Source organism: Streptomyces taklimakanensis (assembly GCF_009709575.1).
GTDB lineage: Bacteria > Actinomycetota > Actinomycetes > Streptomycetales > Streptomycetaceae > Streptomyces > Streptomyces taklimakanensis.
The window spans coordinates 2,066,979-2,107,500 of sequence record NZ_WIXO01000001.1 but is presented as its reverse complement, the minus strand read 5'-3'; the positions used below and the strand labels follow the sequence as shown (position 1 = coordinate 2,107,500).

At 72.1% G+C, this 40,522-nt stretch carries 25 protein-coding genes and 2 rRNA genes (2 of these 27 only partly in view); 15 read left to right on the top strand and 12 right to left on the bottom strand.

Features of this window, described 5'->3' with window-relative positions; all coding sequences use genetic code 11:
- A 23S ribosomal RNA gene (locus tag F0L17_RS09160) occupies positions 1–2,588 on the top strand (it extends 536 nt beyond the left edge of the window).
- 73 nt (positions 2,589–2,661) lie between these two features.
- Positions 2,662–2,778 (top strand): 5S ribosomal RNA (gene rrf, locus F0L17_RS09155).
- A 318-nt stretch (positions 2,779–3,096) separates the two neighbouring features.
- Here the strand turns inward: rrf and F0L17_RS09150 are convergent.
- Genes F0L17_RS09150 through F0L17_RS09130 form a run of 5 tightly spaced genes read right to left on the bottom strand, consistent with a single transcriptional unit; the run spans position 3,097 to position 8,641 of the window.
- Positions 3,097–4,407: a DUF58 domain-containing protein gene (locus tag F0L17_RS09150; RefSeq protein ID WP_155070687.1), complete on the bottom strand. Its 1,311-nt coding sequence runs from the start codon at positions 4,405–4,407 to the stop codon at positions 3,097–3,099.
- A gap of 17 nt (positions 4,408–4,424) precedes the next feature.
- On the bottom strand, positions 4,425–5,390 hold the full coding sequence (locus F0L17_RS09145; protein WP_162465983.1) for an AAA family ATPase: 966 nt from the start codon (positions 5,388–5,390) through the stop codon (positions 4,425–4,427).
- Entirely contained in the window at positions 5,387–6,604 is a 1,218-nt protein-coding gene (locus tag F0L17_RS09140) for a DUF4350 domain-containing protein (RefSeq protein ID WP_162465982.1), read from the bottom strand. Before F0L17_RS09140 ends, F0L17_RS09145 begins: the two co-directional genes overlap by 4 nt.
- On the bottom strand, positions 6,601–7,323 hold the full coding sequence (locus F0L17_RS09135) for a DUF4129 domain-containing protein (protein WP_338018017.1): 723 nt from the start codon (positions 7,321–7,323) through the stop codon (positions 6,601–6,603). The genes F0L17_RS09140 and F0L17_RS09135 overlap by 4 nt, the downstream gene beginning before the upstream one ends.
- Before the next feature lie 16 nt (positions 7,324–7,339).
- Positions 7,340–8,641 (bottom strand): glycerophosphoryl diester phosphodiesterase membrane domain-containing protein, encoded by a 1,302-nt coding sequence (locus F0L17_RS09130; protein ID WP_155070686.1) that lies wholly within the window; start codon positions 8,639–8,641, stop codon positions 7,340–7,342.
- 144 nt (positions 8,642–8,785) lie between these two features.
- Between F0L17_RS09130 and mtnA the strand changes: the two genes are divergently transcribed.
- The 7 genes from mtnA to F0L17_RS09095 all read left to right on the top strand — a co-directional run bounded on the left by mtnA (position 8,786) and on the right by F0L17_RS09095 (position 17,264).
- Entirely contained in the window at positions 8,786–9,976 is a 1,191-nt protein-coding gene (mtnA, locus tag F0L17_RS09125) for an S-methyl-5-thioribose-1-phosphate isomerase (RefSeq protein ID WP_155070685.1), read from the top strand.
- Positions 9,973–10,650 (top strand): two-component system response regulator MtrA, encoded by a 678-nt coding sequence (gene mtrA / locus F0L17_RS09120; RefSeq protein WP_014061181.1) that lies wholly within the window; start codon positions 9,973–9,975, stop codon positions 10,648–10,650. The genes mtnA and mtrA overlap by 4 nt, the downstream gene beginning before the upstream one ends.
- A 1-nt stretch (position 10,651) precedes the next feature.
- Entirely contained in the window at positions 10,652–12,625 is a 1,974-nt protein-coding gene (mtrB, locus tag F0L17_RS09115) for an MtrAB system histidine kinase MtrB (protein WP_155070684.1), read from the top strand.
- Positions 12,626–12,665: 40 nt separating this feature from the next.
- A complete protein-coding gene (locus tag F0L17_RS09110; protein WP_338018016.1) occupies positions 12,666–14,474 on the top strand; it encodes an LpqB family beta-propeller domain-containing protein in 1,809 nt (602 codons plus the stop codon).
- Positions 14,475–14,493: 19 nt separating this feature from the next.
- Positions 14,494–15,222: a phosphoribosyltransferase family protein gene (locus F0L17_RS09105; RefSeq protein ID WP_162466776.1), complete on the top strand. Its 729-nt coding sequence runs from the start codon at positions 14,494–14,496 to the stop codon at positions 15,220–15,222.
- Between the two features lie 444 nt (positions 15,223–15,666).
- Positions 15,667–16,374: a ribosome hibernation-promoting factor, HPF/YfiA family gene (hpf, locus tag F0L17_RS09100; protein ID WP_162465981.1), complete on the top strand. Its 708-nt coding sequence runs from the start codon at positions 15,667–15,669 to the stop codon at positions 16,372–16,374.
- A gap of 149 nt (positions 16,375–16,523) precedes the next feature.
- Positions 16,524–17,264: a response regulator gene (locus tag F0L17_RS09095; RefSeq protein WP_155070681.1), complete on the top strand. Its 741-nt coding sequence runs from the start codon at positions 16,524–16,526 to the stop codon at positions 17,262–17,264.
- 75 nt (positions 17,265–17,339) lie between these two features.
- On the opposite strand, the gene F0L17_RS09090 is transcribed toward F0L17_RS09095, so the two are convergent.
- Together F0L17_RS09090 and F0L17_RS09085 are read right to left on the bottom strand one after the other, a co-directional pair.
- Positions 17,340–18,509 carry a winged helix-turn-helix domain-containing protein gene (locus tag F0L17_RS09090; protein WP_155070680.1) on the bottom strand — a complete coding sequence of 390 codons (1,170 nt, stop codon included), beginning with the start codon at positions 18,507–18,509 and terminating at the stop codon, positions 17,340–17,342.
- Between the two features lie 92 nt (positions 18,510–18,601).
- On the bottom strand, positions 18,602–19,186 hold the full coding sequence (locus F0L17_RS09085) for a GNAT family N-acetyltransferase (protein ID WP_155070679.1): 585 nt from the start codon (positions 19,184–19,186) through the stop codon (positions 18,602–18,604).
- Between the two features lie 191 nt (positions 19,187–19,377).
- Here F0L17_RS09085 and secA point away from each other — a divergent pair, with 191 nt between their 5' ends.
- Positions 19,378–22,203: a preprotein translocase subunit SecA gene (secA, locus tag F0L17_RS09080; protein ID WP_162465980.1), complete on the top strand. Its 2,826-nt coding sequence runs from the start codon at positions 19,378–19,380 to the stop codon at positions 22,201–22,203.
- Between the two features lie 87 nt (positions 22,204–22,290).
- On the opposite strand, the gene F0L17_RS09075 is transcribed toward secA, so the two are convergent.
- Positions 22,291–22,758 (bottom strand): Rv3235 family protein, encoded by a 468-nt coding sequence (locus tag F0L17_RS09075; protein WP_238419306.1) that lies wholly within the window; start codon positions 22,756–22,758, stop codon positions 22,291–22,293.
- A 280-nt stretch (positions 22,759–23,038) separates the two neighbouring features.
- Between F0L17_RS09075 and F0L17_RS09070 the strand changes: the two genes are divergently transcribed.
- The 3 genes from F0L17_RS09070 (at position 23,039) to F0L17_RS09060 (ending at position 29,742) form a co-directional block, all read left to right on the top strand.
- Positions 23,039–23,554 (top strand): DUF6912 family protein, encoded by a 516-nt coding sequence (locus F0L17_RS09070; RefSeq protein WP_155070678.1) that lies wholly within the window; start codon positions 23,039–23,041, stop codon positions 23,552–23,554.
- 45 nt (positions 23,555–23,599) lie between these two features.
- Positions 23,600–24,283, top strand: a complete 684-nt coding sequence (locus F0L17_RS09065) for an HAD family hydrolase (RefSeq protein WP_155070677.1) — start codon at positions 23,600–23,602, stop codon at positions 24,281–24,283.
- 440 nt (positions 24,284–24,723) lie between these two features.
- Entirely contained in the window at positions 24,724–29,742 is a 5,019-nt protein-coding gene (locus F0L17_RS09060) for an NAD-glutamate dehydrogenase (protein ID WP_155070676.1), read from the top strand.
- Between the two features lie 72 nt (positions 29,743–29,814).
- Here the strand turns inward: F0L17_RS09060 and F0L17_RS09055 are convergent, their stop codons facing one another.
- From F0L17_RS09055 to F0L17_RS09040, 4 genes are all read right to left on the bottom strand, one after another.
- Positions 29,815–30,741, bottom strand: coding sequence for a carbohydrate ABC transporter permease (locus F0L17_RS09055; RefSeq protein ID WP_155070675.1), 927 nt, complete (start codon positions 30,739–30,741; stop codon positions 29,815–29,817).
- Positions 30,735–32,093 carry a carbohydrate ABC transporter permease gene (locus F0L17_RS09050; protein WP_155070674.1) on the bottom strand — a complete coding sequence of 453 codons (1,359 nt, stop codon included), beginning with the start codon at positions 32,091–32,093 and terminating at the stop codon, positions 30,735–30,737. The genes F0L17_RS09055 and F0L17_RS09050 overlap by 7 nt, the downstream gene beginning before the upstream one ends.
- Positions 32,094–32,115: 22 nt before the next feature.
- Positions 32,116–33,501: an ABC transporter substrate-binding protein gene (locus F0L17_RS09045; RefSeq protein ID WP_155070673.1), complete on the bottom strand. Its 1,386-nt coding sequence runs from the start codon at positions 33,499–33,501 to the stop codon at positions 32,116–32,118.
- Between the two features lie 219 nt (positions 33,502–33,720).
- Positions 33,721–37,062 (bottom strand): FHA domain-containing protein, encoded by a 3,342-nt coding sequence (locus F0L17_RS09040; RefSeq protein ID WP_155073374.1) that lies wholly within the window; start codon positions 37,060–37,062, stop codon positions 33,721–33,723.
- A 552-nt stretch (positions 37,063–37,614) separates the two neighbouring features.
- Here F0L17_RS09040 and F0L17_RS09035 point away from each other — a divergent pair.
- On the top strand, positions 37,615–39,429 hold the full coding sequence (locus tag F0L17_RS09035) for a protein kinase domain-containing protein (protein WP_162465979.1): 1,815 nt from the start codon (positions 37,615–37,617) through the stop codon (positions 39,427–39,429).
- A gap of 134 nt (positions 39,430–39,563) precedes the next feature.
- A protein-coding gene (locus F0L17_RS09030) for a serine/threonine-protein kinase (protein ID WP_155070671.1) crosses the window boundary here: on the top strand, positions 39,564–40,522 show its 5' portion. Its footprint extends 340 nt past the window's final position; 959 of the gene's 1,299 nt are visible here — the first part of the coding sequence; the start codon lies at positions 39,564–39,566; its stop codon lies off the right edge, out of view.

The following is a 40,522-nucleotide window of genomic DNA, read 5'->3' as shown; positions in this document are numbered from 1 at the left end:
AGCGGATAGTACCGTGAGGGAATGGTGAAAAGTACCGCGGGAGCGGAGTGAAATAGTACCTGAAACCGTGTGCCTACAAGCCGTGGGAGCGTCGCCGTGAGTGCTTGCACTTGCGGTCGTGACTGCGTGCCTTTTGAAGAATGAGCCTGCGAGTTTGCGGTATGTTGCGAGGTTAACCCGTGTGGGGGAGCCGTAGCGAAAGCGAGTCCGAACAGGGCGATTGAGTAGCGTGCCCAAGACCCGAAGCGGAGTGATCTAGCCATGGGCAGGGTGAAGCGGCTGTAAGAGGTCGTGGAGGCCCGAACCCACCAGGGTTGAAAACCTGGGGGATGACCTGTGGTTAGGGGTGAAAGGCCAATCAAACTCCGTGATAGCTGGTTCTCCCCGAAATGCATTTAGGTGCAGCGTCGTGTGTTGCTTGCCGGAGGTAGAGCACTGGATAGGCGATGGGCCCTACCGGGTTACTGACCTTAGCCAAACTCCGAATGCCGGTAAGTGGTAAGCGCGGCAGTGAGACTGTGGGGGATAAGCTCCATGGTCGAGAGGGAAACAGCCCAGAGCATCGACTAAGGCCCCCAAGCGTGTGCTAAGTGGGAAAGGATGTGGAGTCGCAGAGACAACCAGGAGGTTGGCTTAGAAGCAGCCATCCTTGAAAGAGTGCGTAATAGCTCACTGGTCAAGTGATTCCGCGCCGACAATGTAGCGGGGCTCAAGCACACCGCCGACGTCGTGTCATCGGCACAGTAACCTCCAACGAGGGTGTCGATGGGTAGGGGAGCGTCGTGTGCCGGGTGAAGCAGCCGTGGAAGCGAGTTGTGGACGGTACACGAGTGAGAATGCAGGCATGAGTAGCGATACAGGAGTGGGAAACTCCTGCGCCGATTGACCAAGGGTTCCTGGGTCAAGCTGATCTGCCCAGGGTAAGTCGGGACCTAAGGCGAGGCCGACAGGCGTAGTCGATGGACAACCGGTTGATATTCCGGTACCCGCTGTGGAGCGCAAGGGCCGAGCCCGGTGATGCTAAGTCCGTGAAGCCCTCTCGTGCCTTCGGGTGCGGGGTGTGGTGGAGCCGACGGTCCGATCCGGTAGTAGGTGAGTGATGGGGTGACGCAGGAAGGTAGTCCAGCCCGGGCGGTGGTTGTCCCGGGGTAAGGGTGTAGCCCGAGGGGTAGGTAAATCCGTCCCTCGTGTAGGGGTGAGACCCGATGCCGAGCCGATGGTGGCGAAGTGGATGATCCTATGCTGTCGAGAAAAGCCTCTAGCGAGTTGCACGGCGGCCCGTACCCCAAACCGACTCAGGTGGTCTGGTAGAGAATACCGAGGCGTTCGGGTGAACTATGGTTAAGGAACTCGGCAAAATGCCCCCGTAACTTCGGGAGAAGGGGGGCCATGTCTGGTGACGAGTCTTGCACTCCGAGCCGGGTGTGGCCGCAGAGACCAGCGAGAAGCGACTGTTTACTAAAAACACAGGTCCGTGCGAAGCCGTAAGGCGAGGTATACGGACTGACGCCTGCCCGGTGCTGGAACGTTAAGGGGACCGGTTAGTGGTGCTTCGGTACCGCGAAGCTGAGAACTTAAGCGCCAGTAAACGGCGGTGGTAACTATAACCATCCTAAGGTAGCGAAATTCCTTGTCGGGTAAGTTCCGACCTGCACGAATGGCGTAACGACTTCTCGACTGTCTCAACCATAGGCCCGGTGAAATTGCACTACGAGTAAAGATGCTCGTTTCGCGCAGCAGGACGGAAAGACCCCGGGACCTTTACTACAGCTTGATATTGGTGTTCGGTTCGGCTTGTGTAGGATAGGTGGGAGCCGGTGAAGCATGCACGCCAGTGTGTGTGGAGGCGTTGTTGAAATACCACTCTGGTCGTGCTGGATGTCTAACCCGGGTCCGTGATCCGGATCGGGGACAGTGTCTGGTGGGTAGTTTAACTGGGGCGGTTGCCTCCCAAAGGGTAACGGAGGCGCCCAAAGGTTCCCTCAGCCTGGTTGGTCATCAGGTGGTGAGTGTAAGTGCACAAGGGAGCTTGACTGTGAGACTGACGGGTCGAGCAGGTGCGAAAGCAGGGACTAGTGATCCGGCGGTGGCTTGTGGAAGCGCCGTCGCTCAACGGATAAAAGGTACCCCGGGGATAACAGGCTGATCTTCCCCAAGAGTCCATATCGACGGGATGGTTTGGCACCTCGATGTCGGCTCGTCGCATCCTGGGGCTGGAGTCGGTCCCAAGGGTTGGGCTGTTCGCCCATTAAAGCGGTACGCGAGCTGGGTTTAGAACGTCGTGAGACAGTTCGGTCCCTATCCGCTGTGCGCGTAGGAGTCTTGAGAAGGGCTGTCCCTAGTACGAGAGGACCGGGACGGACGAACCTCTGGTGTGCCAGTTGTTCTGCCAAGGGCATGGCTGGTTGGCTACGTTCGGGAGGGATAACCGCTGAAAGCATCTAAGCGGGAAGCCTGCTTCGAGATGAGGACTCCCACCCCGTTTCAGGGGGTAAGGCTCCCGGGAGACGACCGGGTTGATAGGCCGGAGATGGAAGCTTCGTGAGGGGTGGAGTCGACCGGTACTAATAGGCCGAGGGCTTGACCGTAGATGCTCGCGTCCACTGTGTGGGTTCTGAGACCACGACCGTCCGTGTTCGGGTTGGTTGGGTTTTATAGTGTTTCGGTGGTCATGGCGAGAGGGAAACGCCCGGTTACATTCCGAACCCGGAAGCTAAGCCTTTCAGCGCCGATGGTACTGCATGGGGGACCGTGTGGGAGAGTAGGACGCCGCCGAACGATATGTTGAGTTGAAGGCCCTGCCGGGTTTCCCGGCGGGGCCTTCACTCTTTTCCGGGCCAGAAAGAACGACCGGGTCGGGAGTCCTCAGGCCCGGATGCCCCGCTCCCCTTTCCTCTTCGGCATTGCCGCTTCGCCGGCGTCGCTGCCGGCGCCGGCGGAAACGCGGAGCCGGAAACGTGTACGCGCGAGGGACGGCAGAGGCTCAAAAGCCCGAGGCCGGAGGCGTCGGAGGACGAGGTGACGTCCCCGCCGGGGAGGTCCGACGGCGGTGGTGTGGAGCGCGATGGGCCGGTTCGGCCCACTGGCCTTCGAGGGTCAGAGGCGGCCCGCCGCCTTGAGGGCGAGGTACGTGTCGGCCAGGGCGGGGGCCAGCTCCGTGGGAGTGGCGTCCACGACCGTGACGCCGTGCCGACGGAGTCGGGCCGCGGTGTCACGACGTTCGTTCTGTGTCCTGGCCGCCGCGGCGGCTCCGTAGACGGCGTCGAGCGTGCCGCGGGCGCGGGCCATCTCCTCGACACGGGGGTCGGAGACCGACGCGACCACGACCGTGTGGCGCTGGGTGAGCAGCGGGAGCACCGGGAGAAGTCCCTCTTCCACGGGGGAGAGATCGAGGCCGGTGAGGAGGACGACGAGCGATCGCTGTGAGGCGCCGTGGAGTACGGCCGAGACCATGCTCCGCGCGTCGGACTCGACCAGGGCGGGTTCGAGCGGGGCCATCGCGGTGACCAGCGCGGGCAGGAGGTCCCGGGCGGTTCTTCCCCGTACGGAGGCGCGCACCCGGCGATCGTGGGCCAGCAGGTCGAAGCGGTCGCCGGCACGGGACGCGAGGGCGGCCAGCAGCAGGGCGGCGTCCATCGCGGCGTCGAGACGGGGGATGTCACCGACGCGTCCCGCCGACGTACGGCCGGTGTCGAGGACGGTCAGGATGTGGCGGTCCCGCTCGGGGCGCCAGGTACGGACGGCGACACCGGTCTGACGGGCGGTGGCGCGCCAGTCGATGGAGCGCGTGTCGTCCCCGGGGATGTACTCCCGGAGGCTGTCGAACTCGGTGCCCTCGCCACGGGTGAGGACACTGGTGCGTCCGTCGAGTTCCCGGAGTCGGGAGAGCCGCGCGGGCAGGTGCTTGCGGCTGGTGAAGGGCGGCAGGACGCGTACGGTCCAGGGCACGGAGTGGCCACCCTGACGTGCCGCGAGGCCCAGAGGGCCGTAGGAGCGCACCGTGACGCGGACTGCTCGGCGGTCGCCGCGCCGGGTCGGACGCAGATGGGTGGTGACGCGGTGACGTTCTCCGGCGGGGACGGTCAGTCGGTGCCGGGACTCGGCGAACTCCGACCCGGCGGGCCGGCTACTGGGGGGCCAGGCGTCGCGCAGGTCGGCGCGGAGGGGACGGTTCGACGGGTTGGTGACGGTGAGGTGCACCTCGGCCGGCTCTCCGAGTCGAACTGACGTATCACCGGAACGGGTGAAAAGGAGCTTTCGGACTGGTGCCGCTCGTACGAGGTCGTACAGAATTGCGAGCAGCAGGGGGATTTCGACGGCGAGCAGGCCGGTCCAACTCGGCAACAGAAGGCCTACGAGGAGTGCGCCGAGGGCGGCGATGAGAGCCGTTCGTCCGGTGAGAGCCATCGTTCGGGCCGGGTGTCTCAGCGGGGTACGGGGACGTGGGCAAGGATCGAGGTGATCACACTGTCCGCGGTGACCCCCTCCATCTCTGCCTCGGGCCGCAGTCTGAGGCGGTGGCGGAGGGTGGGCAGGGCGAGGGCCTTCACATCGTCGGGGGTGACGTAGTCGCGGCCGGTCAGCCAGGCCCAGGCGCGGGCGGTGGAGAGCAGGGCGGTGGCGCCACGGGGTGAGGCGCCCAGGGAGAGCGAGGGGGATTCACGAGTGGCACGGCAGATATCGACGACGTAGCCGGCGACTTCCGGGGAGATGGAGGTCTTGGCGACCGCGGCGCGGGCCGCGTCGAGCTCGGCGGGGCCCGCCACCCGTCGAACCCCGGCGGCCGCCAGATCACGTGGGTCGAAGCCCTCGGCATGCCGGGTGAGGACGCTCACCTCCTCGTCACGGGAGGGCAGCGGAATCTGCAACTTCAGCAGGAAGCGGTCGAGTTGGGCCTCGGGGAGGGGATAGGTGCCCTCGTACTCGACGGGGTTCTGGGTGGCGGCCACCAGGAACGGGTTCGGAAGCTTGCGCGCGGTCCCCTCGACGGAGACCTGCCGCTCCTCCATGGCTTCCAGGAGGGAAGCCTGTGTCTTGGGGGGCGTGCGGTTGATTTCGTCGGCGAGGAGGAGGTTGGTGAAGACCGGTCCCGGTTGGAAGGAGAACTCGGCCGTGCGGTTGTCGTAGATGAGGGAACCGGTGACGTCGCTCGGCATCAGGTCGGGGGTGAACTGGACACGTTTGGTGTCGAGTTCCAGCGTGGCGGCCAGGGCCCGGACGAGGAGGGTCTTGGCGACGCCCGGGACACCCTCCAGCAGCACGTGCCCGCGACAGAGCAGGGCGACGACGAGGCCGGTGACGGCGGCGTCCTGACCGACCACGGCCTTGGAGATCTCACCGCGCAGGGCCTCGAGGGCGGCGCGGGCGCTGTCGGCGGAAGGGGCGCTCACGGGGTGCGGTCCTTGTCTGTAGGAGACGGAGTGATGCGGCGTTCGAGGAGATCGAGATCGTCGGCCAGCCGGACGAGCGCTTCGTCGTCGGTCGGGGCGGGGCCGAAGAGGAGGGCGTGGACCGGGGCTTCGTCGTCGCCGGTGCGGGAGGCGAGGGCGGGCACCAGGACCTCGGGGAGGTGGGCCCGGGAGGAAGGCACCCCGAGGAGGGCGGCGAGCCGGACCCGAGCGGCCGAGCGCAGTGCGTCCGCGGCATGGTCCCGCGCGTTCGCCTGCCGGTACAGACGAGCGCGTCCCTCGGTGGTCTCGGACGCGGGAACGGAGACGGGCAGTTGTTCCGGTACGAGGGGACCGAGGCGTCGGGCCCGCCACAGGGCGGCGAGGACGGCGGCGACGGCGAGTTGGAGGGCGCCCCACTTCCACCCGGCGGGAACGAGTTCGGTGAAGCTGCGGTCGCCGCTGCCGGCGGCGGCGTCGTCCGGGGAGGGAAGGTACCAGACCAGGTGGGGTCGGGAACCGAGGAGCTGCAGGGCGAGCGACGCGTTGCCGTGCTCGTCGAGGCGTTGGTTGTACAGCAGGTCCGGAGCGCCGAGCAGCACGGTGTCGCCGTCCGCGTTCTCCGGCAGCCGGAGCAGGGTGGGCAGTTCGCCGCTGGGGTAGCAGGCGTCGACGTCCTCGGCGGAGGTGCTGTAGGTGATGCCTCCGAGGTCGGCCCGACCGGCTCGCCTGGCGTAGGGGGCGTCACAGGACGGGGAGAGCGTCCGCACGGAGGTGGGGGCCACGGCCCGTGCCCCGGGGGCCAGGCCGCTCACGGAGGCGGGCCCGGGGGCCAGCAGGACGGTCCGACCTCCGCTGTCGGCGGTGGCGGCGCGCAGGGCGGACTGCCGGTCGGCGCTCAGCAGGTCGGGGTTGGCCACCAGCAGGGTGGTGTCGGGGCCCAGGGCCCGGGTGGCCTCGGCCGTGGTGGTGACGACGGTGGTGTCCACGCCGTGATCGGCGAGGAGCTCGGCGGTGGCTCGGCTGCCGTAGCGGTCGGCGGAGCGCGGATCGAGCATGCCGTGCCGGTCGCCGGAGCGCAGGGCGGCGATGGCCAGACCGGCCAGGACCAGTACGGCGGCGGCCAGCAGCAGGCCCCGGGCCCGGAGCCACAGGTGGCGGGCGGTGGGCGAGACCGAGGTGGTCGGTGCGGCAGCGGAGGAGGGGGACGTGGTCACGGGGCGCCTCCACCGGTGGTCGTGGTGCCGGAGAAGTCGCCGTCGAGCCGGGGCCTGCTGTGGCGGACGGCGTCGTCGAGGTCGCGGAGCCGGGCGTACGCGGCCCGGTCGGCGGTGCGGTCGGCGTACGTGACCTCGTCGAAGGCCACCGCGGCGGCGCGTAGGGCGTCGGCGTGCTCCGGGAGGACACGGGAGGCCTCGGCCGCGGCCTCGTCGGCGGTGCGGCCGGGGCGGGGATCGAGTAGGGCACGTTCCTCCAGGGAACGGACCAGGGCCCTCATCCGTTCCTGGAGGGCCTCGCTCCAGTGGCCCGAGGCCGCGTGCCGCTCGGCCTCGGCGCGGTGTTCGGCGGCGCTGCGGGGACGTGCGCCGAAGAGGTCGCCGCGACGTTCGACGGTGGGGGTGGGACGCAGGGCGCCCATGCGCAGCCGCAGGGCGACCAACAGCAGGACGACGATCAGGACGACGACGGTGAGGCCGACCCAACCGCCCGGGGTGGCGCCGGCCGCGGCGTTCAGGAGGTCGCCGATCCGGTCCCACACCCAGTCGAGCAGGCGGCGCAGCAGGCTCGGGTCGTTCTCGTGGTACATCGGCTTGGACAGTTCGTCCTCGGCGGCCTCGCGCGCGGGTTCGCGCGGGATCGTCACCGGCACCTCGCCATCGGGCGGCGCGGCGGCGAGGGGGCGTTCCGCCGCCTCCACCGCCGCGCCCTTCGACACGGCCCCCGTCACCACGTCAGTGCCCCGGCGCGGGGCCGCCGGAGGGCTGTTCGTAGCCGGGGACGCCCGCGGCTCGGGCGAGCTCCAGGTCGAGGGCCTCACGACGGATGCGCTGGTCCATGTAGAGCAGGGCGGTGACGCCGGCGGAGATCGGGAGGGTGATGGTGGAGGCGAGCACCGCCCCGATGCCCACGATGACCAGGTACGTCCAGGTCACCTCGGCGACCCCTCCGCTCAGGAGGCCCTCGGGGCCGCTGCCGCCGATCAGCGGGGCCAGCAGGGTGAAGGGAAGCTGGACGACCATGCCCACCAGGAAGACCAACAGGGCCGTGAGGATCTGGATGCCGAAGATGCGCCACCACGAACCCCGTACGAGTTTGGCGGAGCGGCGCAGCGCGGCGGACACGCCCTGTCGTTCCAGCATCAGCGCGGGCGCGGAGAGGCTGTAGCGGACCCACAGCCAGGCGGCGATCGCGGTACCGGCGAGACCGCCGAGGATGGCGAGGAGCCCGCCGACCACCGCGGAGCCCGCGGCTCCCAGCATGATGCCGGGCAGGACGCCCAGGACGATCACGCCGGTCACGATCAGCATGATCAGCAGGGTGAGGCCGAGCAGCCGCAGCAACTGCGGCCGGGAGTCCCGCCAGGCTTCCTGGATGGTCACCGGACGCCCCAGGACGGCACGGCTGACGACGATGGTGAGCATCGCGGTGGCGAGGACGGTGCCGACCAGGGCGGCCAGCATCTCGACGCCCAGGGCGCTCGCGGTGCCGCTGAACGCCTCCCGGAAGTCCTCGGCGGTGGGGTTGGTCTCGTTCTCGAGGGCCTGGAGACCACTGTTGTCCCGCAGCCAGATGCCGGTGGCGACGGTCGACACGATCTGGATCATGACCGCGACGACGAGCGAGATCCCCAGGGCCGTCCGCCAGTGGGTGCGGGCCGTGGTGACCGCCCCGTCCAGGATCTCGCCGACGCCCAGCGGGCGGAGCGGGATGACGCCGGGCTTGACGGTGGGGGGCTGGTTCCAGTGGCCCCAGCCCGGCTGTCCCGGTGGCGGAGGAGGGGCGCCCCAGCCGTGCGGCGCGGCGGGCGGCTGCTGCGCGGACCAGTTCGTCGGCTGCTGCGGGCCGGCGGGCGGAGAGGGCGCCTTGTCGGTGGGTACCTTGTCCCCGTGGTCGCCCCCGCGGTCGCTCCCGTGACCGCCCTCGCGGCCCTCGGGCTGTCCGGTGGAGGCGGCGCCGGACGCGTCCCCGCCGGACGCCGGGGGAGGATCGGAGGGGGAGGATCCGGGTGAGGCCCAACCCGGAGAGTCACTCACTGCAGTTCACCTCGTGTTCTCGCGGTCCGTCCGTGGGAATCGGCCGGTTGGCAGCCATCGTGCCACGCGCCGCCCCGGGACGTGGCGGGGCCTTCGGGTCCGGCCGTCTTCGATTGTCGGTTGAGGAAGGGGCAGACTGTTCGAATGGTTGACCAGACTGAGGGCCGATTCGCGGCACCGGCCCCCGACGACGCACCGGTTCCCGTTCCCGCGTTCCGCTGGGAGGAACCTCCCGAGGGACCGATGGTGGTGGTGCTCGACCAGACCCGGTTGCCCGTCGACGAGGTCGAACTCGTCTGCACCGACGTCCCCGCCCTGGTGGACGCGATCCGTTCGCTCGCGGTGCGCGGGGCCCCGCTGCTGGGGTTGGCCGGCGCGTACGGCGTCGCACTGGCCGCGGCCCGCGGCTACGACGTGACCGAGGCCGCCGAGCACCTCGCGCACGCCCGACCGACGGCGGTCAACCTCGAGTACGGGGTGCGGCGGGCCGAGCGGGCGTACCGTGCCGCGCTCCGGGACGGCGCGGACCTGGAGCGGGCGGCCGCCGCGGCCCTGGCCGAGGCCCGTGCCCTGCACCGGGAGGACGCCGAGGCGAGCGAGCGGATGGCCGCGCACGGTCTGGGGCTGCTGGGGGAGCTGCTGCCGGGCGGCGGCTACCGGATCCTCACCCACTGCAACACCGGAGCGTTGGTGTCCGGTGGGGGAGGCACCGCGTTCGGGGTGGTGCGGGCCGCGCACCGCGCGGGCGAGCTGCGCAGGCTGTGGGTGGACGAGACCCGGCCGCTGCTCCAGGGCGCGCGGCTGACGGCCTACGAGGCGGCCCGCGAGGGCATGGCGTACACGGTCCTCACGGACGGCGCGGCCGGTTCCCTGTTCGCGGCCGGGGAGGTGGACGCGGTGCTGGTGGGGGCCGACCGGATCGCGGCCGACGGTTCGGTGGCGAACAAGATCGGCACCTATCCGCTGGCGGTCCTGGCCCGCTACCACCACGTGCCGTTCGTGGTGGTGGCGCCGGTGACGACGGTGGACGCGGGAACGGCCGACGGGGCCTCGATAGAGGTGGAGCAGCGGCCGGGCCACGAGATCACGGAGTTCGCGCCGCCGACCGTGCCGGGGGCGGGAGCCGAGCCGGGCGGTGGCATCCCGGTGGCCCCCCTGGGCGCGCGGGCGTACAACCCGGCCTTCGACGTCACTCCGGCGGAGCTGGTCACCGCGATCGTCACCGAGCGCGGCGTGGTCTCGCCGGTCACCGGCGATGCGCTGGCCGAGCTGTGGGCCGGTTCGGCATCGACCTCGGCGGGGCCGCGATCGGGTAATGGGATGATGGGCTCATGAAGGGACGCGTCCTGGTCGTCGACGACGACACCGCACTGGCAGAGATGCTCGGCATCGTGCTGCGCGGGGAGGGCTTCGAACCGTCGTTCGTGTCGGACGGCGACAAGGCCCTCGCTGCCTTCCGCGAGACCAAGCCCGACCTCGTACTGCTCGACCTGATGCTGCCCGGGCGGGACGGCATCGAGGTGTGTCGGCTGATCCGGGCGGAGTCCGGCGTGCCGATCGTCATGCTCACCGCCAAGAGCGACACCGTCGACGTGGTGGTCGGCCTGGAGTCGGGTGCCGACGACTACATCGTCAAGCCGTTCAAGCCCAAGGAGCTGGTGGCGCGCATCCGGGCCCGGCTGCGCCGCTCCGAGGAGCCGGCGCCCGAACAGCTGGCCATCGGGGACCTGGTGATCGACGTGGCGGGACACTCGGTGAAGCGGGACGGTCAGTCCATCGCCCTGACCCCGCTGGAGTTCGACCTGCTGGTCGCCCTCGCCCGCAAACCCTGGCAGGTCTTCACCCGGGAGGTGCTGCTGGAGCAGGTGTGGGGCTACCGCCACGCGGCCGACACCCGGCTGGTCAACGTGCATGTGCAGCGGCTGCGCTCCAAGGTCGAGAAGGACCCGGAGCGGCCCGAGATCGTGGTGACCGTGCGGGGCGTGGGATACAAGGCCGGGCCCAGCTGACATGACGCGAGGCGGTCGACTCCTCCCCACCGGATTGCTCTCCGAGGGCGCGACGGGCGGTCGGGCGCACCCCGTGTTCCGGATGTTCGTCCGTTGGGTGCGGCGTCCGCTGCTGCCCGTGGTACGGCTGTGGCGGCGCAACCTCCAGTTGCGGGTGGTGGCCGCCACACTGCTGATGTCGCTCGCGGTGGTCCTGCTGCTCGGCCTGGTGGTCATCGGTCAGGTCCGCAACGGCCTGTTGGAGGCCAAGCGGCAGGCCGCGCAGAGCCAGGCGACCGGCGGTTTCGCGGTGGCCGAGCAGATGGCCGACGCCGCCGCCGACGGCCGTGCCGAGGGGGAGGGCGGCGACGGCCGCCGGGGTGTCCAGGACACCGGCATCTGGCTGAGCAACCTGGTGGCGCAGCTCGCCAGCGGCGGGCAGGGCGTCTACTACCTGGTGGCGCTCAGTTCCGACGAGGAGGCGGGCACCTTCGGCGCGGACGGGATCACCGGCACCCACGGTCCGCGCGCCTCGGGCCTGGTGAAGCCCGAGGAGAGCGTGTCGGAGGCGATGCGGCAGACCCTGGACGAGAGCCCGGACGCCCACGAGCAGCACGGCAGGGTGGTGCTCGACGGCGGCCGGACGGAGGCCGCGCTGATCATAGGCAAGCGGCTCAACGACCCCAACGGCGACCCGTACCAGCTCTACTACCTGTTCCCGTTCGAACAGGAGGAGAAGTCCCTCAGCCTGGTCAAGGGCACCCTGGCCACGGCCGGGGTGTTCGTGGTGGTGCTGCTGGGCGCGATCGCCTGGCTCGTGGTGCGGCAGGTCGTCACCCCGGTGCGGATGGCCGCCCGGATCTCCGAGCGGCTCGCCGCCGGACGCCTCCAGGAACGGATGAAGATCACCGGTGAGGACGACATCGCGCGCCTGGGGGAGTCGTTCAACAAAATGGCCAGAAACCTCCAGTTGAAGATCCAGCAACTGGAGGAGCTCTCCCGGATGCAGCGGCGTTTCGTCTCGGACGTCTCGCACGAGCTGCGCACCCCGCTCACCACGGTCCGGATGGCGGCGGACGTCATCCACGAGGCACGGGACGAGTTCGACCCGGTGACCAAACGGTCGGCCGAACTGCTGTTGGGGCAGCTCGACCGCTTCGAGTCGCTGCTGGCGGACCTGTTGGAGATCAGCCGTTTCGACGCCGGGGCGGCCGCCCTGGAGGCCGAGCCGGTGGATCTGCGGGACGTGGTCCGACGCGTGCTGGAGGGGGCCGAGCCGTTGGCCGAACGCAAGGGCAGCCGTTTCCTGGTGCACGGCGACGAGCGGCCGGTGATCGCCGAGGCCGATGCCCGCCGCGTCGAACGGGTGCTGCGCAACCTGGTGGTCAACGCCGTCGAGCACGGCGAGGGCCGGGACGTCGTGGTCCGGCTGGCCTCCGGGGACGGGGCGGTGGCCGTGGCCGTGCGCGACTACGGCGTCGGGCTCAAACCGGGTGAGGCCAACCGCGTCTTCAACCGTTTCTGGCGCGCCGATCCGGCCCGGGCCCGCACCACCGGCGGCACCGGTCTGGGACTGTCCATCGCGGTCGAGGACGCCCGGCTGCACGGCGGCTGGCTACAGGCCTGGGGCGAGCCGGGCGGGGGGTCGCAGTTCCGCCTGACCATCCCGCGGACGGCCGGGGAACCCCTGCGCGGTTCCCCGATCCCGCTGGAGCCCGCCGACTCGCGCCGCAGGCGCGGCGTGACGGAGGCCCTGCCGGGCATGGCGCGGGCCGCCGTGCCGCCGGGACCGGGACCGGTGGCGGCACTGCCTCGGGGCAGTGGGGGCGAAGGGGACCGTGGTGGGGACGGCACGGGGCGCGGCGCCCGCCCGGGGACGGCGGACAGGGCGGACGCGACCGGCACGACCGACACGGCGAGGGCGACGGACACGGCAGGGACGACCGGGAGCGCGAGGGAGCGGGGACGCGATGCGAACCGGCACGACGGTGACTGAACGCCGGGGCGCGGGCCTCCCGCGCGGGAGGACGGCGGCGGTGCTCGGTGTCCTCGTGGCGCTGCTCGCCGGCTGCGCCTCGATGCCCGACGGGGGAGACGTGCGTCCGGTGAACCCCTCGCCCCGCGCCGACACCGACTCGCAGGTCCGGGTCTTCGGGGTCAGCCCGCGCAAGGGCGCGCATCCCGGGCAGATCGTCCGCGGCTTCCTGGAGGCCACCACGAGCGACGAGCCGAAGTTCTCCACCGCCCGCGAGTACCTGACCGACGCCACCGCGCGCTCCTGGGACCCGTTCGCCCGCACGACGGTCCTCGACGGCGCCCCCCAGGTCTACACCCCGAGCGACGTCCTCACCGAGGAGCGGGGCGGCGGTGTCACGCTGGAGGTGACCGGCCTCACCATGGCGGTGGTGGACGGCCAGCACGCCTACCGGCCCAGCGAGGGCACGTACCGGGAGACGTTCCACCTCGTCCGGGTCGACGGCGAGTGGCGGATCGACCGGCTGCCGGACGGCCTGGTGGTGGCCCAGTCCGACTTCCAGCGCATCTACCGGTCCGTGGACACCTACCACTACGCCGATCTGGGGCCCGACACCGGGGCGGTGGTGCGCGGCAGGGACGTCCTGGTCGCCGACCCCGTCTACCTCAGGCAGCGGATAGATCCGATGACCGAGGCGGTCAGGGCGTTGTTGGACGGGCCGACCGGCTGGCTGGCGCCGGTGGTCGAATCCGCCTTCCCCGAGGGCACGCGGCTCGCCGACGGCGCGCGCCTGTCCCCGGACGACTCCGGGACCCTGGTGGTTCCCCTGGCCGGGAAGGGCGTGAACGGGCGTGGCCGGTTGTCGCGCACGGAGGAGGCCCGGTGCGACCGGATGGCCGCCCAACTGCTGCACACCGTGGGCGGCCAGGTGTCCGTCCGGGTCGAGCGCGTCCGACTGACCCGGGGCCGGGGCGGCGCCGAGCTGTGCACCCTGAGCAGGGACGAGGCGCAGGCGTACGCGCCGGGCCGGTTGAACGGCGGGCGCAGCGGCCAGTACTTCCTCGACGACCGGAAACGCCTGGCCGTGGTGGCGGAGAGGGGCGACGGGGCCGATCCGGTCGACGGGCCGTTCGGCACGGGGCAGGTGTCCCTGCGCGCGGTCTCGGTGAGTCGGGACGAGAGGCGCGGCGCGGGGGTCTCCCTGGACGGCCGGTCGCTGTACGTGGCGCCGCTCACCGCCGGTGTCGAACTCGGCGAGGCCCTGCTGAACAGCGAAGCGGTACGGGAGCGGGACGGTCTGACGGCTCCCAGCTGGGACGGGCTGGGCGACCTGTGGGTGGCCGACCGCGACCCGGAGAACCCCCGGTTGCTGCGGTTGCGCGGCGGTCAGGAGGAACCGCGTCCGGTGGAGGTGGCCGGCCTCGGCGACAGGAGGATCGAGGCGCTGAGGGTCTCCTCGGACGGTGTCCGGTTGGCGCTCCTGGTCAGCGCGGACGACCGCACCGAACTGCTGCTCGGCAGGATCGAGCGGCAGGAGACCGAGGACGGTTCACGCGCCGTGGTGGAGGGGCTGCGGCCGATCGCCCCGCGGATGGACGACGTGGTGGACGCCTCCTGGGCCGGTGACAGCCGCCTGGTCGTCGTCGGTCGGGAGGCGGGGGGAGTGCAGCAGCTCCGCTACATCGCCACGGACGGCTCGTCGGCGAGCCCGTCCACCCTGCCGGGCCTCAACGAGGTGACGGGGGTGGCGGCCTCGGAGGACGATGAGAACCCGCTGCTGGCCGACACCAAGGAGGGCATCGCCCGACTCACCCGCGAGGACTGGGAACTGGTCACCGACGAAGGGTCGAAGCCCGTCTACCCGGGGTAGTGATCCCCGCATGGTCGGGGTGCGGGAGTGGTGGCGGGAACTGGCCGATCTGGTGCTGCCGGCCGACTGTGCCGGGTGCGGGACGCCGCGCACCGTCCTGTGCGGGCGGTGCGCGGGCCTGTTGAACGGCGCGCGGGCGCGGCGGGTGCGGTCGTCGGCCGTGCCGGACGGAGCGCCTCCCGTGTACGCCGGTCCGGCGTACGCCGACGAGGTGCGGGCGGTGCTGCTCGCGCACAAGGAGCGCGGCGCCCTGCGGCTGGCCGCGCCGCTGGGCGCGGTGTTGGCCCGCGCCGTGCGGGCGGCGGCCGGCGCCGCGGGCCCGGCGGCGGGCGTCGGGGCCGGGCCGCTGCTGTTGGTGCCGGTTCCGTCGGCGCGTCGCGCGGTGGCGGCGCGCGGCCACGACCCGGTGCGACGGATCGCCTTGGCGGCGGCGGGGGAGCTCCGACGGGGCGGACGTGCCGCACGGGCGCTTCCCGTGCTGCGGCAGCGGCGCTCCGTGGCCGATCAGGCGGGGCTGGACGCCCGGGGCCGGTGGGAGAACCTGGCCGGGGCGCTGGGCACCGTCGCGGGAGCGGCGCGGTTGCTGGGGGAGGGGCCGGTGGTCGTGGTGGACGACCTGGTGACCACGGGGGCGTCGCTGGCGGAGGCGGCTCGGGCGCTGGGCCGGGCCGGTGGCCGGGTGGTGGGCGCCGCGGTGGTGGCGGTGTCGGAGGCGGCGGTGCCGGAGGCGGGGACGGACGCGCGCTGAACGGTGCCGCGCGGGGTGGCCGCGCGGTTTTCGCGGGTCTCCCGGGGCGAATCGGAGGCCGGGCGAGGTCCCGTCGACCGTGTGGAAACGGAACCGACTGGGAAGACGTGTCGTTACCAACACGAGAAGCGAAGGTGTACACGATCGGAGGTACGTGCCGCCAGGGGGTGCCGGCCATCCCCCAGTGGAGGTAGGTTCGGTTGTGAGGAATGGCGAAAGTCGTTCCGTATGGCGGGACATGTGCGCGATCAGGCGTTTGCCCGGCTTGCCGACCGCCTTCCCGGCGACGGGGGGCGGTGGCCTTCCCGAGCGGGAGGAGGTGAAGGTCGCAACCCGACGTAGCGCCGGAAGGTGACGGGGGTTGACCCTCACCGTTCGGACCCAGTGCACAGAGGGCGCGCTCCGCCGCTTGGAGCACGGAGGCGCCCGGGAACGGAGTTCTGCGTGGACATCGTCGTCAAGGGCCGTAAGACAGAGGTGCCGGAGCGGTTCCGCAAGCACGTGGTCGACAAGCTCAAGGTGGACAAGATCCAGAAGATCGACGCCAAGGTGATCCGCCTGGACGTCGAGGTCTCCAAGGAGCACAATCCCCGCCAGGCCGACCGCTCCGACCGGGTCGAGATCACGCTTCGCTCCCGCGGACCGGTGATCCGCGCCGAGGCGGCGGCAGCCGACCCGTACGCGGCGCTGGACCTCGCCACCGAGAAGCTCGAGACGCGGTTGCGCAAGCAGCACGACAAGAGGGTGTGCGCGCGCAAGGGGAACGGTCACCACCGGATTCCCGCGCGCGACGTGGCCGTCACCGTACCCAACGCGGCACGTGTCGACGAGGACGGTCGTCTCGGCCCCCGGGAGACGGTGCCCGAGGAGCGCCGGCTGCCCACCACCAAGGTCGGGCCGCTGGAGGTGCAGGGCGAGGGTCCACTGGTGGTCCGCGAGAAGACCCATGCGGCGGCCCCGATGTCGCTGGACCAGGCCCTGTACGAGATGGAGCTGATCGGGCACGACTTCTACCTGTTCGTCGACTCCGAGTCCAAGCTGCCGAGCGTCGTCTACCGACGGCACGGCTACGACTACGGCGTCATCCATCTGGAACCCGACCCGTTCGTGGAAGAGGCACCGCCGGGCGCGGGAGGCGCTCTCGGTGGCTGATAACAGTCGCTGACACCGCGATACCGCCCCGCCCCCGGCCGAACGAGGAATTCGACCGGGGGCGGGGCATGGAATCATGGCTCCACGCCCAACCGGCGCCCTGCACCGACCGGTTGGCGTCGCGTTGCCTGGTTGCAGGGGGAGGAACGATGGCGGACAGCTTCGGGCCCGTGACGCCCGGCGCGCACCACGGCGGTCCCGGTGCCGCGCCCGGGGACGAACCGCGTGGGGAGCCCATCCGGGTCCTGGTCGTCGATGATCACGCCCTCTTCCGGAGGGGGCTGGAGATCGTCCTCGCCCAGGAGGAGGACATCGAGGTCGTCGGTGAGGCGGGGGACGGCGCCGAGGCGGTGGAGAAGGCCGCGGACCTGCTGCCCGACATCGTGCTGATGGACGTGCGGATGCCCCGGCGCGGCGGCATCGAGGCATGCACCTCGATCAAGGAGGTGGCCCCCAGCGCGAAGATCATCATGTTGACGATCAGCGACGAGGAGGCCGACCTCTACGACGCCATCAAGGCGGGGGCCACCGGCTACCTCCTCAAGGAGATCTCCACCGACGAGGTCTCCACCGCGATCCGCGCGGTGGCCGACGGGCAGTCCCAGATCAGCCCGTCGATGGCGGCGAAGCTGCTCACCGAGTTCAAGTCGATGATCCAGCGCACCGACGAGAAGCGGTTGGTGCCGGCTCCCCGCCTCACCGACCGGGAGCTGGAGGTGCTCAAACTCGTCGCCACCGGCATGAACAACCGGGACATCGCCAAAGAGCTCTTCATCAGCGAGAACACCGTGAAGAACCACGTTCGCAACATCCTGGAGAAGCTCCAGCTCCACTCCCGGATGGAGGCCGTGGTCTACGCGATGCGGGAGAAGATCCTGGAGATCCGCTGAAGACGGAACCGAGGAACCACGCGGGGCCGGCCACGGCCCCCGCCGGGCCGAGCGTCGAACCCGTCGAACCGAGCCTCAGGCCAGGGCCGCGGTGAGCGCCGCTGCCAGCTCCCGGTCGTCGCACCGCTCGACGCGGACCGCGTCACACCCCACCCAGCCCGCCGCCTCCCACAGGGCCCGGGCCATCGGCGCCACCGCCCCGCGTCCCGCCATCGACACCTGCCGCGCCACCAGGGTGCGGCCCTCACGGGCCGGATCCACCCTGCCCGACAGCCGTCCCCCCGAGAGCAGCGGCATCGCGAAGTAACCGTGTATCCGCCTGGCCCGGGGCACGTACGCCTCCAGCCGGTGGGTGAAACCGAAGATCCGCTCGGTGCGCTTCCGGTCCCAGATCAGGGAGTCGAACGGCGACAGCAGCGTCGTACGGCACCGCTCCCGGCCCGCCGCCGACTCCGCCTCCAGCGCCGCCGGATCCGCCCAGGCCGGCTTGCCCCAGCCCTCGACCTCCACCGGGACCAGGCCCGTCTCCGCCACCACGGCGTCGACCTGTTCGTTCCGCAGACGGTGGTAGTCGGCCAGGTCCGCGCGGGTGGCCACTCCCATCGCGGCGCCCGCCTGGGCCACCAGGCGCCGCAGGCACTCGTGGTCGGTGAGGTCGTCGTGGAGCAGCTCGCCGGGGATGGCCCGTTCGGCCAGGTCGTAGACCCGTTTCCAGCCGCGCCGCTCGGCGCAGACGACCTCGCCGGTGTCGAGCAGCCACTCCACGGCGATCTTCGTCTCGGACCAGTCGTACCACTCGCCGCCGTTCTTCGCGCCGCCCAACTCCGTGGCCGTCAGGGGGCCCTCGGCCCGCAGCCTCTCCCGCACGGCGGCGCAGGAGCGCTCGGAGTCCTCCAGCAGGTGCCAGCGGTGGCCCCGGGCCCTCAGCGCCCGGCGCCGGAAGGCGAAGTGCGGCCACTCCTCGACGGGCAGGACGCAGGCGGCGTGCGACCAGTACTCGAAGGCGTGGCCTCCCGTCCAGTAGGCCGCCTCCACCGTGTCGCGGCCGACCGCGCCCAGCCGCGCGTACGGCACCAGCTCGTGGGAACGGGCCAGCACCGAGATGGTGTCCAGTTGTACGGCTCCGAGGCGGCGCAGCATCCCCCGGACTCCGGCCCGGCGGTCCACGGGGCCCAACAGGCCCTGTGAGCGCAGCGCGATGCGGCGGGCTTCGTCGGCGGAGATCGAGATCGTGACGGTGGTCATGCGCCGACGATAGAGGCAGGCACCGACAGCGGGTCCCGACCCGCCGGCCCGTCCCGGTGCCAGGCCGCACCGGGGCCGTGCCCCGGGCCCCGCTACGTCGCGGGCAGGTGGGGCACCCCGGGCGTACGCCCCCGGTCCGAGGGCAGCAGCGAAGCGAGCCACGCGTCCCGTCGGGTGCCCCGGAACGGTATGCGGGCCCGTAGGGTGCCCTCCACGACGAAGCCCAGCCGCTCGGCCACGGCCCGCGAGCCGGTGTTGCCGACCTCCGCGACCCACTCCAGCCGCTCCACGCCCAGCTCGTCGAAGGCCCAGTCGACCACCGCGCCGGCGGCCTCGGCGGTGTAGCCGTGCCGGCGCCGCTCCCTCGCCGTCCAGTAGCCCAGCTCCGCCACGCGCCCCTCCGGGCCCGGCGGTGTGATGCGCACCAGCCCCATCGAGCCCACCAGCTCACCGCCGTCACGGGTGAAGACGCCGAAGTTGTACGCCGTGTCCTCGCGCCACCCGGAGGGGGCGAGGCTCAGCACGAACTCCTGGGCGTGTCGCCGCTCGTACGGTTCGGGGAGGGTGGTCCAGCGCAGGATGTCCGGATCCTGGCAGGCCGAGTGGACCGCGGGGACGTCCTCCGGTGTGAAAGGACGCAGTACCAGCCGCGCGGTGCCGAGGGTCACAGGTCGCATGACGGGAGATTCTGCCAGTCATCCGAACGGGCGGAACCGGCACCATCCGGGGCTCCGGCACGTTGGGGGGTACAGGGGCCGGTGCCCCTCGCATACGATGGCCGGTGCGGCCGGGCCCGAGGCAAGGAAGAGGCCCGCCGTGCCAGAGCACTCAGACCGTGCCCGGCCCGACCGGCAAGGAGCCAGCCTACGTGTCCGTCTTCGGCAAGATCATGCGTGCAGGTGAAGGCAAGATCCTGCGCAAGCTGCACCGCATCGCGGACCAGGTGTCGTCGATCGAGGAGGACTTCGTCAACCTCACCGACGCCGAGCTGCGGGCGCTCACGGACGAGTACAAGGAGCGCCTCGCCGACGGCGAGACCCTGGACGACCTCATGCCCGAGGCGTTCGCGACGGTTCGCGAGGCCGCCAAGCGCGTACTCGGCCAGCGCCACTACGACGTGCAGCTGATGGGCGGCGCGGCGCTGCACATGGGCTACGTCGCCGAGATGAAGACCGGTGAGGGCAAGACGCTCGTCGGCACCCTGCCCGCGTACCTCAACGCGCTGTCCGGCAAGGGCGTCCATCTGATCACGGTCAACGACTACCTGGCTCAGCGCGACTCCGAGCTGATGGGGCGGGTCCACAAGTTCCTCGGTCTGACGGTCGGCTGCATCGTCGCCAACATGACCCCGGCGCAGCGCCGCCAACAGTACGCCTGCGACATCACCTACGGCACCAACAACGAGTTCGGCTTCGACTACCTGCGCGACAACATGGCGTGGTCGAAGGACGAGCTGGTGCAGCGCGGCCACAACTTCGCGATCGTCGACGAGGTCGACTCGATCCTCATCGACGAGGCCCGCACCCCGCTGATCATCTCGGGCCCGGCCGACCAGGCCACCAAGTGGTACGGCGACTTCGCCAAGCTGGTGAAGCGTCTGGAGCGCGGCGAGCCCGCCAACCCGCTCAAGCAGCAGCCCGAGACGGGCGACTACGAGGTCGACGAGAAGAAGCGCACCGTCGGCATCCACGAGTCGGGCGTCGCCAAGGTCGAGGACTGGCTGGGCATCGACAACCTCTACGAGTCGGTCAACACCCCGCTGGTGGGCTACCTCAACAACGCGATCAAGGCCAAGGAGCTCTACAAGAAGGACAAGGACTACGTCGTCATCGACGGCGAGGTCATGATCGTCGACGAGCACACCGGCCGCATCCTCGCGGGTCGCCGCTACAACGAGGGCATGCACCAGGCGATCGAGGCCAAGGAGGGGGTGGAGATCAAGGACGAGAACCAGACGCTCGCCACGATCACCCTCCAGAACTTCTTCCGCCTCTACGACAAGCTGTCGGGCATGACCGGTACGGCCATGACGGAGGCCGCCGAGTTCCACCAGATCTACAAGCTCGGCGTGGTCCCGATCCCGACGCACCGCCCGATGGTCCGCAAGGACCAGTCCGACCTGATCTACCGCACGGAGGTCGCCAAGTTCGCCGCGGTCGTCGACGACATCGTCGAGCGGCACGAGAAGGGCCAGCCGGTCCTGGTGGGCACCACCTCGGTGGAGAAATCCGAGTACCTGTCGCAGCAGCTGAAGAAGCGGGGCGTGCCGCACGAGGTCCTCAACGCCAAGAACCACGAGCGCGAGGCCGTGATCGTCGCCCAGGCGGGGCGCAAGGGCGCCGTGACGGTCGCCACCAACATGGCCGGCCGTGGTACGGACATCATGCTCGGCGGCAACCCCAACAACATCGCCGAGGCGGAACTGCGCGCCAAGGGCCTGGATCCGGTGGAGAACTCCGAGGAGTGGGCCGCCGCCCTGCCCGGTGCCCTGGAGCGCGCCGAGCAGGCGGTGGCGGCCGAGCACGACGAGGTCGTCGAGCTGGGCGGCCTGTACGTGCTGGGTACCGAGCGGCACGAGTCGCGCCGTATCGACAACCAGTTGCGCGGACGCTCCGGCCGTCAGGGCGACCCGGGCGAGTCCCGCTTCTACCTCTCGCTCGGCGACGACCTGATGCGGCTGTTCAAGGCGCAGATGGTCGAGCGCGTGATGTCGATGGCCAACGTGCCCGACGAGGTCCCCATCGAGAACAAGATGGTCACGCGGGCCATCGCCTCGGCGCAGTCGCAGGTCGAGCAGCAGAACTTCGAGATCCGCAAGAACGTCCTGAAGTACGACGAGGTCCTCAACCGGCAGCGCGAGGTCATCTACGGCGAGCGCCGTCGCGTTCTGGAGGGGGAGGACCTGCACGAGCAGATCCTCCACTTCATGGACGACACCATCGACGCCTACGTGCAGGCCGAGACGGTCGAGGGCTTCGCCGAGGAGTGGGACCTGGACCGGCTGTGGGGCGCCTTCAAGCAGCTCTACCCGGTGTCGGTCACCGTCGAGGACCTGGAGGAGGAGGCCGGGGGCCGCGACGGCATCACGGCCGAGTTCATCGCCGACACCATCAAGGACGACATCCACCAGCGGTACGAGGAGCGCGAGAAGCAGCTCGGCTCGGAGATCATGCGCGAGCTGGAGCGTCGCGTGGTGCTCTCCGTGCTCGACCGCAAGTGGCGTGAGCACCTCTACGAGATGGACTACCTCCAGGAGGGCATCGGACTGCGCGCCATGGCGCAGCGCGACCCGCTGGTGGAGTACCAGCGCGAGGGCTACGACATGTTCGTCGCGATGATGGACGGCATCAAGGAGGAGTCCGTCGGCTACCTGTTCAACCTGGAGGTCCAGGTCGAGCAGCGGGTCGAGGAGGTGCCGGTCCAGGAGGCCCCGTCGACCTCCCTGGAGAAGGCCCCGCGGGAGGAGGCCGTGCCCGCGGGCGCCCGTCCGGCCATCCGCGCCAAGGGCCTGGAGGCCCCGCAGCGCCCGGACCGGCTGCACTTCTCCGCCCCGACGGTGGACGGCGAGGGCGGTGTCGTCGAGGGCGACTTCGCCGGCGACGACGGCGGTCCGGTCCGCTCGCCCGCCGACGGCATGACCCGCGCCGAGCGCCGCAAGGCCCAGCGGGAGAAGGGTCGCCGCCGCAAGAAGTGACGGTACGGGGCGCCGCCGTGGCGCGGCGCCCCGCCGGCCGGTCGTCGGGGCCGGGCGTTCCGTGCGGGACGCCCGGCCCCGAGGCGTTCAGCGGACGGCTTCCCGGCGGGGCGCCGGATCCGCCGCGCCGAGCGTGTCGAGTTCGACGGCGCAGCACAGCCATCGCTGGTCGCGAGCCTGCTCCAGGCGGAAGGCCAGGGCCCGCACCCGGTCTCCGACGGCGATCCGGGCGAACGCCTCGACCGCCCCGGGGCCGGGACGGCACCAGCCCACCTGCCGCACCACGGGCGCCGGTACGTCCGCGCCGGCCGGTCGCAACGGGGCCTGCGGGGCGAGGCGGGCCAACTGTTCGTACGCCCGGTCACGGGTGTGGCCGAGCAGCAGGTGGACCGGTCGCACCCCGCTGAGGACGAGCACCAGCCGGTGGGCGAACCAGTAGTGCGGCAGCCGGTCGCGCTCGCGTTGCCGGGCGGCGAGCACGGCCGAGCGTGCCGGGCGCGCCGGGCGGCGGGAGTCCCGGCGGCCGGGCGGTGCGGTGCGGCTGGTGGACGGCATGGCGTCTCCCCGTGATCTCTTCTACTGAGCGGTAGCTTGTGATCCGGTTCTACTGGCGGGTCCGGTGGCCGGCAACGACCGGCACGGTGCCGCCCCGGCCCCCGAGCGATTCACTTATCCGGCTGACGGCGAGTTCGGGAGCTGACGCGCGACACCGCTGACCTGGGGTGCCGCGCTCGACACCCGCCGGTGCGCGGAGCGGGACCGGACGCGGCCGGCGCGCCGGGGCGGCCGTATGCTGTCGAGGCAGTCGGACCGGCCTTACACGAAAGCGGTAGCGATGCGCGTCTACGTCCCCCTGACTCTTCCCGGCCTCGCGGACGCGCACGGGAAGGGCGAACTGGGCCCCGGCCCCCTGACCGCCTACGCGGTCACCCCCGGACTGCGCGAGTGGTACGTCTCGGACGACATCGAGGAACTGGAGTACGCGGCCCTCGGTCGGGCCGCGCAGGCGTCGTTGCGGCTGCTGGCCCTGGACCCCGGTGCCCGCCGGCGACGGGTGGTGGTGGCCGTGGACGTGCCCGACCGCGAGGCCGTGGCCGATCCCGACCGCAGTCTGGACCCGTCGGCGCTCGGCGAGGTCCGTGTCGAGCGGGCCGTGCCGCTGTCCAGGGCGGCGGCGGTGCACGTGGACGGCGCGGAGGCCGAGGCGGACGTCGCCGCGGCCGCGGACGCGCTGGGCGCGGCCGACCGGGGCGACGACGACGCCCGGTTCGTCGTGGACGGGGCGGACGACCACGACCTGCTGTGGTACGCCACCCAGGAGGTCGGCGTCCTTCTGGAGGACCTCGGCTGAGTCCGCGCCCTCCCGGTTGTCACACCGTTCGCCTACCGTCGTGGCATGGAGTCGGGAACGGGGAGAGCCCACATCGTGTGGGACTGGAACGGCACGCTGCTGCACGACATCGACGCGGTCATCGAGGCCACCAACGCCGCGTTCGCCGAGCTGGGGCTGTCACCGATCACGTTGGAGCGGTACCGGGAGCTGTACTGCGTTCCGGTGCCCCGCTTCTACGAGCGGCTGATGGGCCGGTTGCCCACCGACGAGGAGTGGGCCGGGATGGACGAGGTCTTCCACCGGCACTACTTCGCCCGACTGGAGGGCATCGGGCTCGCCGAGGGCGCGGCGGAGCTGCTCGCCGCGCGGCGGGCGGCCGGTCTGACCCAGTCGTTGTGCTCGCTGGCCCCGCACGACCAACTGGTGCCGCTGGTGCGCCGCCACGGCATCGAGGAGCACTTCGTGCGGGTGGACGGCAACCTCGGCGGCAGCAGCGGCGCGAGCACCGGCAAGGCGCGGCAGATGGCGAAGCACGTGGCGGCGCTCGGCGGCTTCGACCCCCACCGCACCGTGGTCGTCGGCGACGCCGTGGACGACGCCGTGGCGGCCGCCCACGTGGGCGCGCGAGCCGTGCTGTACACGGGGGGCTCCCACAGTCGGGCCAGTCTGAAGGCCGCCGGGGTGCCGGTGGTGGACAGCCTCGCCGAGGCGGTGGAGGTGGCCGAGAGCCTGGTCGGGGGCGGGTGAGGCGCCGATGGCGGGACGGCGGAGCACGGGGCGGCGGGCGAAGCCCCCGACCCGGGTGCGGCGTGCTCCGAGACGGTGGGCCCCACCGGGCGGGAGGGGTCCGCCCGAGCCCAACGCCCTTCCCGGCACGGACGCGCCGGGAGGGCCGGGAGGGGCCGCAGGGGCTGTCCACAACGTCCAACTCCGACCCCGGGTTTTGTACACATGCAGTGCATGACGGTCCCCCGCGGCGGAGCGATACGCTTGGCTCGTGATCAGCGAGACAGCAGCGGAAGGCAGTGCCGCCTCCGCCCCCGGTCACCCGTGGCGGGACGCCCGGGCCGCCGCCGATCATCCCTTCTGCCCGCATGACGCCCCGCTTCGGTGGACACCCGGTGTGCCGGCGTCACGCATCCCGACCCTCGACGTCACGCAACGGCGCGCGACAGGAGCCAGACGACATGCAGACCAAGCTGGACGAAGCAAAGGCCGAGCTGCTCGAACGAGCCGCCCGGGTGGCCGATGGCCCTCCCGCCGGGAGCCAACCGGTCCCCGGTCTGGACGGCGACGCCATCGGCTCGTACCTCCAGCGCTACTATCTGCACACCGCGCCCGAGGACCTCACCGACCGTGATCCGGTCGACGTCTACGGCGCCGCGGTCTCGCACTGCCGGCTGGCCAGGCAGCGTCCCCAGGGCACCGCCAACGTCCGCGTCCACACCCCCACCGTCGACGAGAACGGCTGGACCTGCACCCACACCGTCGTCGAGGTCGTCACCGACGACATGCCGTTCCTGGTGGACTCCGTCACCAACGAGCTGACCCGCCAGAACCGCGGCATCCACCTGGTGGTCCACCCCCAGGTCGTCGTCCGCCGCGACGTCACCGGCAGACTCCTGGAAGTCCTGGACGTGGAGAGCCGCGGGCAGGACGAGGAGCCGGCCCACGACGCGTTCGTGGAGTCGTGGATCCACGTGGAGATCGACCGCGAGACCGACCGCGACGCCCTGCGGCGGATCGCCGACGACCTGCGGTGCGTGCTCTCCGACGTCCGCGAGGCGGTCGAGGACTGGCAGAAGATGCGTTCCGCCGCGCTGCGGATCGCCGACGGGCTGCCCGACGAGCCGTTGCCCGGCGACCTGCCCGACCAGGAGGTCGAGGAGGCCGGGGAGCTGCTGCGCTGGCTCGCCGCCGACCACTTCACCTTCCTGGGCTACCGCGAGTACGAACTGGTCTCCGAGACCACCGGGGGCACCGAGGAACTGCTGCTCAGCGCCGTCCCCGGCACCGGACTGGGCATCTTGCGCTCCGATCCGCGGCACGACGAGGGCGAGGACGGCGCGGCGGGTTCCGACGAGGCCGCCGGCGCCGAGGAGGGCTCCGGCCGGTCGCACGAGCCCCCGCACGCCCACCCGGTCTCGCCGTCCTTCAACCGGCTCTCCGCCGACGCCCGCGCCAAGGCCCGGGAACACCGGCTGTTGGTGCTCACCAAGGCCAACAGCCGTGCCACCGTGCACCGTCCCTCCTACCTCGACTACGTCGGAGTGAAGAAGTTCGACGAGGCGGGCAACGTGGTGGGCGAGCGTCGCTTCCTGGGCCTGTTCTCCTCGGCCGCCTACACCGAGTCGGTGCGCCGGGTGCCCGTCATCCGCCGCAAGGTCGAGGAGGTCATCGCCTCCTCCGGTTTCACCCCCGACAGCCACGACGGCCGCGACCTGCTCCAGATCCTGGAGACGTACCCGCGCGACGACCTCTTCCAGATCCCGCCGGACGAGCTGCGCGACATCGTCACCTCCGTGCTGTACCTCCAGGAGCGCCGCAAGCTCCGGCTCTACCTGCGCCAGGACGAGTACGGTCGCTACTACTCCGCGCTGGTCTACCTGCCGCGCGACCGCTACACCACCGCCGTGCGGCTGCGGCTGATCGACATCCTCGCCGAGGAGCTGGGCGGCAGCACCGTCGACTTCAGCGCCTGGAACACCGAGTCCGTCCTGGCCCGGCTGCACTTCGTCGTCCGCGTCCCGCAGGGCACCGAGCTGGCCCAGCTCACCCAGGCCGACGTCGAGCGGATCGAGAGCCGACTGGCGGAGGCGGCCCGCTCCTGGGCGGACGGCTTCTCCGAGGCGCTGGTCTCCGAGGTCGGCGAGGAACGGGCGGCGCGGCTGGCGCAGCGTTACGGGGGCGCCTTCCCCGAGGGGTACAAGGCGGACTTCCCGCCCCGCGCGGCCGTCGCCGACCTCCAGTACGTCCAGAAGCTGGAGCGCGGCGAGGGCGTCAGCGACTTCGCGCTCAGCCTCTACGAACCGGTCGGGGCCGGACCGGGCGAGCGCCGTTTCAAGATCTACCGCACCGGCGAGCCGGTCTCGCTCTCCGCCGTCCTGCCGATCCTCCAGGCCATGGGCGTGGAGGTGGTCGACGAGCGTCCCTACGAGCTGCGCTGCGCCGACCGTTCCCGGGCGTGGATCTACGACTTCGGGCTTCGGATCCCGGCGAAGCACGCGTCGAACCTGGACGGCGACGCCCGCGAGCGTTTCCAGGACGCCTTCGCCGCCGTCTGGCGCGGCGACGCGGAGAGCGACGGCTTCAACGCCCTGGTGCTCTCCGCCGGGCTGACCTGGCGGCAGGCGATGGTGCTGCGCGCGTACGCCAAGTACCTGCGGCAGGCGGGTTCGCCCTTCAGCCAGGACTACATGGAGGACACCCTCTGCCACAACGTCCACACCACCCGGCTGTTGGTCAGCCTCTTCGAGGCCCGGCTCTCCCCGGACCACGCCGCCGCCGGCCACGAGCTGACCGACGGTCTGCTGGAGGAGTTGGACGGGGCGCTGGACCAGGTCGCCTCGTTGGACGAGGACCGCATCCTGCGCTCGTTCCTCACCCTCGTCAAAGCCACCCTGCGCACCAACTACTTCCAGCCGCGCGACTCCTCCGGCAGGCCGCACGCCTACGTGTCGATGAAGTTCGACCCGCAGGCCATCCCGGACCTGCCCGCGCCTCGCCCGGCGTACGAGATCTGGGTGTACTCGCCGCGGGTGGAGGGCGTGCACCTGCGGTTCGGCAAGGTCGCCCGAGGCGGCCTGCGCTGGTCCGACCGGCGCGAGGACTTCCGCACCGAGATCCTGGGGCTGGTGAAGGCCCAGGAGGTCAAGAACACGGTGATCGTGCCGGTCGGGGCCAAGGGCGGCTTCGTCGGCAAGCGGCTGCCGGACCCCTCGACGGACCGCGACGCCTGGCTGGCCGAGGGCATCGCCTGCTACAAGACGTTCATCTCCGGCATGCTCGACATCACCGACAACCTGGTGGGCGGCCGGGTCATGCCTCCCGAGCGCGTGGTGCGGCACGACGGGGACGACACCTACCTGGTCGTCGCGGCCGACAAGGGCACCGCGGCCTTCTCCGACATCGCCAACGAGGTGGCCACCGCCTACGGCTTCTGGCTGGGCGACGCGTTCGCCTCCGGCGGATCGGCCGGCTACGACCACAAGAAGATGGGCATCACCGCCCGCGGCGCCTGGGAGTCGGTGAAACGGCACTTCCGCGAGCTGGGACACGACACCCAGACCGAGGACTTCACGGTCGTCGGCATCGGCGACATGTCCGGCGACGTCTTCGGCAACGGCATGCTGCTCAGCGAGCACATCCGGCTGGTGGCCGCCTTCGACCACCGGCACATCTTCCTCGATCCGAACCCGGACCCGGCCGGCTCCTACGCCGAACGCCGCCGGCTGTTCGAGCTGCCCCGCTCGTCCTGGGCCGACTACGACATCTCGCTGCTGTCGCCCGGCGGCGGCGTCCACCCCCGCTCGGCCAAGTCCATCCCCGTGAACGCGCAGGTGCGCGAGGCGCTGGGCATCGAGGACGGCGTCACCAAGATGACCCCGGCCGAGCTGATGAAGGCCATCCTCACGGCGCCGGTGGACCTGCTGTGGAACGGCGGCATCGGCACCTACGTGAAGGCGTCCACCGAGACGAACGCCGACGTCGGCGACAAGGCCAACGACGCGATCCGCGTGGACGGCCGGGACCTGCGGGCCAGGGTCGTCGGCGAGGGCGGCAACCTGGGCCTGACCCAACTGGGCCGCATCGAGTTCGCGACGAAGGGCGGGCGGATCAACACCGACGCCATCGACAACAGCGCGGGAGTGGGCTCCTCCGACCTGGAGGTGAACATCAAGATCCTGCTCAACTCGCTCGTCACCGGCGGCGACATGACCGTCAAGCAGCGCAACGCCCTGTTGGCGGAGATGACCGACGAGGTCGCCGAGCTGGTGCTGCGCGCCAACTACGCGCAGAACGTCGCGCTGGCCAACGGGATGCGTCAGGCCGCCGGCCTCCTCCACGCCCACCAGCGGTTCATGCGGGCCCTGACCCGGGAGGGGCGGCTGGACCGGCAGCTGGAGTTCCTGCCCGGCGAGCGGCAGATCCGCGAGCGACTCACGCACGGCCACGGCCTGACCCAGCCGGAACTGGCGGTGCTGCTGGCGTACGCCAAGATCGCCGTCACCGAGGAACTGGCGGACACCGGTCTGCCGGACGACCCGTATCTGCAGAAGCTGGCGTACGCCTATTTCCCCAGCGCGTTGCGCGAACGTTTCCCCGAGCAGATCGAGCACCACGCCCTGCGGCGCGAGATCATCACCACCGTCCTGGTCAACGACACGATCAACACCGGCGGTTCGACCCTGGTGCACCGGATGCGGGAGGAGTCGGGCGCCTCGGCCGAGGAGATCGTCCGGGCGCACGTCGCGGCCCGGGAGATCTTCGGTCTCTCCCGCATCTGGGACGACGTGGAGGCGCTGGACAACAGGGTCGCCGCCGACGTCCAGACCCGGATCCGGCTGCACTCCCGCAGGCTGGTCGAGCGCGGCACCCGCTGGCTGTTGAACAACCGGCCCCAGCCGCTGAAGCTCGCCGAGACCATCGACGTCTTCCGCGAGCGGGTGGAGATCGTCTGGTCCGAGCTGCCCAAACTGCTGCGCGGTGCCGACCTGGAGTGGCACCAGAACGTCAACGACGAGCTCACCGCGGCCGGGGTCCCCGGCGAGCTGGCGCTGCGGGTGGCGGGCCTGTCCTCGGTCTTCCCCGCCCTGGACGTGGTCGCCGTCGCCGACCGCACGGGCCACGAGCTGTTGGACGTCGCCGAGGTGTACTACGACCTCGCCGACCGGTTGGGCATCACCGAACTGCAGGACCGGGTGAGCGAGTTGCCGCGCTCGGACCGTTGGCAGTCGATGGCCCGCGCGGCGATCCGCGAGGACCTGTACGCCGCCCACCAGCTCCTCACGGCCGACGTGCTGGCCGCCGGGGAGGCCGGGGCCACACCCGAGCAGCGCTTCAAGGCGTGGGAGGAGAAGAGCGCGGCCGTCCTGGGGAGGGCCCGGGCCACGCTGGAGGAGATCCGCGAATCGGACACCTTCGACCTGGCGAACCTGTCGGTGGCGATGCGCACCATGCGCACGCTGCTGCGCAGCAACCGCTGACGCGCCGCGCGGAGAAGCGGGGGAGGGGCAGGCCCACCGGGCCGTCCCTCCCCCGTCGCGCGCACCGGCGGGCTACTTCACCGCGCCCGCCATCACGCCCGAGACGAACTGCCGCTGGAAGGCGAAGAACACCAGCAGCGGAATCACCATCGAGACGAACGCGCCGGAGGCGAGGACGTCGATGTTGTTGCCGAACTGGCGCACCTGCTGCTGGAGCGCGACCGTGATCGGCGGATCGCCGGAGTCGGCGAAGATCAACGCCACCAGCATGTCGTTCCACACCCACAGGAACTGGAAGATGCCCAGCGAGGCGATCGCCGGACCGCCCAGCGGCAGTACGACCCGGGTGAACAGGCGCACCTCGCCCGCGCCGTCCAGCCGTGCCGCCTCCAGCAGCTCGCGCGGGATCTCGGCGAAGAAGTTGCGGAGCAGGAAGATCGCGAACGGCAGGCCGAACGCGGTGTGGAAGACGACGACGCCGACGGTGGTCTCGAAGATGCCCAGCGAGTCGAAGAGTTTCGCCACCGGGATCAGCGCCACCTGCACCGGCACCACCAGCAGGCCGACCACCGCCAGGAACAACCGGTCGCGGCCGGGGAAGTCCATCCAGGCGAAGGCGTAGCCGGCCGGCGAACCCACGACCACGACCAGCACCGTGGAGGGCACGGCGATCGCCGACGTCGTCAGCAGGGAGCCGGTGACGGCCTCGTTCTCCAACAGTGCGCGGTAGTTGGCGGCCGTCAACTGCGACCAGTCGCCCAGCACCGTCCACCACCCTGAGGCGGCGATGTCGGAGCGGTCGCGGAGGGACGACAGCAGCAGTCCGGTGGTCGGCAACAGCCACAGGAAGGCGATCACGACCAGGGTGAAGCGCACCGCCCAGTGGCCGACGAGGGCGGTCGGTCGCGAGGCGAGCGGTCGCCGCCCTCCCCGCCCGGCGGACCGCTTCCGGCCCACGGGGTCGTTCCCGGACGGGGCCTCGGAGAGGGTGCTCACCATCGGTTCTCCCTCCGCAGCCGCCGGATGTTGAAGATCATCACCGGCACCACCAACAGCAGCAACAGCACCGCGATGGCGCTGCCCACGCCCTGGTCGGCGCCGGTGCCGAAGGCCGTGAGGTACAGCTGGAGCGCCAGGACGTTCGCGTCGGACTGGGTGGCCCCCGGGGCGATGACGTAGACGAGATCGAAGATCTTCAGCACGTTGATCATCAGGGTGACGAGGACGACCGCGAGCACGGGAGCCAGTACCGGCACCGTGATCCTGCGGAAGACCTGCCACTCGTTCGCGCCGTCGACCCGTGCCGCCTCCAGCAGTTCGCGCGGCACGCCCGCCAACCCGGCGGCGATCAGCACCATCGCGAAGCCCGCCCACATCCACACGTAGGACGCGATGACGGCCGGGGTGACCAGGGACGGGCCGAGCCAGTCGACACCGTTGTACGCCTCGGCGAAGTTGGCGGCCGGCAGCCGCAGCAGCGCCCCGTCGGCCTCGGTGGGGAGGGCGTAGGTGCCGTCCTCGCCGGTGGTGGCGGTGGCGACGACCTCCCCGTCCTTGACGGCCTCGACCCGCACCCCTTCCAGGGCCTTCTCACCCGGGTCGATCACCCCGGGCTCGCCCCCGCCGCCCTTGGTGAAGTCCACCCAGACCGTGCCGGCGACCTCGCCGCCGGAGGGCTCGACCGCCCTGGCGTCGGCGGCGTCGGTGAGGTCTTGGGGCGGCACGCCGACCAGCGGCAGATCGGCCGGGCCGGCGGCGTCCACCGCGGCGGTGGTGGTGTACGAGCCGTCGGACTCCTCCAGGCCGGCGCCCGGTCGGGGCCGGGCGCCGGGCCAGGCGGACGCCTCGTCGAAGGTGTCGTGGATCCCGACCCACACGGCGTTGGCCACCCCGCGCTGCGGGTCCTGCTCGTAGACGAGGCGGAAGATGATGCCCGCGGCGAGCATCGAGATGGCCATGGGCATGAAGACGATCAGCTTGAACGCCGTGCTCCAACGCACCCGTTCGGTCAGCACCGCGAAGATCAGGCCGAGCGCGGTGCAGACGGTCGGGGCGACGGCCATCCAGATCGCGTTGTTCCTGATCGCGGTCAGGGTGCCGTCGTCGGTGAACAGTTCGACGTAGTTGCCCAGGCCGACGAAGCCGGTGCCGGAGGCGTCGAAGAGGCTGCGGTGGACCGAGTAGACGATGGGGTGGACGACCAGGGCCCCCAGCAGCACCAGTGCGGGCAGCAGGAAGCAGGCGGCCGCCCAGGGGCGGGTGCGGAGGGCGGAGACGCGGCGCGGCCTTCGGGGGGCGGACGGGCCCGGTCGGCCGGGGGCCGTCGGGCCGCCCGCCGTGGCGGTCGACATGACAGTCGCTCCCTGTCCGCCGTCAGTCGCCGTACGCCTTGGCCGCCGCGGCCTCCAGCGCCTTCTGGGCGCCCTCGACGTCGTCGGGGTCGGCCAGGAAGTCCTGGAGCGCCTTCCACTCGCCCTCGCCCTTGGTGCCGCCGAAGGCGGCCGGGGCCTGGTCGGACATATCGAAGCGGAAGTCGTCGCCCGCGGCGATCAGCGCCTCGGCGATGTCGCGCTGCACGTCGTCGGGGTAGACGGCGGTGTCCAACTCCTTGTTGGGGGAGATGAAACCGCCTCGCTCGGCCCAGATCGCCGCGGCGTCGGTGGAGGCGAGGAAGGTGAGCAGGGCGTGGGCTCCCTCGGTGTCCCTCAGCGCCACCGCCGCGTCGCCGCCGCTGACCACCGGGGACTCCTCGCCGACCGCCGGGAAGGGGAAGACCTTGGCGTTCTCGCCGACCTTCGACTCGGTGTCGGCGATGGTGACGGCGACGAAGTCCCCCTCGTAGACCATCGCGGCCTGCGGGGCGTCGGGCTCGGCGAAGACCCGGGTGACGGACGCGGGGAACTCCGTGCGCAGCGCGCCGTCGTTGCCGCCCGCCAGCAGCCCGTCCGAGCCGAACAGTTCGCCGAGGGTGGTCAGGGCCTCCTCGACGGAGGGGTCGGTCCACTTGATCTCGTGCTCGGCGAGTCGGTCGTACTTCTCGGGGCCGGCCTGGGAGAGGTAGACGTTCTCGAACCAGTCGGTGAGCGTCCAGCCGTCCGCGCCGCCGACCGAGACCGGTGGGACACCGGAGTCGGAGATCGTGCGGGCGGTTTCGAGGAACTCGTCCCAGGTCTTCGGTTCGCTCACGCCCGCGTTCTCGAAGGCGGTGGTGTTGTACCAGACCAGGGACTTGTTGGCGGCCTTGAAGTAGACGCCGTACTGCTCGCCGTCGTGGGCGCCGAGGTCCCGCCACCCCGGGGAGAAGTTCCTGTCGAGCTGCTCCCGGGTGGCCTCGTTCACGGGCTTGATCCAGCCCTTCTCGGCGAACTGGTGGAGCACGCCGACCTGCGGCAGCATCGCCACGTCCGGCGGAGCGCCACCTTCGATCTTGGAACCGATGAAGGTGGCGACGTTGTCGCCGGTGGGAACGGAGTCGACCTCGGCCCCGGTGCGCTCCTCGAACTCGTCGAGCACCCGGCGGAAGTTCTCCTGTTCCGGGCCCGTCCACACGGCGGCCACCTGGAGCCTCTGCCCGTCCAGTTCGGGGAGTTCGACGGTGGGCTCCTGCTCCCGGGCGGAGTTTCCGGCGTTTCCGGCGTTTCCGGAGTTCCCGTCGCCGGCTCCGCCGCAGGCGGCCGTCAACGACAGCGCCAACGCCGCGGCCAGGGCGGTCCCCGCTCTCAGGGCCCGCGATCGAGTTGTACGGACAGAAGTGCGCATCGCTCACCGTCCCCACTGTGGGCACGGCCGGTCGTCGAACGGCCGTGTCGTACGTCCCGTGCGGTCAGTCCTACGCCTCGACACCCCGCCCGGCAATACCGCTTGGCGCACCGGCTCGCCGTTCGTGACCGGCTCGTGACCCACCGAAACTCCCGCCCGTTACGGAATGCAGCGGTCCGGTGCGGGACGGCGGGGACGGCGGGAACGGTCGTTCGGCGCTCACAGCAAGGGGGGAGGCGGAGGAGCGCCCGCCTCGCGCGCCGCGCGCTCGATCGCGCTGGCCAGCAACGCCAGGTCGGTGGGCCCGTTGCCCAGCTCGCGGACGGGACGCCGGGTGGGCGGGTCGCCGACGCGCGCCCAGTCCAGGGGAACCACCGTGGGCCGCAACGTCGCCGTCCGGGGTATGCGGCCCGAGACCCGACCGGCCTGGAAGGCCGTCACCGAACCGTCCGGCCGGTGGAGCACACCGCGTCCGGGCGGCACGCCCTCGGCGGCCGAACCGCCGTCCCCACCCAGGAACACCCGCAGGGGCGCGCCCCGGTCGGCGGCCGTGTGCTCCGTGTGCTCCGGGCGGCCGGTCGCGGCCAACAGATGGACGCCCAGCCGGGCGCCGTCCCGTGCCACGGCCTCCAGCGCGCGTACCACCGAACCGGCCGCCGGACGGCCGGGGTTGCCCAGCGCGGGGGCGACCAGGGTGTCGAAGTCGTCGACGACGACCACCACGCGGGGCAGGGGACCGGGTGCTCCGCCGCCCCCGCCGCTCTCACCGTCCCCGCCGGCCACGGGGAGTTCGCCGGGGAGCTCGCCGCGCGACCGGAGCGCGAGGGTGCCCCGGTCCGTGCCGTACCGCCCCTCCCGGCCCGGCCGTTCGTCCCCCGGGCCGCCGGACACCGGAACCGGACCCGTGCCGGGGGCCGGGACCTGTGCCCGGTGCGGGGGCCGGTGCGGGGGCCGGCCCACACCGGGCCCGCCCCCGGTCCGGCGCTGGGCCACCACCCGGGCGGCCGGGCCGGCGGCGGCGCGGTGCCGCGCCCACGCCTCCCGTGCCGCGTATGCCTCGTAGGGGAGGTCGCCCAGCATGTCGGCGCGGCGCTTCAGCTCTCCGCTGAGGGCCTGGGCGAACTCCCGCATCCGCACCGGATCCCCTGCGGGCAGGTACGTCGAGGCGTGCGGGAGGTCGCCGCAGGGCCGCAGCCCGTCGCCGTCGCCGTCCACCAGGACCAGGGAGAGCCGGTCCGGCCGCTCCCCGGCGGCCAGCGAGGCGGCCAGGGAGCGCAGCAGTTCCGTCTTGCCGGAGCCGGCCGGGCCGCCGATCAGCAGGGGGCCGCGGTCGGCCGCGAGGTCGACGGTGACCGGGCCGCGCGTTCCGGCGCCGAGAACCGCCCCGGCGCGCGGGCCGACGGGGCCGCCGGGCCCGCCGGGGACACCGGCTCCGGCGGGAGCACCGTCCGGGCCGGGACCCCGGCCCGCCGCCCGGGGCGTTCCGTCCGCCCGCTCCACCGGGTCGTCGGCCCAGCGGGCCAGCAGTGCGGCGGGCGTGGCCCGTGCCAGCCCAAGCTCGTCCAGCAGCCGCGAACTCTCCGGCAGGGGGACGGGACGGGCCGCGGACGGGCCGTCGGTCGCGTCGGCCTCGCGCAGCGGGGCCAGGGCCCGCGCGAAGCGCTCGGCCCAGGCCGCCGACACGCCGTCGACGCCGGCCACCGGCGCGGTCGCCGGGTCCGTGCCGCGCACGACCAGCCGGACCGCCGTGGCGACGGCGCCGCTGAGCAGGCCGACGGCACCGCAGGAGCGGAAGGCGGGGGAGACGGAGGCCGCCGCCCGGAGGGTGTCGGCGAGCGGAGAGGTGGGAGTGGCGGCCGGGGTCTCGGCCAGGCACAGCAGGTGCACGCCGGCGGACGGGCCGTGCGCGGCCAGCCGGGAGACGGCCTCGCGCAGCTCGGCGGAGCCCGGGTCCCCGTCGACCACGGCGACGGTCGACGGGCCCCGGACCGAGCCCGTTCCCGGAGCGGCGGCCGGGGCGTCCAGCCGTTCGAGCAGCTCCTCGACGCGGGCGGCGGCCTGCTCGTGGTCGTACGCCAACAGCAGTCGGCAGTCCTGGCCGTGTGCCGGGCGCAGGTGCGGCAGCCAGCCGATCCAGGACCAGTCCCCCTCCCGCCCACCGGCTCCGTCGCGCGCGCCGCCGGGCGCCCGCCCCGGGGCGATCAGCACGATCTCCAGGGTGCTCGGCCCGTGCAGGGCGGCGAGCTGGGCGAGCACCGAGCGGGCCAGGGGCAGCAGCCGGCCGCGGGGCCCGGCCAGTCCCAGCGAGCCCGTCCGCCGCAGACCCACCGCCACCGGCGCGACGGCACCGCCCGCGCCGCGGACCGTGCCCAACCGGACGGCCAGCGCGTCGGGGTGGTCGATGCCGCGCTCCCACAGCCGGGGGCCGGGGCCCACGGCGGTGAGCAGGATCTCGGACGGATCGGGCAGCCGGTGGTCCTCCGGCACGCTCCGGGCCGGGGCCGCGGGGGCGTCGGGCCCACCGGGCGCGCCGGCCGGTTCCTCCGCCCGTCCCCCGGCCAGCCGTCGGGCCCAGGAGCCCAACCCGCCGCGCCCGCGCCGGTCGGCGGGCCGGTCCGTGTCGCCCCGGGGACGGGCGAGGCCGGCGCCGTGGGTGCCGCCGCCGGCGGGGAAGGGGTGGGCGGCGCGTTCGTGCTCGGCCTCCTCGGCCGCCCGCGCCGGATCGGGGACGTACGGGGTGGTCGCCCCGCCCGATCCGTACGGTGGCGCGGGCGGGGCCGGGGCGATGGTCGCCGTGCCCAGTCCGCCGACCGTCTCGGCCGCCGGCGTCCGGCCGGGGGGACCGGTGGTGCCCCGCGCCCCGTCGGGCGTCCCGGCCGGCGGGGCGATCCGGAGCCGCCCCTCGCCGTCGGGGAGGGTGGCCAGGATCCGGTCCGTCCCCTCGTCCGCGTCTCCCGACCGGAGCCGTACGGCGGACTCGCCCAGCCGCAGCGTCGCGCCCGGCGGCAGCGGCACCGGGCGGTCGTGCACCGCGGTGCCGTCCACGGTCGTGCCGTTGGTGGAGGCCAGGTCGGTGACGGTCGCCGTGCCCCTGTCCGGGACGGTGATCGCGCAGTGCAGCCGGGAGACGTCCGGGTCGTCCAGCGGCACGTCGGCCTCGGCCGAGCGACCGAGGCGCACCTGTCCGCCGCGCAGCAGATGGACGCCGCCCGCGTCCGGCCCGGCGACGACGTGCAGTCGGGCCCGGGCGCCACCGGGCGCCGGGCCGTGCCCCCAGGGGGCCGTCGGCCCGTACAGCGAGACCACCGCGCCGTCCACCAGCGGCGGCACCCCGAGCATCTGGCGGTCGGCGTCCAGTCGGCGCGCCCCGGCGAAGACCGTCACCGCGTCGCCGGAGGGGACGGCGGGCGCGGCTCCCGCGGCGGCGGCGGCAGCGGCGAGGGCGCTCGTCACGGCGGAGAGGGTCGTGCCGGGAGGGGCGGTCACGAGCACGTCGCACCCGCCAGCGGTCGGCTCCGCGTGGCCGCCGCGCGGCCCGAGGACGGTCAGCCGGATCTGCATCGACATCGGCCCCTCTTCAGTCCCGTGATGCTGGATGCATCCTCGCACCGACCACTGTCGGTGCGTCCACGATCATCCACCGAATGATCTTGATTGGTCGGCTCCGGATGAAAAAGTGGCCGGTACTTGTCTGTCCGCCGAGTGTTTCGGTCCGGTATGGGTCACCATCCGCGTGGCCGCCGTCCCTCACCTCTCCCGATCGGGCTTTCCTCCACCGCTTCTGCCCGGTTCCGCACGGCGTACGACCGCGCCGTGGCAACCGTTCGCCGCACCGTCGCGTCTCATGGGACGTCACGTGGGACGGGCCTGCTCGACGGCCGGAAACGGGCGGAAAGCGAACCGAGGAAGACCCGCGGGGAAAAGAAGCGGACAACAGGGGGCGCCGGAGGCGGCGCCACGGGGCGGACGGAGGGACGGCGGACGCGCGGACCGGCCCGGCGAGCCGTGCCCGAGCCCTCCGCTCCCCCTCCCTTCCCGCATTACAGTGGGCCGCCGGGGCGCCGTACAGTGGGCCGCCCCGGCAGTTGTGGACAAAACCAGGGAGCGCATGACGTGCGGCCGGTAGGCAGCAAGTACCTGCTCGAAGAGCCGCTCGGACGCGGCGCCACGGGCACCGTCTGGCGCGCGCGCCAGAGGGAGACGGCGGGCGCCGAGGCGGCCGTGGCCGGGCACCCCGGCGAGACCGTCGCGATCAAGGTCCTCAAGGAGGAGCTGGCGAGCGACCCGGACGTGGTGATGCGTTTCCTGCGGGAGCGCTCCGTCCTGCTCCGCCTGACCCACCCCAACATCGTCCGCACCCGCGACCTGGTGGTCGAGGGCGAGCTGCTCGCCCTCGTGATGGACCTGATCGACGGGCCCGACCTGGACCGTCACCTGCGGCGGAACGGCCCCTTCTCGGCGGTCGGCGCGGCGTTGCTGACCGCCCGGATCGCCGACGCGCTGGCCGCCAGCCACGCCGACGGGATCGTGCACCGCGACCTCAAGCCCGCCAACGTGCTGCTCGCCGGCTCCGAGGACGACCCCGCCGGGCTGTGGCCGATGCTCACCGACTTCGGCATCGCGCGCCTGGCCGACTCCCCGGGCCTGACCCGCACCCACGAGTTCGTCGGCACCCCGGCGTACGTGGCGCCCGAGTCCGCCGAGGGGCGGCCGCAGACCTCCGCCGTGGACGTCTACGGCGCGGGCATCATGCTGTACGAGCTGGTCACCGGCCGTCCCCCCTTCGGCGGCGGCACCGCGCTGGAGGTCCTCCAGCGCCATCTGAACGAGGAGCCGCAGCGTCCGGGCAACGTGCCCCTGCCGCTGTGGACCGTCATCGAGCGCTGTCTGCGCAAGAACCCCGACGAACGCCCCGGCGCGGAGGACCTCGCCCGCGCTCTGCGGACGGTCGCCGCCGGCATCGGCGCGCACGCCACGCCCGCGCAGGCGGAGGCCGCCATGGGCGTCGGCGCGCTGCTCGGTCCGGACGCCCCGGCCACCCCGGCGTCCGGGGACGCGCAGGGCCCGGCGGGGGCGTCCGACCCGACCCGCGTGCTGCCGACCACCGGTGGCCCCGGCGGTGACGGGCCCTCCCACGATCCCAACGCCGCCACCAGTGTCCTGCCGCACGCCGCCGGCCCCGGGCAGGGCGGTCAGGACGGTCGGGGCGACACCGGCGCCTTCGACCCCACCCGGGCCATGCCCCCGGTGCCCTCGGGGGCACCGGAGGGGCAGGGCGGATCCGGTGGGGGCCCGAGCCCCGAGGAGCCGCACCCCTGGCAGACCCAACTGCGCGCCGCCCGGGACCGCAACGAGCAGACCCAGGTCCAACCGCTCGACCCGGAGCTGGACCCGCTGCGCCGCCGCCCCCGGCGCAGTCCCGCGCCCCCGCCGCCCCAGCAGTACGGACAACCGGAGCCGCCCGGGCAGTACCGGCAGCCGGAGCCGCCCCGGCAGGAGCCGCGGCAGCCCCGGCAGGCGTACGCCCCCGAGCCGCTCCGAACCCCGGAACCGCAGCCGCGCCGGCAGGAGCCACCGCGCCCGCCCGAGCCCCGACAGCCCCGGCAGCGGCGCGGCGCCAACCCGATGCGCATCCCGGGCCTGGGCTGTCTCAAGGGCTGCCTGTTCATGGTGTTGATCGCCGTGGCGATCTCTGTCCTGGTCTGGAACTTCACCCCGCTGCCCGAGTGGTGGGACCAGGGTCGGCAGTTCTGGGAGGACACCAAGAACTGGATCGGTGACGTCTGGGCGTGGTTGGAGGACCTGGTGGGCGCCGGGCAGGAGGCCGCCGACAAGGTCGAGGACGTCCAGAACGACGTCCAGGACGTCCGGGACGGCATCGACGACGTCCGGGAGAACCTCCCGGACGCCCCGGCGGGCAACGGCTGACCGCGTGACGGGACGGCCCGCGCCGTGCGGCGGGATGGCTTTGTCGACTTTCGGGACCGCAATTCCGTCCCCGGGACGACGGTTGCCGCCATCCGAGGGGCGCGGAACCCCGTCCGCCGCGTAGTTTTGTCGCCATGTCACGGAAGATCGGCAGTCGGTACACCGCCCACCGGATCCTGGGCCGGGGCAGCGCCGGCACGGTGTGGCTGGGCGTGGGGCCGCAGGGCAGCCCCGTCGCCGTCAAGCTGCTGCGCGAGGACCTCGCGTCGGACCAGGAACTGGTGGGCCGCTTCGTCCAGGAGCGCGCCGCGCTGCTCTGCCTGGACCACCCGCGCATCGTCAAGGTGCGCGACCTGGTGGTCGACGGCAACGACCTCGCCCTCGTCATGGACCTCGTGCGCGGTACCGACCTGCGCACCCGGTTGGAGCGCGAGCGCCGCCTCGCCCCACAGGCCGCCGTCGCCATCGCGGTCGACGTCGCCGACGCGCTGGCCGCCGCCCACGCGGCCGGGATCGTGCACCGCGACGTCAAGCCCGAGAACGTCCTGCTCGACGCACACGGCCCGACCGGACCGGGCGGCGCCCCACCCGCGCTGCTCACGGACTTCGGCATCGCCAAACTGATCGACGCGCCCAGCCGGGGCGGGGGCGGCAGGTCGGGGGGCCGGGTGATCGGCACCCCCGACTACGTCGCTCCCGAGATCGTCGAGGGGCTGCCGCCGCGCGCCTCCGTTGACGTCTACGCGCTGGCCACGGTGCTGTACGAGCTGCTGGCCGGTTTCACGCCCTTCGGCGGCGGGCACCCCGGCGCCGTGCTGCGCCGCCACGTCACCGAGCGCGTCGCACCACTGCCGGGCATCCCCGACGAGCTGTGGCGGCTGCTCAACCAGTGCCTGGCCAAGGCCCCCGCCTCCCGGCTGCGGGCCTCGGAGATGGCCGCGCGGCTGAGGGAGGTGCTCCCGTCGCTGGCCGGACTGCCCCCGCTCGACATCGACGAGCCCGAACCGGAACCGGAGGCGTACGGAGAGCGGGACGCCCACGGCACCGATCACGGCACCGACCTCCCGTACGAGGACGGACCGTACGGAACGCC

What these genes read in the sequence shown, in the direction of transcription:
- F0L17_RS09150 (WP_155070687.1), bottom strand. Translation starts at nt 4,407, where the DNA reads ATGGCTCTCACCGGACGAACGGCTCTCATCGCCGCCCTCGGCGCACTC.
- mtnA (WP_155070685.1), top strand. Translation starts at nt 8,786, where the DNA reads ATGGTTGACCAGACTGAGGGCCGATTCGCGGCACCGGCCCCCGACGAC.
- mtrA (WP_014061181.1), top strand. Translation starts at nt 9,973, where the DNA reads ATGAAGGGACGCGTCCTGGTCGTCGACGACGACACCGCACTGGCAGAG.
- mtrB (WP_155070684.1), top strand. Translation starts at nt 10,652, where the DNA reads ATGACGCGAGGCGGTCGACTCCTCCCCACCGGATTGCTCTCCGAGGGC.
- F0L17_RS09095 (WP_155070681.1), top strand. Translation starts at nt 16,524, where the DNA reads ATGGCGGACAGCTTCGGGCCCGTGACGCCCGGCGCGCACCACGGCGGT.
- F0L17_RS09090 (WP_155070680.1), bottom strand. Translation starts at nt 18,509, where the DNA reads ATGACCACCGTCACGATCTCGATCTCCGCCGACGAAGCCCGCCGCATC.
- F0L17_RS09085 (WP_155070679.1), bottom strand. Translation starts at nt 19,186, where the DNA reads ATGCGACCTGTGACCCTCGGCACCGCGCGGCTGGTACTGCGTCCTTTC.
- F0L17_RS09075 (WP_238419306.1), bottom strand. Translation starts at nt 22,758, where the DNA reads ATGCCGTCCACCAGCCGCACCGCACCGCCCGGCCGCCGGGACTCCCGC.
- F0L17_RS09070 (WP_155070678.1), top strand. Translation starts at nt 23,039, where the DNA reads ATGCGCGTCTACGTCCCCCTGACTCTTCCCGGCCTCGCGGACGCGCAC.
- F0L17_RS09065 (WP_155070677.1), top strand. Translation starts at nt 23,600, where the DNA reads ATGGAGTCGGGAACGGGGAGAGCCCACATCGTGTGGGACTGGAACGGC.
- F0L17_RS09060 (WP_155070676.1), top strand. Translation starts at nt 24,724, where the DNA reads ATGCAGACCAAGCTGGACGAAGCAAAGGCCGAGCTGCTCGAACGAGCC.
- F0L17_RS09055 (WP_155070675.1), bottom strand. Translation starts at nt 30,741, where the DNA reads ATGGTGAGCACCCTCTCCGAGGCCCCGTCCGGGAACGACCCCGTGGGC.
- F0L17_RS09050 (WP_155070674.1), bottom strand. Translation starts at nt 32,093, where the DNA reads ATGTCGACCGCCACGGCGGGCGGCCCGACGGCCCCCGGCCGACCGGGC.
- F0L17_RS09045 (WP_155070673.1), bottom strand. Translation starts at nt 33,501, where the DNA reads ATGCGCACTTCTGTCCGTACAACTCGATCGCGGGCCCTGAGAGCGGGG.
- F0L17_RS09040 (WP_155073374.1), bottom strand. Translation starts at nt 37,062, where the DNA reads ATGCAGATCCGGCTGACCGTCCTCGGGCCGCGCGGCGGCCACGCGGAG.